Origin of the sequence: Aminobacter sp. SR38 (assembly GCF_014843375.1) — a bacterium.
In the GTDB taxonomy this organism is placed as follows: Bacteria; Pseudomonadota; Alphaproteobacteria; order Rhizobiales; family Rhizobiaceae; genus Aminobacter; species Aminobacter ciceronei.
In genome coordinates this window covers 1-55,226 of sequence record NZ_CP062120.1, presented here as the reverse complement: position 1 = coordinate 55,226, position 55,226 = coordinate 1, and the positions used below count along the sequence as shown (strand labels likewise).

Annotated in this window: 45 protein-coding genes and 19 pseudogenes (1 of these 64 running past the window's edge); 28 read left to right on the top strand and 36 right to left on the bottom strand. The window is 63.1% G+C overall.

The features are described 5' to 3' along the window. The 5 genes from merP to merD (IG197_RS35290) form a co-directional block, all read left to right on the top strand. A protein-coding gene (merP, locus tag IG197_RS35310; RefSeq protein WP_011405607.1) for a mercury resistance system periplasmic binding protein MerP crosses the window boundary here: on the top strand, positions 1 to 57 show its end. The gene continues 219 nt to the left of window position 1, outside the view; the window shows 57 of its 276 coding nt (coding positions 220–276); its start codon lies beyond the left edge, outside the window; the stop codon is at positions 55 to 57. 187 nt (positions 58 to 244) lie between these two features. Beyond that, positions 245 to 1,954 (top strand): mercury(II) reductase, encoded by a 1,710-nt coding sequence (merA, locus tag IG197_RS35305; RefSeq protein ID WP_011405608.1) that lies wholly within the window; start codon positions 245 to 247, stop codon positions 1,952 to 1,954. A gap of 35 nt (positions 1,955 to 1,989) precedes the next feature. Further along, the gene (gene merG / locus IG197_RS35300) at positions 1,990 to 2,643 is read left to right on the top strand and encodes a phenylmercury resistance protein MerG (RefSeq protein WP_011405609.1); all 654 of its coding nucleotides are present in this window, start codon (positions 1,990 to 1,992) and stop codon (positions 2,641 to 2,643) included. A gap of 80 nt (positions 2,644 to 2,723) precedes the next feature. Then, positions 2,724 to 3,362, top strand: a complete 639-nt coding sequence (merB, locus tag IG197_RS35295) for an organomercurial lyase MerB (RefSeq protein ID WP_011405610.1) — start codon at positions 2,724 to 2,726, stop codon at positions 3,360 to 3,362. Beyond that, positions 3,359 to 3,706, top strand: a complete 348-nt coding sequence (gene merD, locus IG197_RS35290; protein ID WP_021443905.1) for a mercuric resistance transcriptional repressor MerD — start codon at positions 3,359 to 3,361, stop codon at positions 3,704 to 3,706. Before merB (IG197_RS35295) ends, merD (IG197_RS35290) begins: the two co-directional genes overlap by 4 nt. A gap of 90 nt (positions 3,707 to 3,796) precedes the next feature. Here the strand turns inward: merD (IG197_RS35290) and IG197_RS36565 are convergent. Beyond that, positions 3,797 to 4,306, bottom strand: a pseudogene (locus IG197_RS36565) (chromosome partitioning protein ParA); the annotation flags it as partial. A 33-nt stretch (positions 4,307 to 4,339) separates the two neighbouring features. Further along, on the bottom strand, positions 4,340 to 4,774 hold the full coding sequence (locus IG197_RS35280) for a mercury resistance transcriptional regulator MerR (protein ID WP_010981353.1): 435 nt from the start codon (positions 4,772 to 4,774) through the stop codon (positions 4,340 to 4,342). 67 nt (positions 4,775 to 4,841) lie between these two features. Between IG197_RS35280 and IG197_RS35275 the strand changes: the two are divergent. The 5 genes and pseudogenes from IG197_RS35275 to IG197_RS37070 form a co-directional block, all read left to right on the top strand. After that, positions 4,842 to 5,057 (top strand): annotated as a pseudogene (locus IG197_RS35275) (mercuric reductase); the annotation flags it as partial. Positions 5,058 to 5,071: 14 nt separating this feature from the next. Beyond that, entirely contained in the window at positions 5,072 to 5,710 is a 639-nt protein-coding gene (gene merB, locus IG197_RS35270) for an organomercurial lyase MerB (protein ID WP_000761850.1), read from the top strand. Positions 5,711 to 5,821: 111 nt separating this feature from the next. Next, positions 5,822 to 6,187 (top strand): mercury resistance co-regulator MerD, encoded by a 366-nt coding sequence (gene merD, locus IG197_RS35265; RefSeq protein WP_000995361.1) that lies wholly within the window; start codon positions 5,822 to 5,824, stop codon positions 6,185 to 6,187. Continuing rightward, a complete protein-coding gene (gene merE / locus IG197_RS35260) occupies positions 6,184 to 6,420 on the top strand; it encodes a broad-spectrum mercury transporter MerE (protein WP_005413392.1) in 237 nt (78 codons plus the stop codon). Before merD (IG197_RS35265) ends, merE begins: the two co-directional genes overlap by 4 nt. Positions 6,421 to 6,435: 15 nt before the next feature. After that, positions 6,436 to 6,756, top strand: a complete 321-nt coding sequence (locus tag IG197_RS37070; protein WP_010981356.1) for a DUF3330 domain-containing protein — start codon at positions 6,436 to 6,438, stop codon at positions 6,754 to 6,756. Positions 6,757 to 6,794: 38 nt separating this feature from the next. Here the strand turns inward: IG197_RS37070 and IG197_RS35250 are convergent, their stop codons facing one another. The 3 genes and pseudogenes from IG197_RS35250 to IG197_RS35240 all read right to left on the bottom strand — a co-directional run bounded on the left by IG197_RS35250 (position 6,795) and on the right by IG197_RS35240 (position 10,690). Next, complete coding sequence (locus IG197_RS35250) at positions 6,795 to 7,409, bottom strand: recombinase family protein (RefSeq protein WP_010981357.1); 615 nt, start codon at positions 7,407 to 7,409, stop codon at positions 6,795 to 6,797. Positions 7,410 to 7,469: 60 nt separating this feature from the next. After that, positions 7,470 to 7,649 (bottom strand): annotated as a pseudogene (locus IG197_RS35245) (TniQ family protein); the annotation flags it as partial. Between the two features lie 127 nt (positions 7,650 to 7,776). Further along, positions 7,777 to 10,690, bottom strand: a pseudogene (locus IG197_RS35240) (Tn3-like element IS1071 family transposase). Positions 10,691 to 10,826: 136 nt separating this feature from the next. On the opposite strand from IG197_RS35240, the pseudogene IG197_RS35235 reads away from it, so the two are divergent. The 4 genes and pseudogenes from IG197_RS35235 to IG197_RS35220 all read left to right on the top strand — a co-directional run. Then, positions 10,827 to 12,041, top strand: a pseudogene (locus tag IG197_RS35235) (NAD(P)/FAD-dependent oxidoreductase); the annotation flags it as partial. A 108-nt stretch (positions 12,042 to 12,149) separates the two neighbouring features. Next, positions 12,150 to 13,697, top strand: a complete 1,548-nt coding sequence (locus tag IG197_RS35230) for an IS91-like element ISPps1 family transposase (protein WP_011117152.1) — start codon at positions 12,150 to 12,152, stop codon at positions 13,695 to 13,697. Between the two features lie 504 nt (positions 13,698 to 14,201). Continuing rightward, complete coding sequence (locus IG197_RS35225) at positions 14,202 to 15,590, top strand: NCS2 family permease (RefSeq protein ID WP_160329382.1); 1,389 nt, start codon at positions 14,202 to 14,204, stop codon at positions 15,588 to 15,590. Positions 15,591 to 15,978: 388 nt separating this feature from the next. Then, positions 15,979 to 16,554 (top strand): TetR/AcrR family transcriptional regulator, encoded by a 576-nt coding sequence (locus IG197_RS35220; RefSeq protein ID WP_011117161.1) that lies wholly within the window; start codon positions 15,979 to 15,981, stop codon positions 16,552 to 16,554. Here IG197_RS35220 and IG197_RS35215 read toward each other — a convergent pair. Then, complete coding sequence (locus IG197_RS35215; RefSeq protein ID WP_192321895.1) at positions 16,541 to 17,998, bottom strand: amidohydrolase; 1,458 nt, start codon at positions 17,996 to 17,998, stop codon at positions 16,541 to 16,543. The genes IG197_RS35220 and IG197_RS35215 overlap by 14 nt on opposite strands. Before the next feature lie 140 nt (positions 17,999 to 18,138). Next, positions 18,139 to 19,452 (bottom strand): annotated as a pseudogene (locus IG197_RS35210) (Tn3-like element IS1071 family transposase); the annotation flags it as partial. Positions 19,453 to 19,588: 136 nt separating this feature from the next. Here IG197_RS35210 and IG197_RS35205 point away from each other — a divergent pair. Together IG197_RS35205 and IG197_RS35200 are read left to right on the top strand one after the other, a co-directional pair. Continuing rightward, a pseudogene (locus tag IG197_RS35205) lies at positions 19,589 to 20,803 on the top strand (NAD(P)/FAD-dependent oxidoreductase); the annotation flags it as partial. A gap of 108 nt (positions 20,804 to 20,911) precedes the next feature. Beyond that, positions 20,912 to 22,459, top strand: a complete 1,548-nt coding sequence (locus IG197_RS35200) for an IS91-like element ISPps1 family transposase (protein WP_008328818.1) — start codon at positions 20,912 to 20,914, stop codon at positions 22,457 to 22,459. Between the two features lie 107 nt (positions 22,460 to 22,566). On the opposite strand, the gene IG197_RS35195 is transcribed toward IG197_RS35200, so the two are convergent. The 3 genes from IG197_RS35195 to IG197_RS35185 form a co-directional block, all read right to left on the bottom strand. Next, on the bottom strand, positions 22,567 to 22,947 hold the full coding sequence (locus IG197_RS35195; RefSeq protein ID WP_064987548.1) for a ring-opening amidohydrolase: 381 nt from the start codon (positions 22,945 to 22,947) through the stop codon (positions 22,567 to 22,569). 261 nt (positions 22,948 to 23,208) lie between these two features. Further along, positions 23,209 to 23,658: a nucleoside deaminase gene (locus IG197_RS35190; protein ID WP_040435306.1), complete on the bottom strand. Its 450-nt coding sequence runs from the start codon at positions 23,656 to 23,658 to the stop codon at positions 23,209 to 23,211. Positions 23,659 to 23,665: 7 nt separating this feature from the next. Further along, positions 23,666 to 24,541 carry a hypothetical protein gene (locus IG197_RS35185; RefSeq protein ID WP_058487124.1) on the bottom strand — a complete coding sequence of 292 codons (876 nt, stop codon included), beginning with the start codon at positions 24,539 to 24,541 and terminating at the stop codon, positions 23,666 to 23,668. Here IG197_RS35185 and IG197_RS35180 point away from each other — a divergent pair. Both IG197_RS35180 and istB read left to right on the top strand, forming a co-directional pair. Next, positions 24,518 to 24,814: pseudogene (locus IG197_RS35180) on the top strand (IS21 family transposase); the annotation flags it as partial. The gene IG197_RS35185 and the pseudogene IG197_RS35180 sit on opposite strands and share 24 nt — an antisense overlap. Beyond that, positions 24,804 to 25,646, top strand: coding sequence for an IS21-like element ISAav1 family helper ATPase IstB (gene istB / locus IG197_RS35175; RefSeq protein ID WP_019372643.1), 843 nt, complete (start codon positions 24,804 to 24,806; stop codon positions 25,644 to 25,646). The pseudogene IG197_RS35180 and the gene istB, both read left to right, overlap by 11 nt. A 264-nt stretch (positions 25,647 to 25,910) precedes the next feature. Here istB and IG197_RS35170 read toward each other — a convergent pair. The 9 genes and pseudogenes from IG197_RS35170 to traJ all read right to left on the bottom strand — a co-directional run bounded on the left by IG197_RS35170 (position 25,911) and on the right by traJ (position 37,794). Continuing rightward, positions 25,911 to 30,232, bottom strand: a pseudogene (locus IG197_RS35170) (zincin-like metallopeptidase domain-containing protein). Between the two features lie 3 nt (positions 30,233 to 30,235). After that, a complete protein-coding gene (locus IG197_RS35165; RefSeq protein ID WP_006122510.1) occupies positions 30,236 to 30,625 on the bottom strand; it encodes a protein TraD in 390 nt (129 codons plus the stop codon). Positions 30,626 to 30,646: 21 nt separating this feature from the next. Then, positions 30,647 to 32,704: pseudogene (locus IG197_RS35160) on the bottom strand (DNA topoisomerase III). An 11-nt stretch (positions 32,705 to 32,715) separates the two neighbouring features. Next, positions 32,716 to 33,252, bottom strand: a complete 537-nt coding sequence (gene traF, locus IG197_RS35155; protein ID WP_006122512.1) for a conjugative transfer signal peptidase TraF — start codon at positions 33,250 to 33,252, stop codon at positions 32,716 to 32,718. Then, the gene (locus tag IG197_RS35150) at positions 33,249 to 35,162 is read right to left on the bottom strand and encodes a type IV secretory system conjugative DNA transfer family protein (protein WP_000694765.1); all 1,914 of its coding nucleotides are present in this window, start codon (positions 35,160 to 35,162) and stop codon (positions 33,249 to 33,251) included. The genes traF and IG197_RS35150 overlap by 4 nt, the downstream gene beginning before the upstream one ends. Next, positions 35,159 to 35,393, bottom strand: a pseudogene (locus IG197_RS37065) (conjugal transfer protein TraI); the annotation flags it as partial. The gene IG197_RS35150 and the pseudogene IG197_RS37065, both read right to left, overlap by 4 nt. Positions 35,394 to 35,457: 64 nt before the next feature. Continuing rightward, complete coding sequence (locus tag IG197_RS37060) at positions 35,458 to 36,072, bottom strand: LPD7 domain-containing protein (protein ID WP_371746630.1); 615 nt, start codon at positions 36,070 to 36,072, stop codon at positions 35,458 to 35,460. Positions 36,073 to 36,512: 440 nt separating this feature from the next. After that, positions 36,513 to 37,230 (bottom strand): annotated as a pseudogene (gene traI, locus IG197_RS37055) (TraI/MobA(P) family conjugative relaxase). 189 nt (positions 37,231 to 37,419) lie between these two features. Then, on the bottom strand, positions 37,420 to 37,794 hold the full coding sequence (gene traJ, locus IG197_RS35140) for a conjugal transfer transcriptional regulator TraJ (RefSeq protein ID WP_000426567.1): 375 nt from the start codon (positions 37,792 to 37,794) through the stop codon (positions 37,420 to 37,422). Positions 37,795 to 38,167: 373 nt separating this feature from the next. On the opposite strand from traJ, the gene IG197_RS35135 reads away from it, so the two are divergent. From IG197_RS35135 to IG197_RS35125, 3 genes are read left to right on the top strand one after another with little or no spacing between them, the layout of a single operon-like run. Beyond that, on the top strand, positions 38,168 to 38,566 hold the full coding sequence (locus tag IG197_RS35135) for a TraK family protein (RefSeq protein WP_001127128.1): 399 nt from the start codon (positions 38,168 to 38,170) through the stop codon (positions 38,564 to 38,566). Beyond that, the gene (locus IG197_RS35130) at positions 38,566 to 39,291 is read left to right on the top strand and encodes an ArsA-related P-loop ATPase (protein ID WP_011114058.1); all 726 of its coding nucleotides are present in this window, start codon (positions 38,566 to 38,568) and stop codon (positions 39,289 to 39,291) included. The genes IG197_RS35135 and IG197_RS35130 overlap by 1 nt, the downstream gene beginning before the upstream one ends. Next, the gene (locus IG197_RS35125) at positions 39,291 to 39,731 is read left to right on the top strand and encodes a conjugal transfer protein TraM (RefSeq protein ID WP_000718516.1); all 441 of its coding nucleotides are present in this window, start codon (positions 39,291 to 39,293) and stop codon (positions 39,729 to 39,731) included. Before IG197_RS35130 ends, IG197_RS35125 begins: the two co-directional genes overlap by 1 nt. Before the next feature lie 201 nt (positions 39,732 to 39,932). Here the strand turns inward: IG197_RS35125 and kfrC are convergent. The 13 genes and pseudogenes from kfrC to IG197_RS35060 all read right to left on the bottom strand — a co-directional run bounded on the left by kfrC (position 39,933) and on the right by IG197_RS35060 (position 47,981). Further along, positions 39,933 to 40,582 (bottom strand): annotated as a pseudogene (kfrC, locus tag IG197_RS35120) (IncP plasmid survival protein KfrC). A 27-nt stretch (positions 40,583 to 40,609) separates the two neighbouring features. Continuing rightward, positions 40,610 to 40,957, bottom strand: a complete 348-nt coding sequence (kfrB, locus tag IG197_RS35115; RefSeq protein WP_000664557.1) for an IncP plasmid survival protein KfrB — start codon at positions 40,955 to 40,957, stop codon at positions 40,610 to 40,612. 170 nt (positions 40,958 to 41,127) lie between these two features. Next, positions 41,128 to 42,151, bottom strand: a pseudogene (locus IG197_RS35110) (DNA-binding protein). Positions 42,152 to 42,320: 169 nt separating this feature from the next. Continuing rightward, positions 42,321 to 43,370 (bottom strand): ParB/RepB/Spo0J family partition protein, encoded by a 1,050-nt coding sequence (locus IG197_RS35105; protein ID WP_011114060.1) that lies wholly within the window; start codon positions 43,368 to 43,370, stop codon positions 42,321 to 42,323. Further along, a pseudogene (locus IG197_RS35100) lies at positions 43,367 to 44,130 on the bottom strand (ParA family protein). Before IG197_RS35100 ends, IG197_RS35105 begins: the two are co-directional and overlap by 4 nt. Further along, a complete protein-coding gene (locus tag IG197_RS35095) occupies positions 44,127 to 44,435 on the bottom strand; it encodes a transcriptional regulator KorA (protein ID WP_011114062.1) in 309 nt (102 codons plus the stop codon). Before IG197_RS35095 ends, IG197_RS35100 begins: the two are co-directional and overlap by 4 nt. Positions 44,436 to 44,541: 106 nt before the next feature. Beyond that, positions 44,542 to 44,871 carry a DUF2761 domain-containing protein gene (locus IG197_RS35090; RefSeq protein ID WP_011114064.1) on the bottom strand — a complete coding sequence of 110 codons (330 nt, stop codon included), beginning with the start codon at positions 44,869 to 44,871 and terminating at the stop codon, positions 44,542 to 44,544. 1 nt (position 44,872) lies between these two features. Further along, positions 44,873 to 45,199: a KleE stable inheritance protein gene (kleE, locus tag IG197_RS35085; RefSeq protein WP_011114065.1), complete on the bottom strand. Its 327-nt coding sequence runs from the start codon at positions 45,197 to 45,199 to the stop codon at positions 44,873 to 44,875. 208 nt (positions 45,200 to 45,407) lie between these two features. Beyond that, complete coding sequence (gene kleA / locus IG197_RS35080; protein ID WP_011114066.1) at positions 45,408 to 45,644, bottom strand: stable inheritance protein KleA; 237 nt, start codon at positions 45,642 to 45,644, stop codon at positions 45,408 to 45,410. 156 nt (positions 45,645 to 45,800) lie between these two features. Next, the gene (gene korC, locus IG197_RS35075; RefSeq protein ID WP_011114067.1) at positions 45,801 to 46,058 is read right to left on the bottom strand and encodes a transcriptional repressor KorC; all 258 of its coding nucleotides are present in this window, start codon (positions 46,056 to 46,058) and stop codon (positions 45,801 to 45,803) included. Next, complete coding sequence (locus tag IG197_RS35070) at positions 46,055 to 47,278, bottom strand: klcB (RefSeq protein ID WP_246765560.1); 1,224 nt, start codon at positions 47,276 to 47,278, stop codon at positions 46,055 to 46,057. The genes korC and IG197_RS35070 overlap by 4 nt, the downstream gene beginning before the upstream one ends. Positions 47,279 to 47,289: 11 nt before the next feature. After that, positions 47,290 to 47,508, bottom strand: coding sequence for a hypothetical protein (locus tag IG197_RS35065; protein ID WP_012478187.1), 219 nt, complete (start codon positions 47,506 to 47,508; stop codon positions 47,290 to 47,292). A 44-nt stretch (positions 47,509 to 47,552) separates the two neighbouring features. Further along, positions 47,553 to 47,981 (bottom strand): antirestriction protein, encoded by a 429-nt coding sequence (locus IG197_RS35060; protein ID WP_011114069.1) that lies wholly within the window; start codon positions 47,979 to 47,981, stop codon positions 47,553 to 47,555. A 169-nt stretch (positions 47,982 to 48,150) separates the two neighbouring features. Here IG197_RS35060 and IG197_RS35055 point away from each other — a divergent pair, with 169 nt between their 5' ends. Both IG197_RS35055 and IG197_RS35050 read left to right on the top strand, forming a co-directional pair. Continuing rightward, on the top strand, positions 48,151 to 48,414 hold the full coding sequence (locus IG197_RS35055; RefSeq protein WP_011114070.1) for a type II toxin-antitoxin system RelB/DinJ family antitoxin: 264 nt from the start codon (positions 48,151 to 48,153) through the stop codon (positions 48,412 to 48,414). Then, positions 48,401 to 48,681 (top strand): annotated as a pseudogene (locus IG197_RS35050) (type II toxin-antitoxin system YafQ family toxin). The gene IG197_RS35055 and the pseudogene IG197_RS35050 overlap by 14 nt, the downstream one beginning before the upstream one ends. Positions 48,682 to 49,299: 618 nt before the next feature. Here IG197_RS35050 and IG197_RS35045 read toward each other — a convergent pair. Further along, the gene (locus IG197_RS35045) at positions 49,300 to 49,728 is read right to left on the bottom strand and encodes an antirestriction protein (RefSeq protein ID WP_011114069.1); all 429 of its coding nucleotides are present in this window, start codon (positions 49,726 to 49,728) and stop codon (positions 49,300 to 49,302) included. A gap of 170 nt (positions 49,729 to 49,898) precedes the next feature. Between IG197_RS35045 and IG197_RS35040 the strand changes: the two genes are divergently transcribed. After that, positions 49,899 to 50,162 (top strand): type II toxin-antitoxin system RelB/DinJ family antitoxin, encoded by a 264-nt coding sequence (locus IG197_RS35040; protein ID WP_011114070.1) that lies wholly within the window; start codon positions 49,899 to 49,901, stop codon positions 50,160 to 50,162. Next, a pseudogene (locus tag IG197_RS35035) lies at positions 50,149 to 50,429 on the top strand (type II toxin-antitoxin system YafQ family toxin). The gene IG197_RS35040 and the pseudogene IG197_RS35035 overlap by 14 nt, the downstream one beginning before the upstream one ends. Positions 50,430 to 51,041: 612 nt before the next feature. Here the strand turns inward: IG197_RS35035 and IG197_RS35030 are convergent. Further along, on the bottom strand, positions 51,042 to 51,470 hold the full coding sequence (locus IG197_RS35030; RefSeq protein ID WP_011114069.1) for an antirestriction protein: 429 nt from the start codon (positions 51,468 to 51,470) through the stop codon (positions 51,042 to 51,044). 172 nt (positions 51,471 to 51,642) lie between these two features. Here IG197_RS35030 and IG197_RS35025 point away from each other — a divergent pair, with 172 nt between their 5' ends. Together IG197_RS35025 and IG197_RS35020 are read left to right on the top strand one after the other, a co-directional pair. Then, positions 51,643 to 51,906 (top strand): type II toxin-antitoxin system RelB/DinJ family antitoxin, encoded by a 264-nt coding sequence (locus tag IG197_RS35025; RefSeq protein ID WP_011114070.1) that lies wholly within the window; start codon positions 51,643 to 51,645, stop codon positions 51,904 to 51,906. Next, complete coding sequence (locus IG197_RS35020; protein WP_011114071.1) at positions 51,893 to 52,174, top strand: type II toxin-antitoxin system YafQ family toxin; 282 nt, start codon at positions 51,893 to 51,895, stop codon at positions 52,172 to 52,174. The genes IG197_RS35025 and IG197_RS35020 overlap by 14 nt, the downstream gene beginning before the upstream one ends. A 1,295-nt stretch (positions 52,175 to 53,469) precedes the next feature. On the opposite strand, the gene IG197_RS35015 is transcribed toward IG197_RS35020, so the two are convergent. Then, positions 53,470 to 53,730, bottom strand: coding sequence for a hypothetical protein (locus IG197_RS35015; protein ID WP_192321923.1), 261 nt, complete (start codon positions 53,728 to 53,730; stop codon positions 53,470 to 53,472). On the opposite strand from IG197_RS35015, the pseudogene IG197_RS35010 reads away from it, so the two are divergent. Beyond that, positions 53,635 to 54,706 (top strand): annotated as a pseudogene (locus IG197_RS35010) (IS110 family transposase). The gene IG197_RS35015 and the pseudogene IG197_RS35010 overlap by 96 nt on opposite strands. Positions 54,707 to 54,895: 189 nt before the next feature. On the opposite strand, the pseudogene IG197_RS35005 reads toward IG197_RS35010, so the two are convergent. After that, positions 54,896 to 55,050: pseudogene (locus tag IG197_RS35005) on the bottom strand (Tn3 family transposase); the annotation flags it as partial. Positions 55,051 to 55,226: the final 176 nt, after the last annotated feature.

The window sequence follows — 55,226 nt, the reverse complement described above, 5'->3', positions numbered from 1 at the left end:
CAGGCGCTTAGCAAGGCGACGACGGATGTAGGCTACCCATCTGAGCTGAAGAAGTAAGGCAACAAATAACGGCAGCATCGCTAGAACCACGGCAGAGATGCCGCTCAGGCGATTCTGCCGGTCGTCATCGCGTGAGCAGCCTGTAAACGACCCACGGAGCCTGTTCCCTGAAGCGCACAACCGATTCAGTGACCGAGGCGTCGTACTAGTTGGCTTGGGCACAACGGATAAAAGAGAGAGCGGAATGCAAGAGTTAAACGAAGTTGGTTTGAGCGTGGCGGGAATGACTTGCCCAAGTTGTACAAGGCACGTTGAGGACGCGCTGCTGGCGGTCCCCGGCGTAACGCGAGCGGCTGTCGATTATCCATCGAACAAGGCGCAAGTCACAGGCAATAGGCTTGACGTGTCCGCGCTCGTAGCAGCAGTGGGCGCCCTTGGTTACGGTGCTACGCCTACAGACGAATTTGAAAGCAAAGAGCGCAGTGTTGAACAGCCAGGACTCCTTGGCAAAGCCGCCCAGTGGCTGAGCGGCGAGCGCGCGGTGGAGAAACCGGCAGGTCAGCTGCATGTGGCGATCATCGGTACTGGCGGCGCCGCTGTGGCAGCAGCGCTGAAGGCAGCTGAAAACGGTGCCCGTGTCACCCTGATCGAGCGGGGAACTATCGGCGGCACCTGCGTCAACGTGGGCTGCGTCCCTTCTAAGATCATGATTCGGGCAGCGCATATCGCTCATCTGCGACGCGAAAGTCCTTTTGACGTGGGACTGTCGGCAACGCCCCCAGTTGTCCTGCGTGACCGTCTGCTGGCGCAACAGCAGGCCCGTGTGGACGAGCTGCGTCATGCTAAATATGAAAGCATCCTCGAAAGCAATCCGTCGATCAATCTGGTGCGAGGCAGCGCCCGATTCAAGGATGGCCAAACGCTTATCGTGGAAGCGGCAGAAGGTGACACTCGCGAAGTGGCCTTCGATCGCTGTCTCATTGCCACTGGTGCAAGCGCTGCCATCCCGCCGTTGCCTGGTCTTGCAGGAACGCCATATTGGACGTCCACCGAAGCCCTGGTTAGCGAAGCCATTCCTAAACGGCTGGCAGTAATTGGCGCCTCGGTCGTAGCACTGGAACTGGCACAAGCGTTTGCGCGCTTGGGCAGCGAGGTGACGGTCCTGGCCCGGCGCACCTTGTTTGCCAGTGACGACCCTGCCATTGGCGAGGCCGTGACTGCAGCTTTCCGTGCGGAAGGCATCACGGTGCTGACACAGACGCAGGCGAGTGCCGTGACCTATTGCGACCGCCAATTCATCCTGACGACCGCGCAGGGCGAGTTAAAGGTGGATCAATTGCTTGTTGCCACCGGCCGCACGCCAAATACCGCAAGCCTGAATCTCGAGCGCGCAGGTGTGACGTTTGACTCGCAACATCGCATCCTGATCGATCAAGGCATGCGCACGAGTGCTTCGAACATTTACGCAGCTGGCGACTGCACTGACCAGCCTCAGTACGTCTACGTTGCAGCCGCGGCTGGTACCCGGGCTGGCATTAATATGACCGGCGGCGACGTAAAGCTCGATCTCGACGCCATGCCGGCAGTCGTGTTCACCGATCCGCAAGTTGCCACGGTAGGCTACAGTGAAGCAGAGGCCCAGCGCATTGGTCTGCAAACCGAAAGCCGTACGCTCACGCTCGACAATGTGCCGCGTGCACTCGCCAACTTCGATACCCGCGGCTTTATCAAGCTTGTTGCTGAGGCAGGGTCCGGACGCATTCTCGGAGTCCAGGCTGTGACACCGGAAGCAGGCGAAATCATCCAGACTGCCGCGATTGCCATCCGGGCCCGCATGACCGTCCAGGATCTGGCTAACCAGCTTTTCCCTTACCTCACCATGGTTGAAGGTCTCAAACTGGTGGCACAGACTTTTTCGAAGGATGTGACACAGCTATCGTGCTGTGCCGGCTAAACCTTGGGCACCAAAACAGGGACAGAGGAGTTTTTATGTTTTGTGACATCAGACTTAAATTACGCCGTGTACGCGCGTGCTTGACGATCGTACTGGCAAGTACCGCAACGTTAGGCATGCCAAACCAAGCGTTGGCGGCTTATGATTTTTCTAAGCTCGGCGCCGCGATTGAAACATTGTCGCCAGAGACCGTCAGTGATTGGGAAAAGAAGGCCAGGGCTGGCGATGCCATGGCTCAGAACATCATGGGTCTTGCGTACAAATGCGGTATGGGCGTAAAGCAAAACCACGCGGCATCGATCCAGTGGTTCCGCAGGGCGGCCGAGCAGGGTGAAGCCGATGCACAGTTCAACCTCGGGCGCCTCTACGGAAGTGAAGTCGACGGTATGTATAAGAATGGGCGTGCGGCTCCTGCCAACGATGCAGAGGCTTTCAAGTGGTACCGCCTCGCTGCCGAGCAGGGACACACGCAGGCTCAAGTCAGGCTGGCCCAGCTGTTTGCAAAGGGTCTTACCGACATCGCGCCCGACCAGGTGCAGGCATACCAGTGGATGAGTCTGGCCGCAGCGTCGGGAGAACCGACAGCAGCAAAAGTCGTTGCAGACTATGCAGCTCAAATGAAGCCCGAACAGTTACAGCAAGCCCAGCTGCTGGCCGAGGAATGGCAACGCCGGCAAGGCACAAAGTAATTCGTCTTTGTTAAGCGCAGGACGTAACCGCCGAGTAAGGTTTATCCCGGTTGATCGCTGCCCGATATAACAGGTGGAAAATGGACAAGACTATTTATTCCAAAAAGATTGCCGAAAGCCTTTCATCTGGCAATCATCCTAAAGAGTTCGCAACGCTCTTTGTCGCGCTGCTCCGACAGCTAGCGATGGGGGGACCTGTATCACGCGAAAAGCTCGCCGGCGCACTCGGATGGTCTGGAGCGAGAGTTGCAACGGTACTTGAGCAGGCACCTGGTACGGAATATGACGACGAGGCCAATATCATTGGACTGGGGCTGACACTACGTGAAACCTCTCACGTTTTTGAGGTGGATGGCCGTCATTTGTACACATGGTGTGCGCTGGACACCTTGATGTTTCCCGCCTTGACCGGCAAGATTGCCCGTGTCACTTCCCGCTGCGCCGCCACCGGTAGGCCGATCACTCTCACCGTTGCACCAGAAGCAGTGCTTCATGTCGAACCGGCAGAAGCAATGGTTTCACTGCGAACTCCGGATACTTCGCCCGACATTCGTTGTTCGTTTTGCTGTCATGTGCATTTCTTTGCGTCTCCGTCTATTGCAAATTCGTGGGCTTCGACCCACCAAGGGATTGAGGTCGTGCCTGTCGAGAGTGCGTTCGACCTTGGTCATGATGTCGCGCTTAAGCTGCTAGAGGACTGCGAGGAAAGCCCAGTATGAATGCGTACTCGATATCGAAGCTGGCTGATGATGCTTGCGTCAGCGTGCATGTCGTGCGCGACTACATGATACGCGGCTTGTTGCACCCTGCTCGGCGAACCGAAAGTGGCTATAACATTTTCGATGACAAAACACTCGGAAGGCTGCGGTTTCTCCGCGCAGCCTTCGAGTCCGGAATTGGGCTCGACGAACTGGCGCGACTTTGCAAAGCATTGGACGCAGACGATAGCGAAAGCCTGGACCGATGCGTCGAGCGCGTGCGATGGAAGATCGACGTGCGTCGAACAGTTTTGACTGTCGTCGAGGCCTCTTTGAATGAAATGGCGGCCGGTGCAGCTACTTGAGGTCCGGCCGGTAAAAGCGTTGGAATTAGCCACTTCGTATATAATATATTGATTAATATAGCTTTTTCGATGAATGTTTGACTAAAGCCTTTATCGCGACAGTGACTCCTGAAGCTGCTTAAACTGCCCCTGAATCACCGCTTTTTCCTGAAGAATCAACTTGTTCTCATCGGACAGAACTTCCGCTCTATTCTGAGAGGCTTTCAGATCCGTTTTGGTGACCTCTAATGCTTGGGATAGTACGGCCACCTGCTTATCGGCATCTGCTTTCTGGCTTGCGAGTGCGGCAATATTATCCGCCAATTGTTTGCTTTCATGCTTCCGCTCCCGGTTTTTTGCCGAGGCGTCGTTAAGTTGATGCTCCAAGTTCTGGATATCGGCCACTTGCCTATCCAAGGTGCTTTTGTGCATCGCATTGGCCTGTTCGAGCTCATGCGTTTGTCGTTGTAATTGCGCATTAGTGTCTATCAGCTCGGACGCTCTTGACTCGGCTTGGATGAGCCGGTTTTGCAGGTCTTGAATCTGGTCTTTCAGGCCCCGGTTAACCATCTGGAATTGCTCGCGCTCCTGCTGCCGGTCTTCGGCGGTGCGTTGCTGGTAGGGGGCACCTCAGAAAACGGAAAATAAAGCACGCTAAGCTGTGGAAGCCCCTGCCAAGCTCGTTCCACCTTGCAACGACGCAATCAGCGGACACGAAACATTCCCCTGCCGCGAATGGCAGGCGCACACCAGGTCAGACAGCACAGCCTCCATGCGCGCCAAATCGGCCATCTTCTCGCGCACGTCTTGGAGCTTGTGCTCGGCCAGGCTGCTGGCCTCCTCGCAGTGGGTGCCATCGTCGAGCCGCAGCAACTCGGCGATTTCATCCAGGCTGAAGCCCAACCGCTGGGCCGATTTCACGAATCGCACCCGTGTCACGTCCGCCGCGCCATAGCGGCGAATGCTGCCATAGGGCTTGTCCGGCTCGGGCAACAAGCCCTTGCGCTGATAGAACCGGATGGTCTCCACGTTGACGCCGGCTGCCTTGGCAAAAACGCCAATGGTCAGGTTCTCCAAATTATTTTCCATACCGCTTGACTCCGTACATGAGTACGGAAGTAAGGTTACGCTATCCAATTCAAATTCGAAAGGACAAGCCGAGGAAGGTAGCGGACGACTCATTGGGGTACAGGCAGTGGCCCCGGAAGCGGGCGAGCTGATCCAGACGGCGGTGCTCGCGATCCGTAACCGCATGACCGTACAGGAACTGGCTGACCAGTTGTTCCCCTACCTGACGATGGTCGAGGGGCTGAAGCTCGCGGCGCAGACCTTCACCAAGGATGTCAAACAATTGTCCTGCTGCGCAGGATGAAAGGAGATGGAACCATGAAGCTCGCCCCATATATTTTAGAACGTCTCACTTCGGTCAATCGTACCAATGGTACTGCGGATCTCTTGGTCCCGCTACTGCGGGAACTCGCCAAGGGGCGTCCGGTTTCACGAACGACACTTGCCGGGATTCTCGACTGGCCCGCTGAGCGAGTGGCCGCCGTACTCGAACAGGCCACCAGTACCGAATATGACAAAGATGGGAACATCATCGGCTACGGCCTCACCTTGCGCGAGACTTCGTATGTCTTTGAAATTGACGACCGCCGTCTGTATGCCTGGTGCGCGCTGGACACCTTGATATTTCCGGCGCTGATCGGCCGTACAGCTCGCGTCTCATCGCATTGCGCTGCAACCGGAGCACCCGTTTCACTCACGGTTTCACCCAGCGAGATACAGGCTGTCGAACCTGCCGGCATGGCGGTGTCCTTGGTATTGCCGCAGGAAGCAGCCGACGTTCGTCAGTCCTTCTGTTGCCATGTACATTTCTTTGCATCTGTCCCGACGGCGGAAGACTGGGCCTCCAAGCATCAAGGATTGGAAGGATTGGCGATCGTCAGTGTCCACGAGGCTTTCGGCTTGGGCCAGGAGTTTAATCGACATCTGTTGCAGACCATGTCATCTAGGACACCGTGATCGGATATCGACCCAATGTTCTACGGCACCGGCATCGGATTCGCAGCGCGCGGATTGAACTCGGCGAAACGGTATATGCATTGCCGTGAACCGACCAAAAGGAGGTGTTCGATGAACGCCTACACGGTGTCCCGGCTGGCCCTTGATGCCGGGGTGAGCGTGCATATCGTGCGCGACTACCTGCTGCGCGGATTGCTGCGGCCAGTCGCCTGCACCACGGGTGGCTACGGCCTGTTCGATGACGCCGCCTTGCAGCGACTGTGCTTCGTGCGGGCCGCCTTCGAGGCGGGCATCGGCCTCGGCGCATTGGCGCGGCTGTGCCGGGCGCTGGATGCGGCGAACTGCGATGAAACTGCCGCGCAGCTTGCTGTGCTGCGTCAGTTCGTCGAACGCCGGCGCGAAGCGTTGGCCAATCTGGAAGTGCAGTTGGCCGCCATGCCGACCGCGCCGGCACAGCATGCGGAGAGTTTGCCATGAACAGCCCCGAGCGCATGCCGGCCGAGACGCACAAACCGTTCACCGGCTACCTGTGGGGCACGCTGGCCGTGCTGACTTGCCCCTGCCACCTGTCCATCCTCGCTGCCGTGCTGGCCGGCACAACCGCCGGTGCATTCCTTGTCGAGTATTGGGTCATCACGGCGCTCGGTTTGACCGGCCTGTTTCTTCTGTCACTGGCGCGGGCGTTGCGGGCATTCAGGGAAAGATCATGAGCGCTTCCCGGCCGGATGGATGGACTACGGCGGAGGGCCCAAGCGTTCGAGCGCGGGCAAGGCTTTCTGTTCGCAAAGCCGATGCCGGCGGCGGCATTCGCCGTCTTCGTCAGTCAATGGAGGGGTGCCACCATGAATGCAAATGATCCGACCGCCACCAGTTGCTGCGTGTGCTGCAAGGAAATTCCGCTCGATGCCGCCTTCACACCGGAAGGCGCGGAGTACGTCGAGCACTTCTGCGGGCTGGAGTGTTATCAACGTTTCCAGGCGCGGGCCAGCACTGCGACCGAAACGAGCGGCGAACCGAACGCTTGCGGTTCGCCGCCGTCAAATTGAGACAAACCACGCTTTCGCTACGTCGCCTCATGTCGGCATCAAATTCGGCTGAGTAGCTTCTCGCCATCTGGACGTAGCTCGCCCTTGGGTGAAATATGCCGATACAGGGTCTGCCGCGTGATGCCAAGTTCCTGGCACAGGTCGCCGACCTTGGTCTCTGACTGCCCCATTGCCGCCATCGCCAGCCGCAGCTTGGCGGCGGTCATCTTGAACGGCCGGCCGCCTTTCCGGCCGCGTGCCCGTGCTGAGGCCAGGCCCGCCACGGTGCGCTCGGCGATCAACTCGCGCTCGAACTCGGCCAGCGCGGCGAAGATACCGAAGACCAGCTTGCCGGCGGCGGTCGTGGTGTCAATGGCCGCGCCGTGCCCGGTCAGCACCTTGAGGCCGATGCCGCGTCCGGTCAGGTCATGGACGGTATTGATCAGATGGCGCAGGTCGCGCCCGAGCCGATCCAGTTTCCAAACGACCAACGTGTCGCCTGGCCGTAGTGCCTTCAGACAGCTCGCCAGACCGGGACGATCCTCGCGTTTTCCGGACGCTTGGTCTTCATAGAGATGCGCCGGATCAACACCGGCCGCGACCAGCGCATCGCGCTGCAAGTCCGTCGCCTGGGAGCCATCCGCCTTCGATACTCGCATGTAGCCAATCAGCATCTTGTACCTGTCACATATACGTTCGATTATGTGACAGTGTGCACCGGAAAGTTCTGGTCGTCAAAATTTGTCACTTAACCCGTCATTCTGTCTAAGACATGCAAAGGGTCCATCAGCCTCGTAATGTGACAGAAATTCCGGGGGAATGCCTTCCTTTGCAAAGGTGGCGCGCAACTGTTCCAGGGAAGCGGGATCGCGCCGACCATAGGAAGCCAACGCGAACAGGGGTCTCCTCGTTTTCAGTGCAATAAGTGACGGTACGAAAAGCTAGCACTGGCGCGGAGGTGGTGTTGGTAGATCGTTGATTTCATTGACTTTCCTGTTCACTTTCAAATCTGCGATTCGTGGCGTCAAACCGTGGTCGGTTTCATCCATTGGTGCCAGTTATCGATGCATTTGGCCGCGAAGGCAGGATTTGGTCAGCATAGCGGTCAACCGGGAAGCGAAACACACCCCGCAAGTTGATGCTCTCCAGCCTGGTGGGCGCAATCTTCCCGATCAGTTCCGGTGGAATGACCTGGCGGCGGTTCGACCAGCGATCCAGGACCGCCTGCATCTGTGAGGTATTCCACGCCATCACGATGTTGGCCATCAGGCTCAACGCATCGGCCACAGCCTGCATTTCATCGACACGTTTGGCCTGCGCCGGGCTGATCCGGCCGGTATAAATGGCGCGCTTGAGGGCGTTAACAGCCTCGCCCCGATTGAGCACCCGGCGCAACTCGTTCCTGAAAGCGTCCTTGACAAAGTAGTCAGCCAAAAACGCCGTACGCAGCAACCGCCCCAATTGCACGCCAGCCTCATAGATTGGATCGCCCTGGGCGGCAGAACCGAACCGCGCAAGAGCTGCCACCGCACTGGCATGTCCGCTCATGACCGAGGCTGCCAGGTGCACCAGACTATCCCAATGCTTTTCGATCAAAGCGACGTCGACATTGGCTTCGCACACCGCAGCGATTTCTGCGGGCACTTTGGTGCCGCGTGGCACAAAGAGGTGGCGCTGTTTGAGTTCCTTCAACCGCGGGCAAAGATCAAAACCAAGCAAACGGGCATGTGACATGGCAAAGTCGGTGTAGCCATGGGTATCCACAGCAAGCTGGCTGGTCTCCAGCTTTTCTTGGCGGATGACACCTTCAATGGCCACGCCCGCCTGGCGCTCATTGAGCACAAAGGGCTGCGCATGGAAGATGCCCCACCGGTCTTTTACATGGGAGTAGATTCCAATGGAAGGTGTGTTGCGCCGAGGATCAAGCCGGGCTTGCCACACCCGTTTGGTGGTCTCCATGCTCATCATGTCAGAAGATGCCAAATCGGACCGCCCCCAGGTGGCGGCAATCGGGTGTCGCTGCATGAATTCCAGCACAGCCTGGCAGGCCTGGCTCAGACGCCGTTCGTCCCGCGCCCAGCGCATGGCCTGGCGAATGCTGGTGGCAGACAATTGCGGAATCATGCGCGCGCATTCGACCGCAGTCAGACTGGTGCCGTGGGCCATGATGCCGGCATAGACCATCAGCAGCTCGTCGGTAGAGCGCGGCTCACGTCCGAGCATGATCCAGCTAAAGCGCACCTGGGCGTCAACGGCCAGAATCACTTCCGGCAATTGAACCTCACCGATGCGGTGATCCAAAGCCGCGCGCAGCTTGGTCACTTCTGGGTCTTCGTCCTCTGCGGGCAATGGCGACAAATGGAGTTCATCATCCACGCGCAGTACGCCACTGCGGGCTGCAGCGGCCACCGCATCGACACCGGCAGTTACTCTGGCCAGCAAAGGCTTCAAGAAAGTGGCAGCCTTGCTGGGTAACGATAGACGGGCATAGTGTTTCTTGGACTCTGCCTGCCAACGCTCGTCCGTGAAGAACAAGCGCGCACGACCCCGAAAGCTCAGGCTGTGCTCAATCCAGACCGAGCCATTGCGCACCGCGCGGCGCAGGGCAAACAGGGTGGCCACCTCCAACGCCTGAAACGCCCGTTCCCGGTCTGGGCTGGAGATCGAAACCTGCCAGATCATTCCCAGACTTGGTGCCACCACTTCAACTGGCAGCTTTCTGGATCCTTTGAGATATAAAGCTTGCAGCTTGGCAAGGTACTCGATGGCAGGATGCTCGCCGGTACTGCCAGGGCAGCTTTGCAATGGCGACGAGCAACGACCGCACGGGGCGAATTCCATCAATCAATCCCTCGCGGACCAGGGAGGCCCTGCTCGGTGGTTTGCGTTTCTGGGTTTCGGTGATCAAGGCTTCAAGACGGGCACGCAACTCAGCATCTGGCACCGCACCTTGCGCGCTCAAGGCAACAAGTTCGCCGAGCAGCGTTTTGTACATTGCGGCCCAATTGACGGTAGCGGGGACATCGGCGGCAGCCTGACGCCACAGATCGGCGATCCGGCGCTGCACCATAAGGATCAACTGGTCTGTGGTGGTGAACAGGCAATACCGAAGAAAGCATGCGACCTCCACGGTGCGCGCTGGCTCTTTGATCTTGGCTCCGGCTGAGGGCGGCCTGGAGACAAGTCGGCGCGCGTAGCGGCGCAAGATGAGATCGGGGATGTCTGCCAGGTGCTTATGAACGTCCAGCGTGTAAAGCAGGTCGATGCGCTCCAGTACCTCGCTGATTTGGCGGGTTGAGTGTTTCGCCGGTGCAGCCCATAGCCAACTCTGCTGGGTTTGTCCATCTGGGCGCAGCTCTGAAACTGAGGCTCGCCAGCGATCAAGTGTTGCTGGATCAACGCTGGCGGCGATGGCGGTGCCTGTTTCAACTTCAAGCTGGGCAAGTGCCGCCGCAATCAGTGTCCGAATTGCCCGCTCGTGCACGATCACCAGCTTGTTCTTGTACAGCCATTGACGCGCCCGCACGAGTAGCTGATCGCGGTCGGCGCAGCGCGCCACTTCGTCGCGCAGTTCACGTACCAGTGAGCGGCGCTGGTGCTCGCTCATCCACTGGAATCCAAGGACCGTGCAGGCTACTTGTTGGTGATCGAATAGCGTGCGCCCGCGTTCATACATGGCTCTCAGCGAGGCGACTTCTGGTGCTGCAATGCCAAGCTCGTTGCCAAGGTGGCGCCACAAGGCTACTGGAATTACCCGAAAGGCACCGAGCAAACGCCCACTCATGCGCAGGAAACCAATATGGAGCGCCAGACCAAGCTTGTGGGAATCACCTCGGCGTGCATTGATTGCGTCGCGCTCGGCACCATCGAAGGTGAAAAATGCCTTCATCTCGAAGTCGCTGATATCGCGGGGGAGCCCACGCATCCCCAAAAACGTTGTGTGCCAACCCTGCATCGTGAACCTCAAAAGTGGGAGGCCACCATACCCGTTTACAAAGCGAACAGGAAAGTCAATGAAATCAACGGTCTACCCAGACCACCCCCGCGCCAGTGCTAGCTTTGCGTACCGTCACTTATTGCACTGAAAACGAGGAGACCCCGCCATGGCCAAAATGCGCAAGGTCACCACCGTTCGCGGCTACGGTGCCTTTGTCGGCGCCAACCACCTCGAAGTGGAAGAAACCACCGGCACGGGCCAGGAGAAGACGGGCACCAAGAAGGTCATCGCCTTCAAGCGCGCCATCATCGCCGCTGGCAGCCAGGCCGTGCGCCTGCCGTTCATGCCCAACGACCCGCGCGTGGTCGATTCCACCGGCGCGCTGGCGCTCAGCGGCGTGCCCAAACGCATGCTCATCCTGGGCGGCGGCATCATCGGCCTGGAAATGGGCACGGTGTACAGCACCCTGGGCGCACGCCTGGATGTGGTGGAAATGATGGACGGCCTGATGCAGGGCGCCGACCGCGACCTGGTCAAGATCTGGCAGAAGATGAACGCCAAGCGCTTCGACAACATCATGTTGAAGACGAAAACCGTGGGTGCCGAGGCCACACCTGAAGGCATCAAGGTCACATTCGCGCCAGCGGAAGAGGGCGGCACCACCCCCGAACCCCAGGTGTACGACCTGGTGCTGCAGGCCGTGGGCCGCACGCCCAACGGCAAGAAGATTGCCGCTGAAAAGGCCGGCGTGTCTGTGACGGACCGCGGTTTCATCAACGTCGACATCCAGATGCGCACCAACGTGCCGCACATCTTCGCCATCGGCGACATCGTCGGGCAGCCCATGCTGGCGCACAAGGCGGTGCATGAGGCACACGTGGCGGCAGAAGTGATTGCCGGTGAACTGCAAGGCAACAAAGAGCTGGCAAGCGCCGCCTTCAACGCCCGCGTGATCCCAAGCGTGGCCTACACCGACCCTGAAGTGGCTTGGGTGGGCCTGACGGAAGACCAGGCCAAGGCCCAAGGCATCAAGGTCAAGAAGGGCCTGTTCCCCTGGACGGCCTCGGGCCGCGCCATTGCCAACGGCCGCGACGAAGGCTTCACCAAGCTGCTGTTCGACGACAGCCCCGAAGCAGGATCAGGAGACGGCCATGCTGGCCGGGGCCACGGCAAGATCCTGGGCGGTGGCATGGTCGGCACCCACGCGGGCGACATGATCGGAGAGATCGCGCTGGCTATCGAGATGGGTGCGGACGCAGTGGACATCGGCAAGACCATCCACCCGCATCCGACGCTGGGCGAGAGCATCGGCATGGCGGCGGAAGTGGCGCATGGCAGCTGCACGGATGTGCCGCCTGCGCGCAAGTAAGTCCGCAGCCAAGCTACCCTGACAAGGCCCGAACTGGCGACGGTTCGGGCCTTGTGCTTTGCGTACCCAAACAATCGCCGCAGAATACTGTGCATTTGTACAGTATTCATGTCAGCCACTTCCAAGCCCAAGCTCTACAACCCACGCCACCCCGAACGCACGCTGCTCTACCAAATGGTAGCCGAGCACTACGAGACCTGGCTAGAGTTGGCCAGCGCGGGTCAGTTCGACGGCCAGGGCGACCACCACACCCCCAAGCCCTTCGTGCGCAAAGCGTTTGCCAAGTATCTTGAGTGCGGCATCTTTGCCCATGGCTTTGCCCGCGCTCGCTGCGGCGACTGTGGGCACGACTACTTTGTAGCCTTCTCCTGCAAAGGCCGGGGAGTCTGCCCCTCGTGCACCACGCGGCGGATGGTGGAGACGGCGGCACACCTGAGCGACCACGTTTTCCCCCGCCTGCCGGTGCGCCAGTGGGTGCTCTCCGTGCCCAAGAGGTTGCGGTACTTCATGCAACGCGACGGAGCGGTGCTGAGCATGGTGCTGCGCATCTTTCTGCGGGTGATCGCACAAACTCTGCAGACCCACAGCCCCGGTGCGGCCCATATGGACAAGGCAGGCCTGCACATCGGTGCCATCGCCTTCATTCACCGATTCGGCTCCAGCCTCAATGAACACGTCCACTTCCACGTTTGTGTGGTGGACGGGGTGTTTGAGGAAGTGGAGGGCGAGGGCGATGCTGATGCGACCCCTCGAATCTCATCGCCGGGTGTCATCTTTCACGCGGCCACCGGCATCGATGCGGCTACCGTGGCCCCAGTGCAGACCACACTGCAAAAACGCATCCTGCGCGCCTTCGTTGCTCGGGGCCTGCTGGAGAACTGTGACGCCAAAGACATGCTGGGCTACAAACACAGCGGCTTCTCGGTGGACGCCGGTGTCTGCATCGAAGCCCACGACCGCGCTGCGCTGGAGCGGCTGCTGCGCTATTGCGCGCGTCCACCGTTTTCCATGGAGCGCCTACGCAAAGAGGGAAGCAAACTGGTGTACCGCTGTGCCAAACAGCGCAGCGAGCCCACCAGTGACAAGCGTGGTGCCAAGGCAGATGAGCTGCACCTCACACCGCTGGAACTGATCGACCGCATCGCCGCGCTGGTGCCACCGCCACGCACCCACCGGCACCGCTACTTTGGTGTGCTGGCACCAAACTCGCCGCTGAGAGCGGCGGTAACGGCGCTGGCCCAGCCTGCTGCGTCGCAACCAGCCACGGTGGAGACTGCACAACCTGGCGCGGGCGTACCTGGGGTGGCGGCGCCGGGCAACGCGGCCACACCCACACCCGAACCTGAAGCACGCCCGAAGCGAGCGGCGCATTACTTGTGGGCGGTGCTGATTGCCCGCATCTACGAGGCATTTCCGCTGCTGTGCCCCATGTGCGGTGGGCAGATGCGCATCATTGCCTTCATCACCCACAGCGCCGAAATCCGCCACATCCTGAACCACATCGGGGTGGAGTCTGCCCCCCCGCACATCACCCCGGCACGCGGGCCACCGCTGTGGGAGGGCTGCGACGCGCCGGTGGATGATGGTGCGCAAGGCGAGCCGGATTGGGATCTGGCAGCTCAACCCGACGAGGTAGACCAGCGCGTCAATTGGTGACCCAGTGAAGCGGCGGTATCCATCGCTGCGGGGAAGCAGCTGCACGCGCGCCAGGCCCAAATGCATACTGCCTCCCAAGCTCTTGCCATTGAGCGGCAAGCGAGCGCTCAACCTTCCTTGGCCGAACGTGTTTCGAGGCCCAAAACTCGTGCCATACTTGGCCTCATGCGGTTGAATTTCCTATCCGTGAACCCTTCAGCACTGTTGTGCATGGGCCATGGCAGTTCTGACGTCTGACGTGAACACGCAACACGAATGCAAGAGCATCCTGCCGAGGCCCGGTGCACTGCGGTTGCGTCTGACGTCTGACGTGCAGCGTCTAACGTGCAACGTCTGGCGTCTGATCCTTTACAACAGGTCAGACAATCACAGTCTGAACAATGTGCACAAACCCTTGTCCTGGCACAGATCAAAGCGGAACAACAGCCGTCGGTACGCAATTTGCAGACCATTTGGACAGGTTTTCAAAACCATCCGCTGCTGCCACTGCTCCCGAGGCTGCCCTTGAACAAGTCTGCTGATACCGCCGCGCCCGACTGCACCCCTACCCCCATGCCTACCCCGATGGAGCGGGTGGACCGCTTTTTCGAACTGAGTTCCCGGGGCACTACCGTGCAGCGGGAGTTGCTGGCGGCGGTGACCACCTTTGCCACCATGTCCTACATCCTGGTGGTGCATCCACTGATCATGTCCGATGCCGGCATGGACAGAGCCCAGGTGCTCACCATCACCGCCGTGGTGGCGGGGGTTTTTTCCATTCTGATGGGGCTCATGGCCAATCTGCCCATCGCCGTGGCGCCCGGCATGGGCGCCAATGGACTGGTGGCCTACACCCTCATTCTGGGCCTTGGCGTGCCCTGGCAGGGCGCGCTGGGGCTGGTGTTCTGGAGCGGGGTGGTGTTTCTTGTCCTCACCCTCACCGGCATCCGGCGGCTGCTGCTCGATGCCTTCCCCGATGCCCTGCGCCGGGCGCTGACGGCGGGCATCGGTCTTTTCATCATGTTCATCGGCCTCAAAACGGCGGGCATTGTGGTGGCGGCCCCGGCCCCCTCCCTGGTGCAGATCGGCGTGGTCACGGCACCCACGGTGCTGCTGGCGCTGTCCGGCATCCCGATTGTCATGGGACTCATGGCCCGGCGGGTGCCCGGGGCGATCATTCTCACCATCATACTGCTCACCGCCATCGGCTTTTTTATCCCCACAGCCACAGGTTCCCTGACTCCGATGCCGAGCGCCGCCCTGGCCCAGCCGACAGGCTTTGGTGACCTGTGGCTGGCGCTCGATTTTGGCTATCTGTGGTCGCATCTCGGCATTGCCCTGCCAGCCATGCTGTCCCTGGTGTTCATGGACCTGTTCAGCTCCCTCGCGGCCATGAACGCCCTGTGCCAGCGGGCCGGTCTTGTCGATGACCAGGGCGCGATGCTGAAGCCGACCGAGGCCCTGTCGGCGGATGCCATGGCCGCCATCGGCGCCTCCCTGGCGGGCACCTCCACCGCCATCTGTTTCGGCGAATCCGCCGCCGGTATCGAAAGTGGCGGGCGCACCGGCCTTGTCGCCATTTTCGTGGGCCTGTTCTTTTTCCTGGCCCTGTATCTGAACCCGCTGATTCTTATCATTCCCGCCGAGGCCTCGGCCCCGGCACTGGTGTTCATTGGCCTCTTGATGTTCGTGGAAGTGGCGCGCATCGATTTTTCCGATGTCATCACCGGCGGCGCTGCCACCCTGACCCTGATCCTGATGGCGGTTACCTCCATCAGCGATGGCATGGCCATAGGGCTGATCGTCTACGCCATCGCCATGGTGATCACCGGCCGCGCCCGCCAGGTACACCCCATCGCCTACGGTCTTGCCGTGGTGCTCGGCGCCTACTACGTACTGCTGCCGCCGCTATGAGCCGAGGCGTTGTGACTGTGGGCCTTGGCTTTGTGACCGCAGTTACCGGATAATCCCTCGCCATCACCGGGGTTGGTCTTGCAAGGAGATTGGTCTTGCAACGGATTGGTATTGCAAGACCTCCGCCAGTGAAAACATCCCTGTCCCGTAGCAAGATCCGGTGCATCGCAACCATTGCCATGCAGATCGGGAGCTGCCTATCATCGAGAGCTAGTTATCATCGAGAGCTGGTTATCATCGAGAGCTGCGCATTATCGAGTTATCGAGAGCTCTCCATGATCAGGGCTGCCCATGCCTGGCTCGCCAGGCCGAACATTGAAACTCGAATAGTCAAGCTCGAACAGTCAAGCTCGAACATTGCGCTCTTCTGAATTATTGACGGTATGACATGACCAAAGAACCAGGCACCAGAGCTCTTGAAACCCGGAAAAGAATCATTGCTGCGGCACTTGAACTCACCCTGCGACAGGGTGAAAGCGGCATCACCATGACCGAGATCTACAAGCTGGCAAACATTTCCAGAACTTCCCTGTACCGCCACTTCAGCACTGTCGAAGAAATCCTGACCAGCATCTATTTAAAGATCAGAAGCGAATTTGAATCGGGCCTGCAAAATGCCATAGAGGCAAACCCTTCGGCGGAAAACCGGCTGGATGTGGTGACAGATTACCTGCACCACTTCTTTACCAGTGACCTTGCCCAGAAGCTCAGCGCCGCCAATACCAGCTACCTGAAAAAATTGAGCCTTATCAGTTTCGATGCCCGGGTCGACATGTACAAAAAAGTTCTGGGGCCGTATTTCGACATTGCCGAACAGCAAAAAGGCGCGCCGGTGGACCGGGATCTGGTCGCCTATTTCATCACCCACTACTATGCATCCATGGCACTCTACGGGGGTTATGGTAGACCCGAGGCAATAAACCTTTTGCTCAAGAAACTCATCACCGGCCTCAGCATGGTGTGACACCGGTGCCCCGTCGAAGGGCTGCCACCAAAGGATCGCCGTAAATCACCCGGCGAAACACCCCGTCCGCAGCCCGGGCCAGCTCCATTTCATCAAGGCCCGGAAATTCACCGTTGCGCCACACCACCTTGCCGTTGATCACGGTCATGTCCACGGGGCCGGAAAAACCCACTTTCGCGGGCAGGCTCCGTGGATCGTGGTTGGCGCCGATGTATTCGATCCGGTTCAGATCGACGGCAAAGAAATCCGCAGCCCTGCCCACGGCGAGGGCGCCGAGATCAGGCCGGTTGAGGCAATCCGCACCACCCTGGGTGGCCATGCGCAGAAAGTCATAGGGAGCTGGCACCGGATGCTGGCGCTCACTGGCCTTCAGGCACTGGAGCAGGTAGGCAAGGCGGATGCACTCGGCGAGGTTCGAGCTGTCGTTGGAGGCGTGGCCATCCACCCCAAAGCCCACCCGCACACCTGCCGCCGCCATGGCGGGAATGTCGGTGACTTCGGCACCCACCAGAAACACCGGCGCCGGGCAATGGGCAACACCGGTGCCGGTGGCGGCAAGGCGGGCGATGTCCGCTGCGGTGAATTCCCAGCCGTGGGCGAGCCACACATCCGGCCCGACAAAGCCCCGGTTTTCGCACCAGTCGAGGCTGCGCTCGCCAAAACGGGCCACCATGGCGGGGGTTTCCCCCTCCCCCAGATGGGTGTGCAGGCTCACCCCCAGGTGGCGGGCCAGACGGGCAGACTCGACGAAGGTTTCCGGGTAGGCAATCACCGGCCCGCAGGGCGCCACCACCACCCGCTGCATGGCGAAGGGCCGCGGGTCATGAAAGCGGCTCACCAGGCGTTCGCAATCGGCAAGAAAAGTATCGGTGCTCTCCCGCATGGCATCGGGAATGGTGCTGCCCTCCGCCATCGGCAGGGTGATGCAGCCGCGCCCGGCGTGAAAACGCAGCCCCAGCAGGTTAGCGGCATCAAACTGGCGGTCCACCAGAAAGGGTCCACCCCGGCGGCTGTAGTTGTACTGGTGATCAAACGCGGTGGTGCAGCCGTGCTTGATCAGCTCCGCCATGGACACCACTGTGCTGTGGTAGATGCAGTCTTCATCCACCAGGGCAAACACCGGGTAGATCTTGCGCAGCCAGGCCAGCACATCAAGCTGGGTCCAGTCGAGGGGGGCAAGATTGCGGACAAAGGCCTGAAAAAAATGGTGATGGGTGTTGATCAGCCCCGGATAGGCGGTCAGCCCCCGGCAGTTCACCACCTCAACACCCTGTTCCTGGCCAACGCCAATTGGGGCCAGAGTTCGGGGCAGATCCGGGCCAAGGCCAATAATCTCCCCGTCTCTCACCAGAATATCGACGCCATTAAGCACCGTGCCCGCGACATCCCCGGTGACCAGCTGGTGAAACCCGGTGTAAAGAGTAGGTGTGGCGGTGTGGCTCATGGTATCTCCCTTTTTCTGGTAAACCTGTCTGATGGCATGGTTTCACGAAACACCGGTGTTTGTCAACGTAGTTGTCGTGTAGACCGTGTTTTTATGCAGCCTCGTTCAACTGCATTTCTTGCCTCTCCGGATTGAGTGTGTTCCCGGTCTGGGCTGGAGATCGAAACCTGCCAGATCATTCCCAGACTTGGTGCCACCACTTCAACTGGCAGCTTTCTGGATCCTTTGAGATATAAAGCTTGCAGCTTGGCAAGGTACTCGATGGCAGGATGCTCGCCGGTGGCCTGCCAGGGCAGCTTTGCAATGGCGACGAGCAACGACCGCACGGGGCGAATTCCATCAATCAATCCCTCGCGGACCAGGGAGGCCCTGCTCGGTGGTTTGCGTTTCTGGGTTTCGGTGATCAAGGCTTCAAGACGGGCACGCAACTCAGCATCTGGCACCGCACCTTGCGCGCTCAAGGCAACAAGTTCGCCGAGCAGCGTTTTGTACATTGCGGCCCAATTGACGGTAGCGGGGACATCGGCGGCAGCCTGACGCCACAGATCGGCGATCCGGCGCTGCACCATAAGGATCAACTGGTCTGTGGTGGTGAACAGGCAATACCGAAGAAAGCATGCGACCTCCACGGTGCGCGCTGGCTCTTTGATCTTGGCTCCGGCTGAGGGCGGCCTGGAGACAAGTCGGCGCGCGTAGCGGCGCAAGATGAGATCGGGGATGTCTGCCAGGTGCTTATGAACGTCCAGCGTGTAAAGCAGGTCGATGCGCTCCAGTACCTCGCTGATTTGGCGGGTTGAGTGTTTCGCCGGTGCAGCCCATAGCCAACTCTGCTGGGTTTGTCCATCTGGGCGCAGCTCTGAAACTGAGGCTCGCCAGCGATCAAGTGTTGCTGGATCAACGCTGGCGGCGATGGCGGTGCCTGTTTCAACTTCAAGCTGGGCAAGTGCCGCCGCAATCAGTGTCCGAATTGCCCGCTCGTGCACGATCACCAGCTTGTTCTTGTACAGCCATTGACGCGCCCGCACGAGTAGCTGATCGCGGTCGGCGCAGCGCGCCACTTCGTCGCGCAGTTCACGTACCAGTGAGCGGCGCTGGTGCTCGCTCATCCACTGGAATCCAAGGACCGTGCAGGCTACTTGTTGGTGATCGAATAGCGTGCGCCCGCGTTCATACATGGCTCTCAGCGAGGCGACTTCTGGTGCTGCAATGCCAAGCTCGTTGCCAAGGTGGCGCCACAAGGCTACTGGAATTACCCGAAAGGCACCGAGCAAACGCCCACTCATGCGCAGGAAACCAATATGGAGCGCCAGACCAAGCTTGTGGGAATCACCTCGGCGTGCATTGATTGCGTCGCGCTCGGCACCATCGAAGGTGAAAAATGCCTTCATCTCGAAGTCGCTGATATCGCGGGGGAGCCCACGCATCCCCAAAAACGTTGTGTGCCAACCCTGCATCGTGAACCTCAAAAGTGGGAGGCCACCATACCCGTTTACAAAGCGAACAGGAAAGTCAATGAAATCAACGGTCTACCCAGACCACCCCCGCGCCAGTGCTAGCTTTGCGTACCGTCACTTATTGCACTGAAAACGAGGAGACCCCGCCATGGCCAAAATGCGCAAGGTCACCACCGTTCGCGGCTACGGTGCCTTTGTCGGCGCCAACCACCTCGAAGTGGAAGAAACCACCGGCACGGGCCAGGAGAAGACGGGCACCAAGAAGGTCATCGCCTTCAAGCGCGCCATCATCGCCGCTGGCAGCCAGGCCGTGCGCCTGCCGTTCATGCCCAACGACCCGCGCGTGGTCGATTCCACCGGCGCGCTGGCGCTCAGCGGCGTGCCCAAACGCATGCTCATCCTGGGTGGCGGCATCATCGGCCTGGAAATGGGCACGGTGTACAGCACCCTGGGCGCACGCCTGGATGTGGTGGAGATGATGGAAGGCCTGATGCAGGGCGCCGACCGCGACCTCGTCAAGATCTGGCAAAAGATGAACGCCAAGCGCTTCGACAACATCATGTTGAAGACGAAAACCGTCGGTGCCGAGGCCACACCTGAAGGCATCAAGGTCACATTCGCGCCAGCGGAAGAGGGCGGCACCGCCCCCGAGCCACAGGTGTACGACCTGGTGCTGCAGGCCGTGGGCCGCACGCCCAACGGCAAAAAGATCGCTGCTGAAAAGGCTGGCGTGGCCGTCACGGACCGTGGCTTCATCAACGTCGATATCCAGATGCGCACCAACGTGCCGCACATCTTTGCCATCGGCGACATCGTGGGCCAGCCCATGCTGGCGCACAAGGCGGTGCATGAGGCACACGTGGCGGCAGAAGTGATTGCCGGTGAACTGCAAGGCAACAAAGAGCTGGCAAGCGCCGCCTTCAACGCCCGCGTGATCCCAAGCGTGGCCTACACCGACCCTGAAGTGGCTTGGGTGGGCCTGACGGAAGACCAGGCCAAGGCCCAAGGCATCAAGGTCAAGAAGGGCCTGTTCCCCTGGACGGCCTCGGGCCGCGCCATTGCCAACGGCCGCGACGAAGGCTTCACCAAGCTGCTGTTCGACGACAGCCCCGAAGCAGGATCAGGAGACGGCCATGCTGGCCGGGGCCACGGCAAGATCCTGGGCGGTGGCATGGTCGGCACCCACGCGGGCGACATGATCGGAGAGATCGCGCTGGCTATCGAGATGGGTGCGGACGCAGTGGACATCGGCAAGACCATCCACCCGCATCCGACGCTGGGCGAGAGCATCGGCATGGCGGCGGAAGTGGCGCATGGCAGCTGCACGGATGTGCCGCCTGCGCGCAAGTAAGTCCGCAGCCAAGCTACCCTGACAAGGCCCGAACTGGCGACGGTTCGGGCCTTGTGCTTTGCGTACCCAAACAATCGCCGCAGAATACTGTGCATTTGTACAGCATTCATGTCAGCCACTTCCAAGCCCAAGCTCTACAACCCACGCCACCCCGAACGCACGCTGCTGTACCAAACGGTAGCCGAGCACTACGAGACCTGGCTAGAGTTGGCCAGCGCGGGTCAGTTCGACGGCCAGGGCGACCACCACACCCCCAAGCCCTTCGTGCGCAAAGCGTTTGCCAAGTATCTTGAGTGCGGCATCTTTGCCCATGGCTTTGCCCGCGCTCGCTGCGGCGACTGTGGGCACGACTACTTTGTAGCCTTCTCCTGCAAAGGCCGGGGAGTCTGCCCCTCGTGCACCACCCGGCGCATGGTGGAGACAGCAGCGCACCTGAACGATCACGTATTCCCCCGCCTGCCGGTGCGCCAGTGGGTGCTCTCCGTGCCCAAGAGGTTGCGGTACTTCATGCAACGCGACGGAGCGGTGCTGAGCATGGTGCTGCGCATCTTTCTGCGGGTGATCGCACAAACTCTGCAGACCCACAGCCCCGGTGCGGCCCATATGGACAAGGCAGGCCTGCACATCGGTGCCATCGCCTTCATTCACCGATTCGGCTCCAGCCTCAATGAACACGTCCACTTCCACGTTTGTGTGGTGGACGGGGTGTTTGAGGAAGTGGAGGGCGAGGGCGATGCTGATGCGACCCCTCGAATCTCATCGCCGGGTGTCATCTTTCACGCGGCCACCGGCATCGATGCGGCTACCGTGGCCCCAGTGCAGACCACACTGCAAAAACGCATCCTGCGCGCCTTCGTTGCTCGGGGCCTGCTGGAGAACTGTGACGCCAAAGACATGCTGGGCTACAAACACAGCGGCTTCTCGGTGGACGCCGGTGTCTGCATCGAAGCCCACGACCGCGCTGCGCTGGAGCGGCTGCTGCGCTATTGCGCGCGTCCACCGTTTTCCATGGAGCGCCTACGCAAAGAGGGAAGCAAACTGGTGTACCGCTGTGCCAAACAGCGCAGCGAGCCCACCAGTGACAAGCGTGGTGCCAAGGCAGATGAGCTGCACCTCACACCGCTGGAACTGATCGACCGCATCGCCGCGCTGGTGCCACCGCCACGCACCCACCGGCACCGCTACTTTGGTGTGCTGGCACCAAACTCGCCGCTGAGAGCGGCGGTAACGGCGCTGGCCCAGCCTGCTGCGTCGCAACCAGCCACGGTGGAGACTGCACAACCTGGCGCGGGCGTACCTGGGGTGGCGGCGCCGGGCAACGCGGCCACACCCACACCCGAACCTGAAGCACGCCCGAAGCGAGCGGCGCATTACTTGTGGGCGGTGCTGATTGCCCGCATCTACGAGGCATTTCCGCTGCTGTGCCCCATGTGCGGTGGGCAGATGCGCATCATTGCCTTCATCACCCACAGCGCCGAAATCCGCCACATCCTGAACCACATCGGGGTGGAGTCTGCCCCCCCGCACATCACCCCGGCACGCGGGCCACCGCTGTGGGAGGGCTGCGACGCGCCGGTGGATGATGGTGCGCAAGGCGAGCCGGATTGGGATCTGGCAGCTCAACCCGACGAGGTAGACCAGCGCGTCAATTGGTGACCCAGTGAAGCGGCGGTATCCATCGCTGCGGGGAAGCAGCTGCACGCGCGCCAGGCCCAAATGCATACTGCCTCCCAAGCTCTTGCCATTGAGCGGCAAGCGAGCGCTCAACCTTCCTTGGCCGAACGTGTTTCGAGGCCCAAAACTCGTGCCATACTTGGCCTCATGCGGTTGAATTTCCTATCCGTGGGCACATCAACGTCAAAGAATACAGTGAGATGAGGAGAAATCACTCCTTCACAGCCACCCGACATGATGATCGGCACAGCATCCACCGCAGTCATCTCCATGAATTGCTGCAGATAGTGCCGCAGGGCTGCTGTGGCGAATCCGCGTGTGTAGTCGTTGACGCAGCCGTTACCCTCCGTCTTCCCGAGAATACCCGTGATCTTCCTGTGAGGGATACCCGCCGCCGCAAGCGCTCGGTCGAGCGCCCCTACATCGTCCGGCCCAGACTGCGCCACTTTTATAAGCGATGACGTATCCATAGGTGAATCAGATTAAATTCCGCAAAGCTAGCCGCCCAGTACTCGTTTTCTAGCCGTGGCCCGATCAGTCATGGGCGAAAGACAGAAGCTGGTTCAATCGTCAAATCAAGTCGATGGCACGCGACACTCGCGTGTTGCGCGGCGAGCCTCCGCGAGCTGCCCTTACCCGCTCAATAAGATCCTCATCGAAAGGAATTTTCTGAAGCCTCGTAAGACCGTGGACCGCTTCACTACCGAGTTTGGCCGCATTGTACATGGCGGTCACACCCCTGCTTGCGCAAAAAAATTGCCACCATCTTCCCGGATCAGCTCACGCTGCTGCGTGATCATACGGGAGAGCAGTTCCGCGCAGGCCTCACTGCGGGTGTGCACGACCTCGACTCCTAGCTCCCGCAGACGATCTTCACCCCACTCGCGAACGGTTGGGGTGCCGATCACGACCTTGGGAATACCATATAGGATCATCGCTCCTGTGCACATTGGACAGGGCGAAAGCGTCGTGTAGAGCACAGTTTCTCGATAAAATTCCGGCGGTTGCCGACCGGCGTTGGCGAGCGCAGTCATTTCTGCGTGATGGAGAGTGCTGCCGGTCTGCGCCCGGAGATTGCGTCCGCGTGAGACCAGCTTGCCGCGGTGGACGAGTACCGATCCGATGGGAAGGCCTCCCTCTAGGAAACTTGCTTCCGCCTCCTCGATTGCGATCTGCAGCATGCTTGATTCAAATTTCGTGTGTTCCATAGGTTATTTTTAGACCTGTCAGGCAAAGAATAGATACGAACACCGCATTGAGCACAGAGTAACCCACTCGCGACCCAATCGCCTTCCAACCCGGGTGCCCGATGTAGATGCTCGTCGGAAACGGGCTGCCGAACGCGCCCGTGAGAATCGACGATACGCCATTATAAAGCATTGAAGGCAGCATCGGGTAGCGATCCCCGGCGGCCGTCGCAGATTCAATGTTTTGCAGGGAGATGATCACACTGATGCATCCGATGGGGAGAATTACAGGCAGAAACAGGGGAAGCATCGAGAACGAAGCGACCAGATCGCCCAACACAGGAACTGGCGGATAGAAAGCGAGGCGGGCATCAGCGAGGTTTCCGACCGGGACTACCTGCGCGCCTTGGACAAAATGGAGCATCCACGCTAGGCCAGTGCCGGTCACCAGGATGATCAGGCCGGAAGGGATCCCACCCTTGATGCGAAGCCGTCCAAAATAGAACAGAAATGTGACACCGAGTGTGACGAGCCCGAGAAGCGGAGAGGCGTAGGCACGAAAGAAAAAGTCCATCGAAAGGAAACAGAGGCCAATGCCTCCAACGGGTGCGAGCAGCGCAGCCCGTGGCGTAAATCGACGGATACTCTCCGCCACGAAACTGCCGAAGAACTCGATGAGCCCCGAGACGAAACAAGCCAGTATACCGGCCCGCCAAGCAAAGATAGCGACATCATCCCCGGTCAATCCCTGTGCCTCGCCGATGAATTTCGCTGGGTAAAGTACGAGGAAAACAAAGGCGATTAAGGTGATGATGTTGATGCCGAACGGCAGTGCACAGACGTCGCTTCGCCCCTGCAAGCGCACCTGCTTCGCCACCCTGGCGGCGACCGGGTGATGGCCCAGGTGCTCATGGCCATCACCCTGCACGGGCTCGATGACGTGCTGGTGGCCGTGGAGTTGGCGCTGCAATCGGGCCGCGTGAGTGCCGACCATGTGCTCAACGTGCTGGCCAGGCTCAAGGAGCCCCAAGCCGTGCAAAGCCTGCCTGAAGCAGCCTTGCCTTCACTGACGCTGCACGAGCCGCCTCAGGCCGACGTGTCGCGCTACGACAGCCTGCGCCAGTCCCAGGAGGATGACCATGTCCAATGACATCGCAGCAAGCCTCAAGGGCTTGAGCCTGCACGGCATGGCCAGTGCCTGGCCGGAACTGCTGGGCATCGCCCGGCTCAAATCGCTCGACCACGAAGCCCTTCTGCATCAGCTCATCAAGGCCGAGGGCGCGCACCGGGAAGTGCGCTCCATGGCCTACCAGATGCGGGTGGCCCGATTCCCTCACCACCGCGATCTGGCTGGCTTTGCCTTTGATCAGGCCCAAGTGGACGAGGCGCTGGTGCGTCAGCTGCACGAGTTCAAGTTCATCGACTCAGCCCACAACGTGGTCTTCGTGGGCGGCCCAGGCACGGGCAAAACACACCTTGCCACAAGCCTGGGCGTTCATGCCATCCGTGCACATGGTAAGCGGGTGCGCTTCTTCTCGACCGTCGAGCTGGTCAATCTGCTGGAGGCCGAGAAAGCTCAAGGTAAGGCCGGGCAACTGGCACATCGGCTCATGTACGTGGATCTCGTCATCCTCGACGAGATGGGCTATTTGCCCTTCAGTCAAGCCGGTGGGGCCTTGCTGTTCCACCTGCTGTCCAAGCTGTACGAGCGCACCAGCGTGGTCGTCACCACCAACCTGTCGTTCTCGGAGTGGGCCAGCGTGTTCGGCGACGCCAAGATGACCACCGCGCTACTCGACCGACTCACCCATCACTGCCACATCGTCGAAACCGGCAACCAGAGCTGGCGCTTCAGGCACTCGACTGCACAACCGTCTTCGATCATCAGAGCCACACGAACCAAAACGGCCAAAGGAGCACCCCAGACAGATCACGCAGTAGACTTATCCACATCCGAACAGTCCATTTCTTCGTCAACTTAGTGGCTCAGTTTTGGACGTGACGCCTGGCTCAGTTTTGCTCGTGATTCAACACAGACCACCCCCGCGCCAGTGCTAGCTTTGCGTACCGTCACTTATTGCACTGAAAACGAGGAGACCCCGAGCGAGGCGAAAAAAAACCGCCTCGGGGTGTCCGAGGCGGCAAGTCTGCATGCGGTTCAGGGAGGAAGAAACCGCGCCGGCGATCAGGGAGGAAAACCGCGCGGCCTGATGTGCAGCTCGGCCACTTTAGCCGGATTTTTCGACTTATCCGATGCGAGCGGCCCGCCGTGGGCGCTGCTCGATCTGCTGTTGCTTTTTCTCGACGTGCTTCTGCTCCTGGTGCTGCTGCTCGTCGCGCTGCACCTGGCTGATGGCCGCGCCGATCTGCCGCTTCACGCCCTCGATGCCCAGCTCGCTCTTGTGCGCCAAGTCGTTGAAGTCGGTGTGCTGCTTCATCGTGGACAGCGCCGCGATCTGCGCGCCGCTCAACATCGACGCCTTGAGCTTGGCCGCCTCGTCGCCGGCCAGCTCGACCTTGCCGGCGGCGGCGTCGGCAAGGCGCTGCTCGGCGCGCAGGTGGGTCTTGAAGCTGTCGGGCGTGATGGCGGGCAAGTCGCGCGGGTAGGTGTTCTCGGCCGGCGCGAAGATCGGGAAGATCGCCTTGCCGCCCACGGCCTGGGCGGCCGCCTCGGCCTTCTCCCGGCCGGGGTTGTTGCCGTGGGTCATGACCAGGTGCCGGTCGTCGTCGCCGGCGATGATGACCGGCTTGTCCGGGAACTGGCGTGCAGCGCCTTCGCCACGGCCTCAAGGTTGCCGCTGTCGAAGGCGGCGACCGTGGCGTGGCCCACGGCCTCGGCCACCTGGGCCGCCGTGGCGTAGCCCTCCGAGATCACCAGCGCCGGCGCGGCCGCCAGGGCGTCCATGCCGCCGACCGGGTGGAAGCATCCTTCCTTCTTCGAGTCCTTGGCGAACCGCTTAGTGCCGTCCTCCTGGATGTATTGCATCGTCCATTGCTTGCCCTCTGCGTCGAAGGCCGGGATGTAGGTCTTCTGGCCTTCGCGGTCGGTCATCACGCCGGCCTGCGCCTGGATGCCTTTGGCTTGCAGGTAGGGCGTCGGCTGCTCGATGGGCACGAGGTCGGCCATCTGCCGACCGACGCGCTGCGCGGTGGCCTCCTGGGCCTTGTCCTGCTCGACGGCTCGCTGTGCCAGCTTCTCGGCCTGGAGCGCCTCGCTCAAGGCGTAGCCCTTGCTCTTCCAGGTAATGTCCGTGCCGGTCTTGTTGTTGATGATCCGCCCGGCCGGGTGCCCGTCCAGGTGGCCCACGTAGAAGCCATCGAGCGCGCCCTTCTTGCCGCCCTCGACCGGCACGCGGTGCCGCTTGCCATCCATGATCGGGTGATCGCCCTGGGCGTTGCTGCCGGTGAACAGGCCGGCGCTGCGCATGGCCTCGGCGAACTCTTCCCTTGGCGTCATCGCTGGCCCTTGCTGGGCCTGCACGTTCTCGGGCTTCCAGCGTTCGAGCTTCGCCGCGTCGGCGCGCGGGCCGACATACCAGGACTTCGCGGCCTTGTCCCAAAGCGCGCCGGCGGCCTTGGCCGCGTTGCGCTGCTCGTAGGGCACGGCCAGGTACTGGCGGGCCTGCTGGGCCTGCTGCGCGGGCTTCTGCGCCTCGCCCTGGGCTTCGGGTGCCGGCTGGGCCGAACGCGGCTCTACGGCCGCTGTAGCGGCTCCCTGCGCCCATTTGGCGAAGGGAGCGGCATCGGTGCCCGGCGGCACGTACCAGGACTGTTGCTGCCGATCCCAACGCGCCCCGAGGCTCTTGGCCTCGTCCTTCTCCTTGTACGGCACGTTGATGTACTGCCGTTCGGGCTTCTCGGCCTGCGGCTGCGCCTGCTGCCGCTCGCGTTCCTGGCGCTCCAGCTCGGCCGCGCGGCGCTGCGCGTCGCTGTCGTTGAGCATGGCCGACGCCTCGGCGGTCTTGCGTGCCTCTTTAGCGGCTGAAATGTCCTCTTCGGTCGCGTTGGGGTCGCGCCGTACACGCTCTTCCTGCACGCGGGCCAGCTTGGCGGCGCGCTCGTGCTGGTTGTCGGTGCCCAGCGCATCGACCAGGTGCAGGCGCTCGGCCAGAGCCTCGGCCTGGCCCTCGGTGCGGGTGCCGGCGACGAAGGCAAAGGCGTCCTCGCCGAACTGCGCATCGGCCTTGCGCGCGTAGACCTGGAACGCCTGCGGCTCGATGCCGGCCTGGGCGGCATCGACGGTCTGGCCGTCCTGCTCGGCCACGCCGACGATGCGCAGCTCTCCGCTCCAGTCGGGCGGCAGCTCAACGCCAAGGTGTTGACGGGTCGCGTCGGCGAACGCCTGGCCGTCGATCTCGCCGGCGGCGAGCTGCCGGCGCGCGGCGGCGGCCTGCTCGATGCCCTGCACCGCGTCGGCAGGATGGGCGGCCAGCAGGGCGGCCGCCTGGTCGTTGGTCGGTGGGGTCATGTTCGCCTCCTGGTCTGCGACGGCCGCTTGCTGCTGGGTCAGCGCCGGCAGGGCCATCAACTGGTCGGGCGCGTAGTTGTTCAGCTCGTCCAGGCTGCGAACCTGGTGGGGTTCACCGTCCTGGTCGTGGAACGCAAAGATGCGCTGGCCGTCGCTCCACCTGGCTTCGGCGTCGATGCTCGACACGATCTGTTCGCCGTGCTGCTGGAGCTGCTGCGCGAGGTGGAGCTGTTCGGCCATGTTGGCGAACTCTTGCGCCAAGCCCTTGCGCTCCAGGTAGGCGTTGTCGGTGTCGGTGTGGCTCGGGTCGATGCCGAACACCGGCGACAGCCGGTCATGCGCGACCGCGTAGAACTGCTCGGGATCGGTGCCGGTGATGCTGCCCACGGTTTCGAGGCCACGGCTGCGCAAGGCGTCTTCCAGGGTGTCGCCCTGGAATGCCTGGTAGTGGCTGAAAGACACGTCCGGGTTGTCCAGGACTTCGGCAATGTCCACGGCCAGGGCCTGGGCCACGGCTTCGTCCTGGGCCTGGCTCTGCTGCTGGTCTTGCTCCTGAACCTGCTTCTGCTCGAAGGCCAGCACGTAGTCGTGAATCTTCTCGGCATCGGCGGCCGCGCGGAACACCTCCAGCGGCTCGTCTTGCAGCGCCTTGATCCACGAACCCACATAGGCGGCGTGCTGGCCCGGATCGTGGCCGATGCCCAGCTCGTCGCCGACGATCATGGAAGCGATCTCGGCGCGCAGCTCTTCCTTGGCGTACCCCTCGCTCCCGAACGGGTGCGCCAGGTCGCGGTCAAGGCGCGAAGCGTGGCCCGTCCAGTGGCCCAGCTCGTGCAGCGCGGTCGCGTAGTAGCGGTCGGAGCTGGGGAACTGGCCGCGCTCCGGCAGGGTGATGCTGTCGGTCGAAGGGCGGTAGAACGCCCGATCACCGGCGGCGTGGGTGATCGTCGCGCCCGAGGCTTTCAGGATGTGCTCGGCGCGCTCGACGGCGTTCCAAGTCTGTTCCTTCTTCGGCTGGAGCGGCGGCAGGCCGTCGATCTGCTCGCCGTTGAACACGGTCGCAAAGAACACGCGCGGCCGCTCCAGCATGACGGTTTCCTTGACCGGCTGGCCCTTCGCATCGAGGACGGGCCGGCCGCTGTCGTCCAGCTTGTCTTGCTCTTCGCTGAACTTCCAGTATTGAACCGGCGTGCCTTTCGCCCTTGCGAACCTGCGCGCCCACGGCGGCGGCCTGCTTGTAGGTCATCCAGCGCGCATCGCTGCGGCCCTGGGCCATCAGGTGGATGGCGTTGATCCCTTTGTACCGCTTGCCGGTGGTCGGGTTCATCGGCAGGTAGGCGTTGGGTTCGCCCGGCTCCCACGGCTTTTGCCACGGTGCGGTGCCGGCCTTGAGCTGCTCGATCAGCTTTTCGGCCACGACTTCGTGAAACGGCTTCTTCGGCTCCATGTTCTCGTCCCTTCGGAATAGCTCGTTGAACTGAGGGAAGTTCTGCTGTGTCCGGGAACGGTCGCGCAGGCCCTGGGCGACCATGCACACGATGTTGTGCAGGTCGTCGGCCTGCATGGGCCGCACGCGGGCGATGCAGGTTTCCGTGAATGACTGTTGGCCGCGCTGCTGCACCTGGTCGGCGACCTGGTGCTGGCTCGGCTCGATGCCCTCGCAGTGCAGGGCAAACACTTCCTCGGCGCGCACGTCCAGGGACTGGCCGGCATAGCGCCGGTTCACGTCATCCCATAGCGGCTTGAGGGTGGGTTCGTTGCGGGCGGCCGCCAGGCCGTCCAGCAAGGCGCGCTTCTCGCCCGGCGCGAAGGTGTTGGCCCCGTAGTGGCCTAGCACCTCGTGCCGCAGCGTCATCAGTAGGTCGCTGGCGCTCTCGACGTTCTGCAAGGGCACGTCCACGCGGCCACGGTAGGCGCGGCCGGCGTGCAGCGTCTCCTTGGGCACGTAGCCGCCCTTCATGTCGGCCGGCACCTCGGCCGCTCGCGGCCCGTACAGCTCGGCCGCGTCCTCGCGGAACTTGTAGGCCAGCTCCAGCGCGCCGGGTAGTCGCGGACGAAAGCCCGCGTCACCCCTTGCGCCTCGGCTTTCGTGATCGGCATGGGTCAGCCCTCCGACGCCTTGCGCGCGGCGGCCTGGGCAACCGTCTCGCCGGGCCGCAGGTCGTACAGCTCGCGGGCGTTCGTGGTGGTGATGAACGGCGGGATGTCGGCGCTCGGGCCTTCGTCGTCCAGGAATGCCGGCTCCAGCGCGCCATCGACTTCCACCAGGTCGTCGCCGCTCGCGGCGGCGTCCTGCTCGGACAGCGCGTCCTCCACGAACGCGCCCACGCGCTCGGCTTCGTCGGGGTCGAACTCGACCTGGAAGCCGGGCGTCAGCGCGTCGGCCATCTTCTCGCGCACGGCCTCGCGGCCGGCGGCGTCGTCGTCAACCGGCGGCAGGACGGCCAGCGGCTCGTCGTGGGCGGCGGTGTTGGTGGTGGTTTGCTCGTTCATGGTCGATCTCCTTCGCTGTGGTCATTCGGATGCCGGGCCGTTGCGGCCCTTGCTGTAGTCGGGCCGACCCTTGAGGTCGGGGTAGGTCTGCTTGCATGTGGGGAAGTTGCTGCAACCCCACCAGAATTGCCCCTTCTTCTTGCTCGGCCGGCGCGACGTCGCCGCCGCAGGCCATGCACTTGTGAAGGGATGACACCGGCGCGGCTTCCTTGCCGCCGGCGATGGTCACGGCTCCGCTGTTGGCCTTCGCCACCTGGTCGCGGATGAACGTCTCTTGCTTCGTGATGAAGGCGTCCAGGGCGGCCGTGCCCTGCTCGACGCCTTTCAGCATCCGCTCGTAGAGCGCGGTCAGCACGGGCTTTTCACAACCTCGGGCAGCGCGTCGATGACGCTGCGGCCGAGGGTCGTGCTGATGATCTGCTTGCCTTTGACGGCCAGGAACTCGCGCCGCTTCAACTCGGAAATGATCGACGCGCGGGTGGCCGACGTGCCGATGCCGTCGCCCTCGCGCAGCATCTTCTTGTGCTCGGCATCGCTGACGAACTTGTGGATGTTCTCCATCGCGCGGATCAGCGTGCCCTCGGTAAAGCGCGCTGGCGGCTTCGTCTTGGCGTCCTTGCGGGTGGCGTCCGTGCAGGTCACGGCGTCGCCCTGGGCCATCGACGGCAGGGCCTGCGTGCCGCTGTCGTCGTCCTCGTCCTTCTCGCCTTCCTCGTCGGCCTGGCTGTACACGTCACGCCAGCCGTTGCGCGTGACTACCTTGCCGCTCGCGGCGAAGTTCTCGCCCGCGATCTCGACGCCCACGGTGGTCTGCATGTACTCGTGCAGCGGGTAGAACTGCGCCAGGTAGGCGCGCACGATCAGGTCGTAGATGTTGCGCTCGCGCTCGCTGAGGGCGGCCTTGCTGCCCTTCTGCATGGTCGGCACGATGCCGTGGTGCGCGGTGATCTTCGAGTCGTCCCACGTCTTGGACTTGATACGCGGATCGGCACCATCGACCAGGCCGGCCAGTTCGGGGTTGACGTGCTTGATCGCCTCCAGCACGCGCGGCGCGTCGGCGTGCTGCGACTCCGGCAGGTAGGCGCAGTCGGTGCGCGGGTACGAGGTCAGCTTGTGCGTCTCGTAGAGCGCCTGGCAGGTGTTCAGCACGTCCTCGGCGCTGTAGCCGAACTTGGCCGAGGCCAGTGCCGTAATGTCGGACAGGGCGAAGGCCAGCGGCTGGTTCTGCTTCTTGGCCTCCTGTTTGTACGCGGCGATGGTGCCCGGCTGGCCCTTGACGGCGGCCACCAGGGCGTCGGCGACGGCGGTATCGACAAGGCGGCCTTCGCTGTCCAGGCCGGCTTGATCCTCCTTCGCCTTCCATGCGGCGGCGAAGCTGCCGCCGGCGTGCTGCACCACCGCCCGGATGGTGTGGTACGGCACGGCCTTGAATGCCTCGATCTCGCGGTCGCGGGCGACCACGAGGGCCAGCGTCGGCGTCTGCACGCGGCCCACGGTCAGCAGGGCGCGCGAGCCGCGCTGCGCGCGCAGCGTGTACGCGCGGCTGAGGTTCATGCCGATCAGCCAGTCGGCGCGCTGCCGCCCGCGTGCAGCGTCGGCCCAGCCTGCATAGGTGGTGTTCTCCTTCAACGCGGCCAGGCCGCGCTTGACGGAAACGGAGTCCTGCGCGCTCACCCAAAAGCGGCGCACCGGCTTGCTGTTGCGGAAGTGCTCCAGCACTTCGTCAACCAGCAACTGGCCTTCGCGGTCGGGGTCGCCGGCGTTGACGATCTCCTTGGCCTCCTTGAGCAGCTTGCCGATCACGGCGAGCTGCTTCTTCGCGTCGTCCTTGGGCTTGAGAATCCAGCTCTCGGGGATGATGGGCAGCTCATCGACGCGCCAGACCTTCTTGCCGGACTGGCCGCGCGGCACGTCATCGGGCGTGTACTCGTCGGGGTCGGCCTGTTCGAGCATGTGCCCGAAGCACCAGGTCACTTTGTCGGTGCCGCACTCGATGAAGCCGTCGCCCTTGCCGGTCGCGCCCAGCTCGCCGGCGATGGCCTTGGCGACGGACGGCTTTTCTGCGATGAAAAGGCGCATGGTGTGTCTCCCTACCAGGTGATGACCGGACGGATCACGGTCTTGATTTGCGAACGATTGATCGGGCCGAAGTAGCGGCCGTCGAAGGATGTGGCGCTCACGTCCGACATAAGCAGCACCTCGGAATTGCCGAGCGTGTAGCTGTTGGACTGATAGCGCGGCAGCGGCCGACCGGCCTTGTCGGCCTTGATCGGCGCGCTGAGGGGCAGCAGCTCGCCGTTGACGCGCACGCCGTCATCGGCGACGGCGACGGCATCGTCTTTAGCGGCTAAAACGCGCTTCATCATGTAGCCGTAGCCGCCCTGGCAGAAGCCGGCCCCGATGTAGCCCCTCTCCTTGGCGTCATCGAACACGCCGAGCTGCGGCGGGCAGAAGAGGACGTAGGCCCCCTTCTCCACCGGCGCGCTGCTCGTCCAGTACAGGCCGACCGGAATGCTCTTGGTGGTGTTCACGCGGGCACCGGCGGCATAGCCGCCGGCGGCCAGCAGCAGGGCGGCCACGCCCGCGATGACGACGCCTGCCGCGATGCGTTTCAGGATGCGGCTCATATCGTGATGCCCTCCCCTTCCGTCTCGGCCTGTGCGACGGCGCGCAGGCGGTCGCTGACCTTGGGCGCAGGGATCGCGGCGCGTGCCGAGAACACTGGGTCTTTGAAGTACAGGGGTTGCTTGCCGTAGATCGCCGGGTAGCCCGCGACGTAGATCACCATGTCGCCGGCTTCTTCGATCTCGCCCTGGGCGTTCTTCTTTGGCCCCGGCATGCGCAGGCATTCGTCGGGCGTCAGCAAGGGCCGCTGCACTTCCTGGTAAGTGCGCGACACCTGGCCCAGCATCGCCGCCGTGCGGCGGCCGCTGGTCGTGATCTGCTCCTTCACCACGGTGGTCTGCCCGGTGAGGCGGGACAGGTGTTCGGCCGTCTCGACGCGGTTGGGCGGGTAGGCGTTCTGCACGTGGCAGTTCGACGTGATGCTTTCGTCGTGGCCGTAGCCCGTCTCGCGGCTCTTGAGCTGGTTAATGTCCTGGCAGATGAGGTAGCACTTGATGCCGTAGCCGGCCACGAAGGCCAGCGACTCTTGCATGATCTCCAGCTTCCCGAGGCTCGGGAACTCGTCCAGCATCATCAAGAGCCGGTGCTTGTAGTGCGCCACCGGCCGGCCGCCCTCGAAGTCCATCTTGTCGGCCAGCAGGCGCACGATCATGTTCACCATGACGCGCACCAGCGGCCGCAGGCGGGCCTTATCGTTGGGCTGGGTGACGATGTAGAGGCTTACCGGGTCGTCCTCGTGCATCAACTGCTTGATGCGGAAGTCCGACCGGCTGACGTTGCGGGCCACCACGGGGTCGCGGTACAGGGCCAGGTACGACTTGGCCGTGGACAGCACCGATCCGGCTTCTTCCTCGGGCCGATCCATCATGTCGCGGGCCGCCGAGCCGATGGCGTGATGGTTCTGGCCGTCTACGTGCCCGTAGGTCGCCATTTCCATCCAAAGCTCGCCAATGTCCCGGTTCGGGTCGGCCAGCATCGCATCGACGGACGGCAGCGTGGCGGTGCCGCCATCGTCCTTGGCCTTGTACAGCGCGTGCAGGATCACGCCGACCAGGAGCGCGAAGGCGGTCTTCTGCCAGTGCGAGTCCAGGCCCTTGCCGTCCGGGTCAACGATCAGCGTGGCAAGGTTCTGCACGTCACCCACCTCGTATTCGGTGCCGAGGCGGATTTCGTCCAGCGGATTCCAGCAGACGCCGCCCGAGGTGCTGGCCGGCTCGAAGCGCAGCACCTTGTTCTTGGCGTGCTTCTGCCGCCAGCCGGCGGTCAAGGCCCACAACTCGCCCTTCAAGTCGGTGATGACGCTGCTCGCGCCCCACGACAGCAGCGTGGGCACCACCAGGCCGACGCCCTTGCCCGAGCGCGTGGGCGCGTAGGTCAGCACGTGCTCGGGGCCGCTGTGCCGCAGGTAGAAGAAATTGCCGTCCTTGTCCTGCCAGCCGCCCACGTACACGCCGGTAGCCGTGGGTGCGGCCTTGCCGGTGACGATCTCCAGGACGTTGCGCTCGCGTGGCAGCAGGCCGGCCGCCTGAATGTCCTTCTTCTCGGCCCAGCGGGCCGAGCCGTGCAGGTACTCGTTCGCCTTCGAGCTGTTGGACGTGACGACCTTCGCCACGGCCACGCCCAGCAGGCCCACGGTCGAAACCAGCATCCCCATGCTGCCGGCCTTCATGATCTCGTCCGGGTACTGGCTGTACCACTTGTACGTCCAGTGCAGGATCGACCAGGGCGCGTACACGTGGCCCACGTTGGGGCCGAGGGTCGCGTGATAGGCGAACGTGTGGGCGAAGAACTGCGTCGCGGCCTGGAGGCCGCCGACCATCGAGGCCGCGCCCAGCACCGGCAGCAGCTTGCTCGGCTTCGGTTTGGCGGTTCGGACTTGCGGCCCTACCGCGTTGTTCATCTTGATCTTCATCTACTCCTTCCTTTCGACGTTTTGATGGAGCCTTTCGCGGTGATCGAGACGGCATCGCCGACCGCGATGCGCGTCAAGCGCCGGGCCGTGGCCTGGTCGATGGGCATAACCATGACCTCATCACCGTTTCAAGAGGGCCAGCGCCTGGCCCTCGATAGTCCTGGTGCCCTGGAACGTGAGCGCACCATCACCGGCAGTATATCGGGAATGCTTCGGTATATCGAAACCTTTAGGCGCTTTGCCTCGCGTTCGGCGATGTACTTGTCGGCGGCGGCGACGCCCGGCGGCGTCTGGCCTACTCCTGTTCCTGGCCGAGAAATTCCCCGTCGCAGTGCGTGATCTGGTTGGGTTCCTTGCTGCTCCACGTGACGAGGAACATCACGCGGCAATAGCACTTCACTTCCGCCGGCGATGCGAACCACACCGAGTTCGGACAGTGCTCGCAAACGGTGCTGGCTTTGGGGCGGCGGTTTTCTTCCAAGGCGTCCAACGTCGGGCTTCCGGTGGACGGTGGCGGCGTGAAGGCCGGCGTCGGCGCGGTCGCCTCGGCCGGCGGCTGGCCGGCCGTCGCCTGCTCGGGCGACGGCTGCGGCTCCGGTAGCGTGCTGGTCGGCAGCGGGCCGCTGTCCAGGGCCGCCAGCGCCGCGTCCAGTTCGTCCTCGATGCTCTGGTCTTCGGTTCGCTCATGGGTGTTCTCCTTGTTCAAAAGCGCCTGCCGCCGGCTCTCAAGAGCCGGATCGGTGAAGGTGATGGGTAGCTGGGAATCGACGGCGGCGCGGATCATCTGCGCCTTGAACTCCACCGTGCCGTTGACGGTGATGCGGTTGCCGTAGCGTTGCATCGCCAGGCGCAGGGCTTTGCAGCCCTTCGCGCGTGGCCTCGCGGGAGACTTGCAGGCGGTCACCGTCATCGCGCACGGCGCTCATGCCGGCGCGGAAGATGATCGTCCCCTTCTTCGTGATGTTGTCCACCGCCGGCGCGTGGCCGGGCTTCGCCTGGCCCTCGCCCCGGATGGTGTTGCCCTTGAGGCCCTGGGCCGCCTCGCGGGCGCGCAGGGCGGCCAGGGCGTCGGCGCCGCCGTGCTGCGCCTCCTTCTGAGCCAGTCGGCCCACGTGCGCCGGCGGTGCTCGGCGTAGAGGGCCGTGCGCTCCTGCTGGAACTGCTTGTTGATCGCCTGGATTTCGCTGCGCAGGGCCTTGCTCGCCTGGGCGTACAGCAGCTTCTTGTTCGCGCGGCCCTCGCCGACCACCTTAATCGTGGCGCGGCGCAGGCGGTTCGACCTCTTGGCCGCCTCGATCAGCCGATCCTTGCGATGCCGGGCGCGCTCCAGGGCCTGGGCGCGCGCCGTGGTCAGTTCTGCTGCTCGGCCTTGTACTTCGCGTACAGCTCCACGGTGTTGACGCGAAGGCGGATGGGGTCTTTGCGGTACTGCCGCTTCGCGGTGGTTTGCGCCTGCCGTTCGGGCGAAGCCTCGAACGGGCTGCCGCGCCTCCAGGCTCGGCTTGAAAGGTCGCGGGCTACTGTGCTCGCCTTCACCATCGTTCCGTCGCCGGCCTCGAACACGAGGCCATTGGCGCGGACGCGCAGCTCCATTCCGTTGTCGCGCATGACCTGGTGCAGTTCCTGCCAGGACTGCGCGCCCTGATCTCGTCCAGGCACTCGCGCTTGACCCAGCCGACCAGGCTTTCAACGCCGGCATGCCGCTCCATGTCGGCGGCCCGGCCCTCCGCGCCGCGCTTGCGCGGCTCGTGGTTGTCGCGCTCCAGGCCGTAGTCGCGCTCCAGGGCCGTGCAGAGTTCCGCCAGCGCCCGGTGCGGGTAGTACGGCTCGTGCATCGTGTGCCGCGTCGGGTGAATCTTGTTGATGGCGATGTGGATGTGCAGGTTGTCGGTGTCGTTGTGGACGGCACTGATCGCTGATGCTCGCCATAACCCAGCCCGACGCAGATGCGTTCCTCAATCGCGCGCAAGGTGTCGGCGCTGGGCTGCTCGCCGGCCCGGAAGCTGACGATCAGGTGGTAGGTCTTGTCGCCCTTCGCGCGGGTGTTCGTGTGCTGGGTCGCCAGCACCTCCGTGATGGCGTCCTGATGGAACCGGCTTCGCAGTTCGTCGCCTGCACGTGGCCCAGCCGGTGGTCTTTGCTTTGGGCGTCGGTGATGTAGTTCGCCAGGCCCGCGAAGTCGCTCTTGCCAAGCGAGCGCATCGGCACGTGCTTGGCGATCATGGCCGCCCCTCCGGCTTTTTAGCCGCTAAAGAAGTCAAGGCTCGGCCCTCGGCTGAACCACGGCCTTCATGATCCGGCTCATTTCGTCCTGGGTGGCCTCGATCCGGCCCAGCAGGGCCAGGATGGTCGCCTCGCCGAACTGGAGCGTTCGCACGTCATCGGTCAGCCAGAGCTTGAGCAGGCCGCCAAGGCGGCCAAGGTCGCCGTTGACGCGCACCAGCTCGCGCACGTGCTGGTAGTCCATGACGCCCTTGATCTGGTAGCCCTGGCCCACGTCGCGCAGATAGCGCGCCACGCTGACGCCCGCCCTCTTGGCGTTCGCCTCGATCTCGTCTTTCTCTTCGGGGAACACCGGCACCCGCAGGTGCTGCCGCCGCCGGCGGCCGTGTTCCTTTTCGTCGTTCTCCATGCCTCGCCTCGTCTCTCATGCCGGCGGTAGCCGGCTGCCTCGCAGAGCAGGATGACCCGTTGAGCGCCCCCGGCGCGAATAAGGGACAGTGAAGATAGATAACCGGCTCGCCGGTTAGCTAACTTCACACATCCTGCCCGCCTTACGGCGTTAATAACACCAAGGAAAGTCTACACCAGCCATTACGATTTATCCGCAACTATCGCGCTATCAGGCCGCAAAAGCAGCAACGGATATAGCGAAAACCGCCACAATGGCCCATAATGCCGCTATCGAAGCGTGCCAATGCACGCCGATAGCGGACTTTTTGCGTTGCCGTAGCGCCGCTTAGTAGCGTTACATTTGCGATGAGAGGATTAGATGGACGAACACGATGCCAAAGACCTACCCCGAAGAGCTGGCTGAATGGGTGAAGGGACGGGAAGCCAAGAAGCCGCGCCAGGACAAGCACGTGGTCGCGTTCCTGGCCGTCAAGAGCGACGTTCAAGCGGCGCTCGATGCGGGCTATGCGATGAAAACGATCTGGGAGCACATGAAGGAAACCGGCCGGCTGCGCTGTCGGTACGAAACCTTCACCCAGCACGTGAAGCGGTACATCAAGGCCGCGCCGGTAGCTTCCCCGCCGCCTCCCGCCACTCCCCCGGACAGCCAGCCCAAGGGCGCGAAGCCCGAGCCGAAGGCCGCCCCGCCGGCCTCGGAATCCAAGAGTGAGCCGCCCAAGATCGGCGGCTTCACGTTTGATGCGACTCCAAAGAAAGAGGATTTACTGTAATGGCGAAAATTCACATGGTTCTGCAAGGCAAGGGCGGCGTCGGCAAGTCGATGATCGCGGCCACCATCGCGCAGTACAAAGCCGGCAAGGGACAGAAGCCGCTTTGCATCGACACCGATCCGGTGAACGCGACGTTCGAGGGCTACAAAGCCCTCAACGTGCGCCGGCTCAACATCATGGACGGCGACGAGATCAACACCCGGAATTTCGACGCCCTGGTCGAGATGATCGCGTCGGCCGAGGGCGACGTCATCATCGACAACGGGGCCAGCTCGTTCGTGCCGCTGTCGCACTACCTCATCAGCAACCAGGTGCCGGCGCTGCTCCAGGACATGGGCCACGAACTCGTGGTGCATACGGTCGTCACCGGCGGCCAGGCCCTGGTGGACACGGTGAGCGGCTTCGCCCAGCTCGCCAGCCAGTTCCCGGCCGAATGCCTGTTCGTGGTCTGGCTGAACCCGTATTGGGGGCCAATCGAGCACGAGGGCAAGGGGTTCGAGCAGTTGAAGGCGTACACGACCAACAAGGGCCGTGTGTCCGCCATCATCCAGATTCCGGCGCTGAAAGAGGAAACCTACGGCCGCGACTTCGCCGAAATGCTCCAGGATCGGCGCACCTTCGATGAGGCCCTGGCCGATTCGGCGCTCACGATCATGACGCGGCAGCGGCTCAAGATCGTGAAAACCCAGCTCTTCGCCCAGCTCGAAAACGCGGCGGTGCTCTGATGGCGGCCGACGACAAGATCGAGGAGCTGATACGGGAGATCGCGGCCAAGCACGGCATCGCCGTGGGCCGCGACGATCCGATCTTGATCCTCCAGACCATCAACATGAAGCTGATGCAGGACAGCGCATCGGCCCAGCAGGAAATCTTGGACGCCTTCAAGTCGGAACTGGAGTCCATCGCCCACCGATGGGGTGATGACGCCAAGGGAAAGGCGGAAAGGACGCTCAACGCGGCGTTGGCGGCCAGCAAGGACGCCATGACGCGGGGAATGCAGGAGGGCGCGAAGGCGGCCGCCGAGGCCGTGCGGCGTGAGGTTGAGGCGGTGACGGCGCAGCTCGTCGCGCCGATCCGCGAGGCGCGGCGCGTCGCCATGATGAACATGGTCGCGGCCGGCATGGCGGTCGTGGCCGCCGGCCTGGCCCTGTGGGCCTCGCTGTAGATGGCGATGCGGGATCTCATCGTCAGAACTGGCGATGGTCGACCGCGCCGGCGGCATCGCCAGGTTCGGCGATGCTGGCCAGCTCCCGGCATCGTCGCTTGTGACGATGCTGCAGGATGATTCCACCAGGCCCTCGGCGGCCTCCCTCGCCAGAAATGGCGATGCTCGAGAAAAAAGCCCGGCGACCGCCGGGCTTCGTTTTTATGCGGGCCTGGCTGACAGGCCCAAGGACTGCGATCTCCCTGGCCGCTCCTGGGCCTGGGATTGCTTGCGCTCCTGCTCCTGCTTGCGCATCAGCAGCTCATGCCGGCGGGCGGCCTCGCGCATGGCATCCCAATCGGAAGCCAGCTCGGGTTCTCGGCGCGCATCTTGCGCGTCGCCAGCTCTTCGATCTTCGGCGAGTGCAGGCCCATGCCTTCCTTGATCTCGCGGACGGCCTCCAGGCGCGCGTGAAGCGTCTGCAAGCGGGCCTGCTGCTGCGCCTGCTGGTTCTGCCAGGCTCGCTTAGAGCCGGGCAGGAAAGCCGGCCAGGCGCGGACGCCTGGGTCTGCTGCAAACGGGCCTGCTGCCGGTCGATCAGGTTTTCTAGCCTGTCCTCGATGTGCTCCACCTGGTCGTGCTTGGCCTGCACGTAGAGCGCCAGGGTTTCGGGGTAGGACTGCTCGACCGGGGCCGCCTCTAGGGTGGCCTGCTGCTCGATCTCGGCCGCCTGGGCGGCCTCCAGCAAGTCGGCTCCGGTGTCCCGCGCGAAGCGCCGAAGGCGGCACCGCCGAGGGTGGCCGGCAGCTGACGCGGGCCGGCTTGGTGGCGCGGCTCTCGGTGCCGCTGCCGGGGATGGTGAGTCGTTTCAGGGCGTGCCTCCTTTTTAGCCGCTAAAGCTACATGGAGCGCCCCCGCGTCAGTTTCGGGGCCTCTGCGGCGACTGCCGCCTTGCCCTGGGCGTTGTAGCTGATGCTCTTTGCGCTCCCAATTTCAGGTACTTTATCGAAATCTGACCGAGCGTGCATGACAAAGTTCTTGCCGATCTGCTGGTACACGTTGGTGGCGTCGGCATGAACGATCACGCCGGCGTGGGTCTGCTTCTTGTCGGCCGCTTGGGCCGTGTACAGGTTGTAGATGCCGGGCTTCAACGCGCCCGCCTTGTCTACTTTCTGATTCGTCCAAGCGCCGTCCTTTTCGGCCTGAACGATGCGTTGACCGTTCATGACCAAGAGGCGTTCTTTCATCGGGCACTCCTATGGTTGCCGTAGTTCTCAAAAGGGTGATGGTGGCCCCATGCAAGCCGCGCTCCAACAAAAAAGCCGACCTCGGCAAAGCGAGGCCGGCTCTTCCCAGCGGCCGGGTTGTGCGTTTTGTCAGGGTTCCAGGGTAATTTTAAGGAAAACCAACCGATTTATCAGGTCTTTTTGCGTCCGCCGCTGGTCGGATCGGCCGCCCGGCCTTGCGCCATGACGGTTTCCAGGGCCTCCAGCCGGCCGCGAAGCCCGGCCGCTTCCTCGCGGGCCTGGGCAGCGTCGCGCTTCGCCTGGTCGCGCTCGCCCTGGGCGGCGGTCAGCCGCTCGGCCTGGCGGTGTGCCTCGGCCGCCATCGCCTTGCGCTGCTCCTGGTGGGCCTGCTCGGCCGCCTCGGCCTTGGCCTGCACCTTCACCAGCTCCGCGCGCACCTGGTCGCGCTCGGCGGCGGCCGCCTCGGTGGCCTTCCGCTGCTCGGCCTGAGCGGCGCGCGCCTGGTCGGTCGCCTGGTTCGCCCGCTCCAGGTCGGCACGCAGCTCGCCGGCGCGGCGCTCGATCTCGGCGGTACGGCTGTTCGCGGCCGCGAGGTCGGCCCGCAGGGCCTCCACCTGGTCGGCGCTGGCCGTGGCCTCTCCTGGCCTTGTCGCGCTCTGCGCGCGCCTGGCGGGCTTCCTGATGGGCGTGATCCAGCTCCGTGCGCAGCTCGCCGGCCCTGGCCTCGGCCGCCGCGCGCTCGCTGGTCGCCGCGAGCTTGCCGCGCAGCTCGTCGGTTCGCCCTTGGCGGCCGCCTCGACGGCCTCCAGGGCCGCGATGCGGGCCTTGGCCTCGTCCAGCTCGCCGGTGAGCTGGTCGGCCAGCTCTGCGGCTTCCTGGCGCGCTGCTTCCGTCTCCTGGCGCACGGCCTCCAGCGCCTCGCGCTCGGCGGCCAGGCGGTTGTTCGCCATTTCCAGCGCCACGGCCCACAAGTCGCCGCCCAGCTCGGCCAGCTTGTCAGTGATCGCCTGCGGTGCCGGCTCGCGGATCGGGCGGCCTGGCTGGCCTTGCGTGCGCGCCACTCGTTCATCGCCTCGCTGATGGTGGTGAAGCTGCCGCTGCCGAGCTGCTTGCGCACGTTCGCCAGCGTGGGTTCTGGCCGGCCGCGTCCAGTTCGTCGGCCACCGCAAATATCTGCTCCTTCGAGATCGCCATGTCGGCCTCCTTGGCCGGTTGTATGTTGTAGCGTGAAGCATACTACAACATACAACACTACGCAAGCGGTTTAGCTGAACTTTTTAGCGGCTAAAACGCGGGAAAAAGCCCCGCTCGATGGCGGGGCGATGGGTGGGTCGGTGGTCGGCGATGCCCGGCGCTGGGCGTGTCAGCCCTCCAGCAGCGCGACAAGCTGCACGGTGCCAAGGTCGGCCTCGAACTCCTGGCCGTCATCCTCGTATTTGAGCCAGGCCCAGCCCTCGGCCGGGGGCCGGCGGTTGAGGATCAGCCGTGCCGGCCGGTCGTCGTGCTTGACCTGGATGATGGCCTTCTTGAGCTTGTCGGGGTCGGCCTCCTTCGGCTCCTTCTTCCCCTTGGCGTCATCATCCTGCGGCCCCTGCTCGCCGTCGCCGGCCTCGGCGTCGGTCTTGCCGGTCAGCGCATCGACGGTGTTGGGATCACGGTCGCCGTCCTCGTGACTGCGCTTGTCCTCCAGGAACTCGCGCAGCAGCTTCACCGAGCCGCGCGTCAGCTCCTGGCTGTCGTCGGCCAGCCAGGCGGCCACCTCGTCGGGGTTCTTCTTGTAGGCCGTCACCAGCTCGTTGATGACAGTCACGTCCTTGCCCCGGCCGCTATTGAACGCCTCGGCAATGGGTTCGGGCAAGTCCAGCAGCGTGACGTGCTGCGTGACGAAGGCCGGCGACTTGCCGATCTCCTTGGCGATCTCGCCCTTCTTCTTGCCCTTCGCCAGCTCGCGGCCGATGAAGTCGGCGATCTCACGCGCCGTCAGCTCGTTGCGTTGCAGGTTCTCGATAACCTGGTCGGCCTCGTTGTAGTCGTTGTCGATGAAGGCCGGGATCGTGGTCTTGTGCGCCCACTTCGAGCCGCGATAGCGCCGCGCGCCGTGGTTGATGAGGTAGCGCCCCGGTGCGTCCGGGTTCTCGCGCACGCTGATGGGCGACTTCACGCCGCGCGCTTTGATCGTCTCGCCGATCTCCGCGATGCTCTCCGGCGAGAAGCCGGGGTTGTCGGCCGTGCGCGGCTGGTGCGGGTCTTCGTCGATCAGGTCAAGCGGCAGCTCCTGCGGGCCTGCGCCGCCGGCGTTGGCCGCCGGCTGCTCGTTCAGCAGGCCGGCCAGGTCGCCCAGCCCGTCCAGGCCCAGCCCGGACGATTGCGGCTTGTCCTGCTCCTTCTTCTTGGCGTTGGTCTTGGCGCTCATTGCGCGATCTCCATCTTCGTGAACACGTAATCCGCCAGCGCACGCACCTCCTGGGTGGCCTTCCGCGCGGCGGTCTTCTTGATCTTCCACACCGGCATCTGCTCGCCCAGCGCCTCGGCGATGCTGTCACGCGCGCCGATGCTGAACGGCAAGATGAGCTGCGGGTATGCCTGCTGCAACGTCGCCAGGTTGTTGACGTGGCGCGGCTTCCGCGCGTCCACCTTGTTCGGCACCATGCCGAGGAAGCGCAGCTTGGGTTCTGCTTGCGCAGGTTGCTGATGACCGCGACCATCTTCTTCATGCCCTGCAAGCTGTACGCCTCCATTTCGATGGGCGACAGCATGTAGTCGGCCGTCAGCACGGCCGCCGTCATGGCGACGCCAAGGGAGGGGGCCGTGTCGATCAGGCACACGTCGAAGAACTCGCCCAGCGCGGCCACACTGGCCCGCAGCGCGGCGGCCGCCTGGGAAAGCTCCATCTTGTCCAGGTTCGCCAGGTTGGCGTCTGCCGCGATCAGCGCCAGGCCGTCATCCTCCCGGTCAGCGAACCAGGCGCGCAGCTCGTCGCCGCCGGCGGTGAACATGCGACTGGCGGGATAGCCCGAGTCGTGGCCGGCCAGCGTCCAGCTCGCATTGCCCTGGGTGTCCAGGTCGATCACTGCAACCCGAAGGCCGCGCTCCTGGAAGTCGAACGCCAGGTGGCAGGTTGCGAACGTCTTGCCTTGACCGCCTTTCTGAATTGCCGTGACCAGTGTTTTCATGAGTTGGGTTCCTGTTTCCTCTTTCCCTTGGCGTCGGCTTCCCAACGCTTGACGATGAACGCTTGATGCTCCGGCAGTACCGCCGTCACCCGCTCGAAGCCCTGCGGGAGCACTTCCCCCGCCACTGCCCACACGCGGCTGACCGCTTGCGATACCGCCCCCTTGGTCAGCCCCAGCGAGGCCACAAACTCGGCCTGGGGCCTTCCATCGACCAGCACGCCGCGCGCTATGTCGATGGTCTGTTGCCCGATCTCCAGGCCCTTGATCGCCGCCTGGAATTGGGCTTCGGTTAGCCGTTTCTTCATGGAGAACACCCATATAAACTCCACACCCGGTTGTTGAACAAAAGGCGGTGCCAGCCGCCGACCATGTGCAGAAGTTTAGCTAAACTCGCCGCCCGCGTCAAGCGTTTTAGCGGCTAAAAATGGGCGCGTGATCTTCTTTCTTGGCGTTCAACCTGGCCGCGTCAGCGGCACTCATGAAGAACGTCATCAGCGGGCCGACCGTGCGGCTCGAACCGTTGGCAAAGCACACGTCGAACTGACCGCCGGCGGTGTGCGGATCGACGCCTTCCACCAGTCGCCAGGGGTCAAGGCCCCATTCCTCGGATTGCGCGCTGTACCAATAGGCCGGCGCATCGCCGTTCAAGTCGCTGGCCGCGTACTCGCGCACCAGGACGGCCACCCGGCCGGTGTTCGGCTCCACGAATCCCGGCGGGTAGGGTAGGGTCTGTTTTTTCATGTCAAAGCCCCTTCGGCTTGTAGATCGAAACGAAGTAGGTGATCGCGGTCAGCACCGCGAAGTACGCCAGGAACGACCAACCGGCATACACGCCAGGCGTGTTCCAGTGGTAGAGCATCCGCACGAACTGGAAGAAGGTGGCAATCGACAGCACCCACTTGAGGATCGGCCAGACCAGCACGGTCGCCACCCATACGAACTTGACCAGGCCGGCCAGCAGGCCAGCACCGGGGGCCTTGTTGGGGGCAGCAGACGCGGCGGCAGGCTCCACCGGCGCGGGCGCGGCGGGCTGCTCGATCTCCTTGGGGAACTTGATGATGTTGGACATAGCTTGACCCTCCACGCGCTTACGTGTTGAATGCTGGGTGCTCCCACTCGGAAGCATGGTTACGGTGTGCCAGCACCAGGCCAAGCGCCCCGGATCACTCCGGGGCGTTCCTCCACCTGGGGCCGCCCTTGATCTTGCCTCGGCTCACGCAATACTCCTTCTTGGCGTCCTCGATAGGCCCGGCCGTTGCCGACCGGGCCATGTGCTCTTACCAGCCGGCCCGGCGCTTGGCCTGCTCGACGGCTTCCATCGACCAATGGCCCTTGGCCTGCCCCTCCAGGGAGCATCCGGCGAAGTACGCCTTGCCGCGCAGTTCCTCGGCTTTGCACACCAGCTCGGCCGCCTCGGCCATCATGGCCGCGATCTCGTCACGGCGGGCCGGGAAGTCGGTCGCTGCCGCGCCCTCCAGCTCGTCAATCCAGGGCATAATCTTGTTGTCGCTCATCGGACTTTCTCCGGTAGTTGACCTGGGCAATGTGCCCGGCCTTCAAGTGCTATATTAGGGCAAAATGCCCTAGCCTGTCAAGCACTTTAGCTAAACTTTTTCGCTTTACCGGAATCCGAAGGCTAAACTTTAGCCGCTAAAACCTTTCCCTTGGCGTCAATCCTCTTTCCAGATCACGCCCAGCCCGGCCTGGTCGCACAGGATCGCCCATGCCGCATAGGGAATCGGGGTGTCCTCGCCGATCCAGCGGCGGATCGTGCGGTCGCCCTTCGCGCCCAGCCCCAGCGCCTTCGCGGCCTTGCTGCCGCTGAACCCGGCCAGGCGCAGCACCTCTCGGACTTCCTCGCCGGTCGGTTGCGCCCAGCGTTCGGCCGGCTTCAAGCACTCCAGCCGGATATTGGCGTCGTTCGTCATTCGTTCGTTCTCCTGGTCAAGTGATAAGCCGCAACTGGTCGAAGCCGTAGATCGACTGGATGCAGCTCGGGTCTGAATCGACCACGCGCCGGCCTGCGCGATTGGTCTTGTACGTTACCGGCCTGTCGTCGTGCGCCCACACCTGGCGGGTGTCGGGATGCACCTTCACGATGATGATGCGCTTGCCGATGTAGCGGTCGAAAACCGGGTGATGGACGCTCACGATCTCGCACCGCTGGCCGGGCTTGAACTCCACCAGGTCGGCCGGGCCTCCATCGCCATTCCTGGCGATGCTGCAGGTTGCCGCGCTCGCTCGCGGCATCGTTGTTTCCGGCGATACAGGCCCGCCCTCGCCCGGCTCGGCATCGTCGGCTTTGACGATGCTGCAGGTCATCGTCGTTTCTGGCGATGCGGGATCTCGCCCGGGCCTGCGCCGGTGATTTTCCCTTGGCGTCCAACCCGGCGGCCCTGGCCGCCTTGATCCTGGTCGCGGCCTCGGCCGCCCAGCGCCTGGCGATGAAGGCCCGATGCGAGGGCAGCACCACATCGACCAGGACGAACCCCGGCGGCACCAGGACGGTCGCCGGTGCGCCGCGCCGGCGGCTCCAAGCCGGCCAGCCAAGCGGGCAGGGAGCATCGGCCAGGCGGTCGCGGTAGCTGGCCTCGACCATCACCGGGCGCTTCTTCTCGGCTCGCTGCGCAGCCAGGATGCCGCGCGCAACCTCGTCCACCGTCATGCAGCCCTGCGCCGTGTCGAAGTGCGAGCGGTAGCCCGTTTCGGAGATAAACGGCCTGTCCAGGTCGATGACGTGGAACTGGAAGTGGGCACCCAGCGGCCCGCCGTAGCCGGCCTCGTACTCCACCAGGGCGCGCATGTCGCCATCCGCGACCAGGAACTGGCCGCGCTGGCCCCACAAGGGCACGTCGCCAGGCACCGCCGCGCAATGGCGCTCGATGACCTGGCCGGGCGCGTCGTGGTCGGCCATGCTGCCCACGTGCGTTCCGCCGTTCATCTTCCAGATGACGGCCTCGTATCGGTCGCTGGCCGCCTCGGCGGCCGCACCGTCACCGCGCATGATCGCCGCGTCGATCTCCACCACGGCCGCCACGGCGGCGGCCAGCAGCTCGTCGCGGTCGGTGGGCAGCTCGGCCAGCAGCTCGGCCGCCGGCGCGTTCCAGTCCTGGCCCGGCTGGGCCGGCGTCTTGCGTTTCTTCGCCATCGGCCGGCCCCTCAAGTGTCAGCACGCCGCCACGCGATCACGTCGCGGGCTTCGTAGCCGTGGCGCTTGCAGTCGTCGCAGAATCCCGAGCTGAACCCCTTGTGGTTCGTGCCGATCCATGCGGCCGGCTTGCCGCATTCGTGGCCGTAGGTGCCCGGCTCGGCGTTGTGGCACTTGCCGTCCGTCGCGTAGCTGTTCGTCGGTGCCTGGGGAGCGTTGTTCCTGGTCATGGTCGCCTCCTGGAAGCCCCGGCCGAAGCCGGGGCCGCCCCTCATCAGTCAATAGCCCGGTAGATCGCGGCCGCCTCGGCGTGGCTGGCTGCGAAGCCGCGCAGGAAGTGATAGCGGTCGATCAGGGCATCGCCGGCGTCCGTGTCGGCGGCCTCGGCCGCGAGCTGACCCAGCGCGAACAGGGTTGCGACAATGCCGGCGGCGTCGGCCGACAACTCGCCTCGGAAGCCGTTGCCGTCCACCTCGATCTCCAGGCGGTCGGCCAGGTCGGGGGCCATGTAAAAACCGCCGTCCGACAAGGTGTAGTAGTGCCAATACGCGCCGCTGTAGCGTTCGCAGAGCCGGCGAAGCCAGGCATACACCAGGGCCTCGCCGCGCATCATCAGACGCGGGCCGAAGTAGGCGGGCAGGAAGTCGAGGCGCTGGGCCTCGGCGACCAGGGAAGCGGTAACGGGTTGCTCTTGGGTGTTCATCGGACTTTCTCCGGTAGTTGACCTGGGCGAAATGCCCGGCCTTCAAGTGCTATATTAGGGCAAAATGTCCTAATCGTCAAGCACTTTAGCTAAACGTTTTAGCCAAACCTTGCCCTTTCCCTTGGCGTGCATTACAATGTAATTCACGAACCCAACCGGAGAACCAATCATGGCTGCAAACCAGCTCGTACAAACGCGCATCGACGGCGCGATCAAGGAAGAAGCGGCGGCCGTCCTGGCCGCGATGGGCCTTACCGTGTCCGACGCGGTGCGGCTGCTGCTCACGAAGGTGGCCCAGGACAAGGCGCTGCCCTTCGAGCCGCTGATTCCGAACGCCACCACCATCGAGGCGATGAAGGAAGCCCGCAAGGGCAAGCTGCCGCGCTTCGCCACCGTCAACGATCTGATGGCCGATCTGCATGCGGCAGATTGAGCGCACCGGCCAGTTCAAGCGCGACTACAAGCGCGAGGCGAAAGGGCAGCACCGGGCCACGCTCGACGCCGACCTGGTGCCCGTCCTGGTCGCGCTCGCCGACGACCAGCCGCTGGAACCTCGGCACCGCGACCACGCGCTGACCGGGGACTGGAAGGATCACCGGGATTGCCACGTCAAGCCCGACCTGGTGCTGATCTACCAGAAGCCCGACGCCGACACGCTGCGCCTGGTGCGCCTCGGCTCTCACCCGAACTCGGCTTGTGATCGGCGCGGGCCTGGCCCCGCGTCTCACGTTTCATTGACACTTGAGGGGCGCTTTCCGCGCCACCGGCCGAGCTGGCCGACCCCCTTCCTTGGCGTAAAACCTGCGGCGGTGGAGCTGCTGCGATGCTTGAGGATCGCGCGGCCGGTCGAACCGCGGCGACCTGGTTGGGGAGTGAGGGGCTTTGCCCCTCGCAAGCTCGAACTGCCTTCCGCCAGGCGCTTGCGCCTGGCTCTAAGCCGTAGCGCCGAAGGCGCTCCATTGTGGGGTGAGGCCGCAGGCGGCCGAGGGCGTAGCCCTGGGGATGGGAGGCCGCTTGCGGCCGGTGGGATCGAGAAGTTTCCCCTTCGGCGGCCGGTCATGCTGCGCGGTAGCTTGGGCCGTGTTGCCGTTTTTTTCGCCAGCCTCTGGTTAAAACTACCTGGTTATATAAAAAGGTTATAAAGACGGTTAAAAACCTGGTTAGCATGACCGAAAAACGCGCGTAAACCGTTGTCACGCCAAGGAAAAGCGCGAAGAGGCAGCCCCTCAAGTGTCAATGGATAAGCCCCCCATGTGTCAATACGCTGCCCCTCAAGTGTCAAGAACCGCGCCCCTCGTGTCAGTAGGGCCGCCCCTCATCAGTCAATAGCCCGGTAGATCGCGGCCGCCTCGGCGTGGCTGGCTGCGAAGCCGCGCAGGAAGTGATAGCGGTCGATCAGGGCATCGCCGGCGTCCGTGTCGGCGGCCTCGGCCGCGAGCTGACCCAGCGCGAACAGGGTTGCGACAATGCCGGCGGCGTCGGCCGACAACTCGCCTCGGAAGCCGTTGCCGTCCACCTCGATCTCCAGGCGGTCGGCCAGGTCGGGGGCCATGTAAAAACCGCCGTCCGACAAGGTGTAGTAGTGCCAATACGCGCCGCTGTAGCGTTCGCAGAGCCGGCGAAGCCAGGCATACACCAGGGCCTCGCCGCGCATCATCAGACGCGGGCCGAAGTAGGCGGGCAGGAAGTCGAGGCGCTGGGCCTCGGCGACCAGGGAAGCGGTAACGGGTTGCTCTTGGGTGTTCATCGGACTTTCTCCGGTAGTTGACCTGGGCGAAATGCCCGGCCTTCGTGCTATATTAGGGCAAAATGTCCTAATCGTCAAGCACTTTAGCTAAACGTTTTAGCCGCTAAACCTTGCCCTTTCCCTTGGCGTGCATTACAATGTAATTCACGAACCCAACCGGAGAACCAATCATGGCTGCAAACCAGCTCGTACAAACGCGCATCGACGGCGCGATCAAGGAAGAAGCGGCGGCCGTCCTGGCCGCGATGGGCCTTACCGTGTCCGACGCGGTGCGGCTGCTGCTCACGAAGGTGGCCCAGGACAAGGCGCTGCCCTTCGAGCCGCTGATTCCGAACGCCACCACCATCGAGGCGATGAAGGAAGCCCGCAAGGGCAAGCTGCCGCGCTTCGCCACCGTCAACGATCTGATGGCCGATCTGCATGCGGCAGATTGAGCGCACCGGCCAGTTCAAGCGCGACTACAAGCGCGAGGCGAAAGGGCAGCACCGGGCCACGCTCGACGCCGACCTGGTGCCCGTCCTGGTCGCGCTCGCCGACGACCAGCCGCTGGAACCTCGGCACCGCGACCACGCGCTGACCGGGGACTGGAAGGATCACCGGGATTGCCACGTCAAGCCCGACCTGGTGCTGATCTACCAGAAGCCCGACGCCGACACGCTGCGCCTGGTGCGCCTCGGCTCTCACCCGAACTCGGCTTGTGATCGGCGCGGGCCTGGCCCCGCGTCTCACGTTTCATTGACACTTGAGGGCGCTTTCCGCGCCACCGGCCGAGCTGGCCGACCCCTTCCTTGGCGTAAAACCTGCGGCGGTGGAGCTGCTGCGATGCTTGAGGATCGCGCGGCCGGTCGAACCGCGGCGACCTGGTTGGGAGTGAGGGGCTTTGCCCCTCGCAAGCTCGAACTTGCCTTCCGCCAGGCGCTTGCGCCTGGCTCTCCTGTAGCGCCGAAGGCGCTCCATTGTGGGGTGAGGCCGCAAGGCGGCCGAGGGCGTAGCCCTGGGGATGGGAGGCCGCGGCGGGTGGGATCGAGAAGGGGTTTCCCCTTCGGCGGCCGGTCATGCTGCGCGGTAGCTTGGGCCGTGTTGCCGTTTTTTTCGCCAGCCTCTGGTTAAAACTACCTGGTTATATAAAAAGGTTATAAAGACGGTTAAAAACCTGGTTAGCATGACCGAAAACGCGCGTAAACCGTTGTCACGCCAAGGAAAAGCGCGAAGAGGCAGCCCCTCGTGTCAATGGATAAGCCCCCATGTGTCAATACGCTGCCCCTCAAGTGTCAAGAACCGCGCCCCTCAAGTGTCAGTAGGGCCGCCCCTCATCAGTCAATAGCCCGGTAGATCGCGGCCGCCTCGGCGTGGCTGGCTGCGAAGCCGCGCAGGAAGTGATAGCGGTCGATCAGGGCATCGCCGGCGTCCGTGTCGGCGGCCTCGGCCGCGAGCTGACCCAGCGCGAACAGGGTTGCGACAATGCCGGCGGCGTCGGCCGACAACTCGCCTCGGAAGCCGTTGCCGTCCACCTCGATCTCCAGGCGGTCGGCCAGGTCGGGGGCCATGTAAAAACCGCCGTCCGACAAGGTGTAGTAGTGCCAATACGCGCCGCTGTAGCGTTCGCAGAGCCGGCGAAGCCAGGCATACACCAGGGCCTCGCCGCGCATCATCAGACGCGGGCCGAAGTAGGCGGGCAGGAAGTCGAGGCGCTGGGCCTCGGCGACCAGGGAAGCGGTAACGGGTTGCTCTTGGGTGTTCATCGGACTTTCTCCGGTAGTTGACCTGGGCGAAATGCCCGGCCTTCAAGTGCTATATTAGGGCAAAATGTCCCAATCGTCAAGCACTTTAGCTAAACGTTTTAGCCGCTAAACCTTGCCCTTTCCCTTGGCGTGCATTACAATGTAATTCACGAACCCAACCGGAGAACCAATCATGGCTGCAAACCAGCTCGTACAAACGCGCATCGACGGCGCGATCAAGGAAGAAGCGGCGGCCGTCCTGGCCGCGATGGGCCTTACCGTGTCCGACGCGGTGCGGCTGCTGCTCACGAAGGTGGCCCAGGACAAGGCGCTGCCCTTCGAGCCGCTGATTCCGAACGCCACCACCATCGAGGCGATGAAGGAAGCCCGCAAGGGCAAGCTGCCGCGCTTCGCCACCGTCAACGATCTGATGGCCGATCTGCATGCGGCAGATTGAGCGCACCGGCCAGTTCAAGCGCGACTACAAGCGCGAGGCGAAAGGGCAGCACCGGGCCACGCTCGACGCCGACCTGGTGCCCGTCCTGGTCGCGCTCGCCGACGACCAGCCGCTGGAACCTCGGCACCGCGACCACGCGCTGACCGGGGACTGGAAGGATCACCGGGATTGCCACGTCAAGCCCGACCTGGTGCTGATCTACCAGAAGCCCGACGCCGACACGCTGCGCCTGGTGCGCCTCGGCTCTCACTCCGAACTCGGCTTGTGATCGGCGCGGGCCTGGCCCGCGTCTCACGTTTCATTGACACCCTGAGGGGCGCTTTCCGCGCCACCGGCCGAGCTGGCCGACCCCTTCCTTGGCGTAAAACCTGCGGCGGTGGAGCTGCTGCGATGCTTGAGGATCGCGCGGCCGGTCGAACCGCGGCGACCTGGTTGGGAGTGTGAGGGGCTTTGCCCCTCGCAAGCTCGAACTTACCTTCCGCCAGGCGCTTGCGCCTGGCTTCCTAAGCCGTAGCGCCGAAGGCGCTCCATTGTGGGGTGAGGCCGCAAGGCGGCCGAGGGCGTAGCCCTGGGGATGGGAGGCCGCTTGCGGGGATCGAGAAGGGGGTTTCCCCCGGCGGCCGGTCATGCTGCGCGGTAGCTTGGGCCGTGTTGCCGTTTTTCGCCAGCCTCTGGTTAAAACTACCTGGTTATATAAAAGGTTATAAAGACGGTTAAAACCTGGTTAGCATGACCGAAAACGCGCGTAAACCGTTGTCACGCCAAGGAAAAGCGCGAAGAGGCAGCCCCTCAAGTGTCAATGGATAAGCCCCCATGTGTCAATACGCTGCCCCTCAAGTGTCAAGAACCGCGCCCCTCGTGTCAGTAGGGCCGCCCCTCAAGTGTCAATACGGGGCAGGGTTCTAACAGGGTTATCCACAACTTCGGTGGATAACCCATGCCGATCAGGCACTTAGGCCGCCTCGGCGGCCGCCTGACGGCTCGACCAGGCCGAAATCGGCCGCTGCCCCAAGTGTCAACATCGCGCCGGCCCCGCTGCCCCTCAAGTGTCAACGTCAGCTGCGCCGGCCGGCCTCGGCCGACTTGTCCCGAAACTGTCCACAACGGCCGCGCCGGTGGGCAGGCAGGAAGGCCCGGAAACGGGCCAGGAAGGCCCGTCAGGGCCGCAAAGCCCAGCGAGGGCCACCGGCCCGGTGAGCGTCGGGAAGGCGCTGGAAGCCCGCCAGGGGCGAGACGGGCGGCTCTGCCGCCTGGCTCGATGCGCAGCACGACATAGCCGGTTCTCGCGGCCGCCGGCCGGGAGAATCCCCCGCAGCTCGGCCCCTCAAGTGTCAAAGGGTGGATCTCATCGTCAGAAGCGGCGATGCGAGATCCAGCGCCGGCGTCGGCCGTCATCGTCGGAACTGGCGATGGGGCCCTCGGTTCATCGTCAAAGGTGGCGATGGTCGACCGTGGCCAGGACGTGGCCAGCCTCGCCGGAAGTGACGATGCTGCAGCTCGACGTGCGCGAGCTGGTGCGCGGTACTGCCTGGGGTCGCCTCAGAAAACGGAAAATAAAGCACGCTAAGCCGGTTGCAGCGGTCGTAGCGGCCTGAACTTGCCCGCGCCGATCTTGGCGCTGCTGCGCCAGAGGTAATCGCCGGTGAGGTTGATGTGTTGAGATGGACGGCTCCTGCTCCAACCGCTGTGCCATAGTGGCGTGCGGGTAGAAAACTGGAGGAGCAGTTGATGAAAACGATCGCGACGATTGGCCTTGATCTGGCGAAGAATGTTTTTCAGGTGCATGGTGTCGATGATGCCGGAAACGTTTTGGTTCGGCGGCAACTTCGGCGAGCTGAGGTGCTACGGTTTTTCAGCAGCATCCAGCCTTGCCTTGTTGGCATCGAAGCGTGCGGCAGCTCACATTACTGGGCGCGGGAAATCGAAAAACTCGGCCATACTGTCAGGCTTATGCCGGCTGGCTACGTGAAGCCGTATGTCGGGCAAAACCGATGCCGCCGATGCAGAGGCGATCTGCGAGGCCGTGACACGACCAACAATGCGTTTTGTTGCTGCCAAGTCTGCCGAGCAACAGTCTGTACTGATGATGCACAAGGTTCGCGAGCTTCTTGTCCGCCAGAGGACGATGCTGATCAATTCATTGCGTGGGCACTTAAGCGAATTCGGCATTATCGGAGCTGGCGGAGCAAAGAACGTGCCCAAGCTTGTCGAACATTTCCACGAGATGCAGAGCACATTGCCTGAAGTGGCTCGGACAATCCTATGGGCGATAATCGATCAGCTGCGGCGCTTAGGCGCCGAAGTCGTAAAGATCGAAAAGAAGATCGTCGACGCTGTGAGATCTGACGCCGCAGCAAGGCGCCTTCTCTCAATACCGGGCGTAGGGCCCATAACGGCGAGTGCGATCACCGCGGCCGTGGCGGACATCAAGAACTTTTCTTCCGGACGGCGCTTCGCTTCCTGGTTGGGATTGACACCAAGACCGCACAGCTCCGGCGGAAAGGAACGCACAAGCGGCATCAGTAAGCAGGGTGACGGATACATTCGAAAGCTATTGGTTGTCGGTGCAACCGCAATAATTCGTTTCGCCAAAAATGGGAGCAGCGCCAGTCACGATTGGGCTGTGAGCCTGATGGATCGAAAGCCGGCACGCGTCGTAACGGTCGCACTTGCAAACAAAACAGCGAGGATCATCTGGGCGCTGTTGATACGAGAACAGCGGTATATGAAAGCCGTCACGGCTTATGAGATTTCGGGCGTATCATTACGTCCGAGATGGCGGAGAGGTGCTGAAATGTGATGATCGAGCCGGTCGAACCGGAGACGAGGAAAGCCCCTGGGAGCATTGAGCTTCAAAGCTCGATGATGTGTTTGGGACCTTGTCTGCGGACTTCATCATGGCCAGCGACCAGTGCGGTCGCGCGAGTAGGCCGGACACATGATTGCAATCGACCGCGAGATATCACAATCACCCTGTGCCGCAGGAGCCGTCCACATGCTCCCAACCGAGCGGCGACAGGTACCGCAACAGCGCGTCATCAACGGCATGGCCGTTGCCACGCAGCGTGCGCAGCCCGTTCCAGATAGACCGTGTTCCAACAACACGACGGCAGCCGTTACCAGATTGAGGCCGCTAGCCCGGTAGGGGTCTCCCCGTTTTCAGTGCAATAAGTCGGTACGAAAAGCTAGCACTGGCGCGGGAGGTGGTGTTGGTAGATCGTTGATTTCATTGACCTTCCTGTTCACTTTCAAATCTGCGGATTCGTGGCGTCAAACCGTGGTCGGTTTCATCCATTGGTGCCAGTTATCGATGCATTTGG

Excerpts from the sequence above, each read along its gene's own strand:
- IG197_RS35195 (WP_064987548.1), bottom strand. The coding sequence starts at position 22,947 with ATGGATACGTCATCGCTTATAAAAGTGGCGCAGTCTGGGCCGGACGAT.
- IG197_RS35105 (WP_011114060.1), bottom strand. The coding sequence starts at position 43,370 with ATGAGCGCCAAGACCAACGCCAAGAAGAAGGAGCAGGACAAGCCGCAA.
- IG197_RS35130 (WP_011114058.1), top strand. The coding sequence starts at position 38,566 with ATGGCGAAAATTCACATGGTTCTGCAAGGCAAGGGCGGCGTCGGCAAG.
- korC (WP_011114067.1), bottom strand. The coding sequence starts at position 46,058 with ATGACGAACGACGCCAATATCCGGCTGGAGTGCTTGAAGCCGGCCGAA.
- IG197_RS35125 (WP_000718516.1), top strand. The coding sequence starts at position 39,291 with ATGGCGGCCGACGACAAGATCGAGGAGCTGATACGGGAGATCGCGGCC.
- merG (WP_011405609.1), top strand. The coding sequence starts at position 1,990 with ATGTTTTGTGACATCAGACTTAAATTACGCCGTGTACGCGCGTGCTTG.
- merB (WP_011405610.1), top strand. The coding sequence starts at position 2,724 with ATGGACAAGACTATTTATTCCAAAAAGATTGCCGAAAGCCTTTCATCT.
- merD (WP_021443905.1), top strand. The coding sequence starts at position 3,359 with ATGAATGCGTACTCGATATCGAAGCTGGCTGATGATGCTTGCGTCAGC.
- IG197_RS35030 (WP_011114069.1), bottom strand. The coding sequence starts at position 51,470 with ATGAACACCCAAGAGCAACCCGTTACCGCTTCCCTGGTCGCCGAGGCC.
- IG197_RS35215 (WP_192321895.1), bottom strand. The coding sequence starts at position 17,998 with ATGAGCCACACCGCCACACCTACTCTTTACACCGGGTTTCACCAGCTG.
- IG197_RS35095 (WP_011114062.1), bottom strand. The coding sequence starts at position 44,435 with ATGAAGAAACGGCTAACCGAAGCCCAATTCCAGGCGGCGATCAAGGGC.
- IG197_RS35230 (WP_011117152.1), top strand. The coding sequence starts at position 12,150 with ATGTCAGCCACTTCCAAGCCCAAGCTCTACAACCCACGCCACCCCGAA.
- IG197_RS35220 (WP_011117161.1), top strand. The coding sequence starts at position 15,979 with ATGACCAAAGAACCAGGCACCAGAGCTCTTGAAACCCGGAAAAGAATC.
- IG197_RS35055 (WP_011114070.1), top strand. The coding sequence starts at position 48,151 with ATGGCTGCAAACCAGCTCGTACAAACGCGCATCGACGGCGCGATCAAG.
- IG197_RS35190 (WP_040435306.1), bottom strand. The coding sequence starts at position 23,658 with ATGCTGCAGATCGCAATCGAGGAGGCGGAAGCAAGTTTCCTAGAGGGA.
- kleE (WP_011114065.1), bottom strand. The coding sequence starts at position 45,199 with ATGTCCAACATCATCAAGTTCCCCAAGGAGATCGAGCAGCCCGCCGCG.
- IG197_RS35250 (WP_010981357.1), bottom strand. The coding sequence starts at position 7,409 with ATGCTGATTGGCTACATGCGAGTATCGAAGGCGGATGGCTCCCAGGCG.
- merD (WP_000995361.1), top strand. The coding sequence starts at position 5,822 with ATGAACGCCTACACGGTGTCCCGGCTGGCCCTTGATGCCGGGGTGAGC.
- kleA (WP_011114066.1), bottom strand. The coding sequence starts at position 45,644 with ATGAGCGACAACAAGATTATGCCCTGGATTGACGAGCTGGAGGGCGCG.
- IG197_RS35135 (WP_001127128.1), top strand. The coding sequence starts at position 38,168 with ATGCCAAAGACCTACCCCGAAGAGCTGGCTGAATGGGTGAAGGGACGG.
- IG197_RS35280 (WP_010981353.1), bottom strand. The coding sequence starts at position 4,774 with ATGGAAAATAATTTGGAGAACCTGACCATTGGCGTTTTTGCCAAGGCA.
- IG197_RS35165 (WP_006122510.1), bottom strand. The coding sequence starts at position 30,625 with ATGAACGAGCAAACCACCACCAACACCGCCGCCCACGACGAGCCGCTG.
- merB (WP_000761850.1), top strand. The coding sequence starts at position 5,072 with ATGAAGCTCGCCCCATATATTTTAGAACGTCTCACTTCGGTCAATCGT.
- traJ (WP_000426567.1), bottom strand. The coding sequence starts at position 37,794 with ATGGAGAACGACGAAAAGGAACACGGCCGCCGGCGGCGGCAGCACCTG.
- IG197_RS35025 (WP_011114070.1), top strand. The coding sequence starts at position 51,643 with ATGGCTGCAAACCAGCTCGTACAAACGCGCATCGACGGCGCGATCAAG.
- IG197_RS35040 (WP_011114070.1), top strand. The coding sequence starts at position 49,899 with ATGGCTGCAAACCAGCTCGTACAAACGCGCATCGACGGCGCGATCAAG.
- IG197_RS35200 (WP_008328818.1), top strand. The coding sequence starts at position 20,912 with ATGTCAGCCACTTCCAAGCCCAAGCTCTACAACCCACGCCACCCCGAA.
- IG197_RS35020 (WP_011114071.1), top strand. The coding sequence starts at position 51,893 with ATGCGGCAGATTGAGCGCACCGGCCAGTTCAAGCGCGACTACAAGCGC.
- merA (WP_011405608.1), top strand. The coding sequence starts at position 245 with ATGCAAGAGTTAAACGAAGTTGGTTTGAGCGTGGCGGGAATGACTTGC.
- IG197_RS35070 (WP_246765560.1), bottom strand. The coding sequence starts at position 47,278 with ATGGCGAAGAAACGCAAGACGCCGGCCCAGCCGGGCCAGGACTGGAAC.
- IG197_RS35045 (WP_011114069.1), bottom strand. The coding sequence starts at position 49,728 with ATGAACACCCAAGAGCAACCCGTTACCGCTTCCCTGGTCGCCGAGGCC.
- IG197_RS35065 (WP_012478187.1), bottom strand. The coding sequence starts at position 47,508 with ATGACCAGGAACAACGCTCCCCAGGCACCGACGAACAGCTACGCGACG.
- IG197_RS37070 (WP_010981356.1), top strand. The coding sequence starts at position 6,436 with ATGGATGGACTACGGCGGAGGGCCCAAGCGTTCGAGCGCGGGCAAGGC.
- kfrB (WP_000664557.1), bottom strand. The coding sequence starts at position 40,957 with ATGAAAGAACGCCTCTTGGTCATGAACGGTCAACGCATCGTTCAGGCC.
- istB (WP_019372643.1), top strand. The coding sequence starts at position 24,804 with ATGTCCAATGACATCGCAGCAAGCCTCAAGGGCTTGAGCCTGCACGGC.
- IG197_RS35090 (WP_011114064.1), bottom strand. The coding sequence starts at position 44,871 with ATGAAAAAACAGACCCTACCCTACCCGCCGGGATTCGTGGAGCCGAAC.
- merE (WP_005413392.1), top strand. The coding sequence starts at position 6,184 with ATGAACAGCCCCGAGCGCATGCCGGCCGAGACGCACAAACCGTTCACC.
- IG197_RS37060 (WP_371746630.1), bottom strand. The coding sequence starts at position 36,072 with ATGACGGTGACCGCCTGCAAGTCTCCCGCGAGGCCACGCGCGAAGGGC.
- IG197_RS35060 (WP_011114069.1), bottom strand. The coding sequence starts at position 47,981 with ATGAACACCCAAGAGCAACCCGTTACCGCTTCCCTGGTCGCCGAGGCC.
- traF (WP_006122512.1), bottom strand. The coding sequence starts at position 33,252 with ATGAGCCGCATCCTGAAACGCATCGCGGCAGGCGTCGTCATCGCGGGC.
- IG197_RS35150 (WP_000694765.1), bottom strand. The coding sequence starts at position 35,162 with ATGAAGATCAAGATGAACAACGCGGTAGGGCCGCAAGTCCGAACCGCC.